This is a genomic window from Bradyrhizobium genosp. SA-3, assembly GCF_004212635.1.
GTDB lineage: Bacteria > Pseudomonadota > Alphaproteobacteria > Rhizobiales > Xanthobacteraceae > Bradyrhizobium.
Map to the genome: position 1 here is coordinate 1 of NZ_PSRT01000055.1, position 53312 is coordinate 53312.

The window sequence follows — 53312 nt, forward strand, 5'->3', positions numbered from 1 at the left end:
CGATCCAGCATGGCGAGCATGCCGCGCGGCGGCGGCGGTCCGAGCATGGCCGGCCGAGGTGGCGGAGGCGGAATGGCCATGCATGGTGGCGGCGGTTTCCGTGGTGGCGGCGGAGGGGGCGGCTTCCGCGGCGGTGGTGGCGGCCGGCGCTCCGATATCGCGCTGAAGCACGACGTTGTCCTGCTCGGTCAGCTCTCAAACGGCCTCGGTTACTACCGCTTCAGCTACATCGGCAGCGACAAGGCCTATGTCGGCGTGATGGCGCAGGAGGTCGAGCAGGTGATGCCTGCCGCCGTGACCCGTGGCAGCGATGGATATCTGCGTGTCCATTACGAAAGACTCGGCCTGACATTCCGCAGCTATGGTGACTGGCTCGCCGGCGGCGCGAAGCTTCCTGCGGAGGTGACGCCATGACGGGCCCGAAATCGTTCCGCCGCGCGCTGTTGCCGGGCATCATGGCGCTGGCGCTTCTTGGCTCTGCGTCACAGGCACAGCAATCCTACAAGACGCCGGAGGACGCGGCGGCTGCGCTCGCGGCCGCGGTCAAGAGCGGACCAAGCGACATCCTGAAGGTGCTTGGGCGCGCTGCCGAAGACATCGTCTCGTCCGGCGACGAGATCGCCGACAACGACATCCGCCAGCGCTTCACGTCGATGTATGACGCCAAGCACGGCATCAGGGCCGAGGGCAACAAGACTGCGACCTTGATGCTGGGGCCGGACGATTTCCCGTTCCCGATTCCGCTGGTCAACACCAAGAGCGGTTGGGAGTTCGACACCGACGAGGGACGGATCGAGGTGCTGCGGCGTCGCATCGGCCGCAACGAGCTCGACGCAATCCAGACCGCGCTCGCCTTTGTCGACGCGCAGAACGAATATGCCGACAAGGACCGCGGCGAAGGCGCCGGCGTCTATGCGCAGCGCATCGTCTCATCGCCCGGCAAGAAGGACGGCCTGTTCTGGCGCGACGACAGCGACCCTAGCCCGCTTGGCGCGCTGGCGGCCGAGGCCTCGAAGGAGGGCTATCGCGCGGGCGATGCCGGACCTGCGCCCTATCACGGCTACTACTTCCGCATCCTCAAGGGGCAGGGACGGGACGCACCCGGCGGCGCGCTCAACTACGTCGTCAAGGGTAAGATGATCGGCGGCTTCGCCTTGATCGCCTGGCCGGCGGAGTACGGCAATTCGGGCGTGATGACCTTTGTGGTTAACCATGCCGGCACCGTCTACCAGAAGGATCTCGGCAAACGCACGGCCTTCATCGCCGAGCGGACCACGCTGTTCGATCCCGACGAGACCTGGAAGAAGGTCGATGCTGCAAAGCCCTGAGCGTCGCGCGAGCCGGCGCGGATTTCACCTGATAGCGCTCCTCCTGCTGGCGCTCGGGCTGACCGCGCCGGCGACGCCGTCCTTCGCGCAAGCGGCCGGTCAGGTCAGAGTCAAGATCGTCAAGGCCGGCCTCCTGGTCGGCGGTGGCGCCGGCAGCGGCGTGCTGACGTACCGCGGCAAGGCCTATCCGTTCAAGATCAGCGGTCTGAGTTTCGGCATCACGGTCGGCGCCACGGTCGGCCGTCTCGACGGCTGGGCCTCGGGCATCCGCGAGATCAGTGACTTCGCTGGCACCTACAGCTCCGTCGGTGGCGGTTTTGCGCTGGTCGGCGGCGCCAGCGGCGTTCATCTTCGCAACGAAAAGGGCGTGACGATGGTGCTGCAAGGCCCGAAGGCGGGACTTGAGCTGGCGGCCAATATCAGTCAGATCACGATCGCCTTGAGATGAAGCTCAAGCCGGGCGCGCGGACCCAAGAGTGAGAGCCAAGCGTACTGTCCTCGGATCATCGCTTCTCGCAAGCTTGAAACCTGACTTCGCGAACACGCTGCGCATGGAGGCGTTGTCGGACAGAACCTCGGCCGTGAGCTCCTGCATCCCATGCTCTTGCGCGATGTCGATGAGGTGCCTCAGCAGCAGGGAGCCGATCCCGCGGCCTTGCCAGGCATCCACCACGACGAAGGCCATCTCGGCCCGACCGGGATCGACGACCACGTGGCGGCCGCCGCCGATGATGGTGAGACGACCCTGTTCTTCGACGAGGGCGGCCAGCGCAACGTGATTGCTGAAATCTACGTCCATGAAGAAGGCGCGCTCCTTCTCCGAGAAGTGCCGCTTCAAGATGAAGAACCGGCTCTGGAGCGAGCGCGGCCCGGTGCGCTTGATGGCAGCGAGCATATCCGCCTCGTCGCTCGCTCGAAGCGCGCGGATCTGGACCGGAGTGCCGTCCTTCAGTACGGCTTGCGCGCTGTAACTTGCGATTTGCGACATGCCGATGTCGTCCGGCGAAATCAGCTCGTCAAGTGAGCCGCGTTTCATGAACTCGATTGCAGATAAGAGTCCTTCAAGCGTGCAGATCACCTTGACCTAGATCAACGTTCGTCCTTGCCCGGCGCCGTCAATTGTCGAACCCGACAAAGAGGTCGAAAACATGTCCATAGACAAGGTGCAAATTCCGGGCGGTCCAATGTCGGGGTTGTTCGCCTCGGCGATCGAATACTTGGTCGATGCGGGACAGCGCAGTGCCCTATTCCTGGATATCATGCGCCGGCGCGGTGATCAGTACCGGGAACACCTCGCGCAAACCGCGCCGCATGTTCTCCAATATGCGGCCGAACTGATCATGGACGGCCGCAAGCTCGCCGAGCCGGTCAATTACGCGCTGGTGCGCATCGTTCCGCCGGACAATGTCGAGATCGACATGAACCGTCGGCCTTTCATTGTGGTTGATCCGCGCGCGGGCCACGGCCCCGGCATCGGTGGCTTCAAGGCGGACAGCGAGATCGGGGTGGCAATGAAAGCAGGCCATCCCTGCTATTTCATCGGATTTCTGCCGGATCCGATGCCCGGTCAGACCATTGAGCGTATCGCGCGTGCAGAAGCCATATTCATCGAAAAGGTCATGAGCCTTCACCCGGATGCCGACGGCAAGCCCTGTGTGATCGGCAATTGCCAGGCCGGATGGGCCGTCATGATCCTGGCCTCGCTGCGTCCTGAATTGTTCGGGCCGCTGATCATCGCCGGCGCGCCGCTTAGCTATTGGGGCGGCGTGCGCGGAAAATATCCAATGCGCTATTCCGGAGGCCTCTTGGGCGGGAGTTGGCTCACGGCGCTCACCAGCGATCTCGGCGCCGGCAAATTCGACGGTGCCTGGCTGGTGCAGAATTTTGAGAACCAGAACCCGTCAAACACGCTGTGGACCAAGCAGTACAACGTCTATTCGAAGGTCGACACCGAGGCAGAGCGTTATCTCGAATTCGAGCGTTGGTGGGGCGGCCACGTCAATCTGAACGCCGAGGAGATCCAGTTCATCGTCGACGAGCTGTTCGTCGGTAACAATCTTGCGGCAGGCAACATCGAATTGTCCGACGGCCGCAAGGTCGATCTCCGCAACATCAGGTCGCCGATCGTGGTGTTCTGTTCGGAGGGCGACAACATCACGCCGCCGCAACAGGCGCTGCATTGGATCCTGGATTGCTACGCCGACGTCGACGAGATCAGGGCCTATGGGCAGACCATCGTCTACACCGTGCACAAGAGCATCGGTCATCTCGGTATTTTCGTCTCCGGTGGCGTTGCCAAGAAGGAACACGCGGAGTTTTCCAGCAACATCGACCTGATCGACGTGCTGCCGCCCGGGCTCTATGAAGCCACCTTCGAGGCGAAGGGCGAGGAGACCGCGAGTTCAGACCTCGTCGTCGGTCAGTGGGTGATGCGCTGCGAGGCGCGGACGCTCGATGACATCCGAGCCATTGGGGGCAACCCGCCCGAAGACGAGCGGCGCTTTGCCACGGCCAAACGCGTCTCGGAGATCAATCTGGCGGCGTACCAGAAATTTCTTCAGCCATGGATCAAGGCCATGGTGACGCCCCAGATGGCCGAATGGGCCCACAACATGCACCCGCTGCGGCTGCAATACGAGCTCTTCAGCAGCCAGAATCCCTATATGGCGATAGTGAAATCGTTGGCCGAGAAGGCGGTGGAGGAGCGCAAGCCGGTCGCGAAGGACAACCCATTCCTGGCGTTCCAGGAGCGGATGTCGAAGCAGATCGTGCACGCCCTGGACAGCTGGCGCGATTCACAGGAGGTGCTCAGCGAAGCGATCTTCCTCAGCGCCTATGGGTCGCCGGCGCTGCAGGCCGTAGTCGGAATTGATCCCACTTCCGTGCCATCCCGGCGGCATGAAATGTCCGTCGAGCATCGCGCCGTGCTCGAAAAGCGCATCGACGATCTGAAGTCGCGGATCGGCGAGGGCGGCCTTCGTGAAGCGGCGCTGCGCGCCTTGCTCTATGTCGGCTCTGCGCGAGGGATGGTCGACGAACGAAGTATCGAGGCTCTGCGCCAGATCCGCCGCAAGCATGGTGGCACACGCATGAGCCTTGCCGAATTCAAAATGCTGGTGCGGGAGCAGTTCTTCATGCTGCTGCTCGATCGTGACGGGGCGCTCGCCGCTATTCCGAAGTTGCTGCCTGACGACATGAACCGTCGCCGCGGGGCTTTCGAGGCGATCGAGCAGGTGCTGTCGGCCAGCGAGGACGTCACGGGCGAGCGCGCGAAGCGGCTGCGGCAGGTCGCCGGCCTGTTCGGCATCGACGCGATGGAGGATTCCGAAAGGGCGTCGAACGTTGCCCCTTTCGATCCGAAGGCGAAGGCGTCGTAGCAGGTTGCAAGGATCGGGACGACATCATGTCACTAGATGCGACGGCCACGCACTCTCCCAGCAAGTACGATCGCCTGATCGCCGCGGCTAAGGCGATCCCGCCGGCGCCGACCGTCGTCGTGCATCCCTGCGACGAGACATCGTTGCGGGGCGCCGTCGATAGCGCGGCGGCCGGCATCATCCGGCCCCTGCTGGTCGGGCCGGAACGGAAGATCAGGGACACGGCCGCCAGGTTCGCACTGGACATTTCGGGCTATGAGATCGTCGATGCCGCTCACAGCGACGATGCCGCGGCGAAGGGCGTCGAATTGATCCATGCCGCCCGCGGCGAACTGCTGATGAAGGGCAGCCTGCACACCGACGAGTTAATGCGGGCCGTCACCGCGAAGGCCGGAGGTTTGCGGACGGATCGACGTATAAGTCACGTTTTCGTCATGGACGTGCCGGCCTATGCCGAGACCGTCTTTGTCACTGACGCCGCCATCAACATCTTTCCCGATCTGGATGCCAAGCGGGACATCATCCAGAATGCGATCGACCTTTACAACCAGGCCGGCTTCGGCCAGTCGCCGCGGGTCGCCATCCTCTCTGCGGTCGAAACGGTCACATCGAAAATTCCATCCACGATCGAGGCCGCGGCGCTCTGCAAGATGGCGGACCGCGGACAGATCACCGGCGGCGTGCTCGACGGGCCGCTGGCGTTCGACAATGCGATCGACCTGGAGTCCGCGCGGATCAAGGGCATTAAATCCGAGGTCGCCGGCCGGGCGCAGATCCTGGTCGTGCCTGACCTTGAATCGGGCAACATGCTCGCTAAGAATCTCGCCTATTTCGCCAAGGCCGACGGCGCCGGCATTGTGCTCGGCGCGCGCGTGCCGGTTGTCCTGACCTCGCGTGCGGACAGCCCGAGAGCGCGGATGGCGTCCTGCGCGGTCGCGGCACTTTATGCTCACGCCCGGCGCCAGAAGGCGCCGACCATTGCGGCGTAACCGCCATGGACAGCATCCTCGTCGTCAACGCCGGCTCGTCGAGCGTCAAGTTCCAGGTCTTCGTGATCGAAGGGGAAGGCACGCTTCGCCGGTTGATCAAGGGGCAGGTGGACGGCATCGGCAGCCGCCCGCGCCTGCGGGCGAGCGGCGCAGGCAGCGACCCCATGGCCGACCGGGCCTATCCGATCGAGGCCATTCCGGACGTTCCGGCGGCGATGAACGTGGCAGGCGAATGGCTGCGGAGCGAAGTTCGTATCCATCCCATGGCGGTCGGGCATCGCGTGGTGCACGGTGGACCGGACTATGAGCGGCCGGTTCTGGTCGATCATGGCGTGGTGGCGCGGCTGGAGCGCTTCGTCGCCCTGGCGCCGCTGCACCAGCCACACAATCTGGCGCCGATCCGCTCGATTCTTGCCAATTTCCCGACCGTGCCGCAGGTCGCCTGCTTCGATACCGCGTTTCACCGCACGCATGGTCCCTTGGCCGATCATTACGCCATTCCGCACCAGCTCCATGCCGAGGGCGTGCGGCGCTATGGCTTCCACGGGCTTTCATATGAATACATATCCAGAACGCTACCCCAGACTGCACCGGAGATCGCAGGACGGCGCGTGATCGTCGCCCATCTCGGCAGCGGCGCATCGATGTGCGCCATGAAGGGCGGACAGAGCGTCGAGAGCACCATGGGATTTACCGCGCTTGACGGGCTGCCGATGGGCACGCGCCCCGGCCAGCTCGATCCGGGCGTCGTGCTGTATCTAATGTCCGAGAAGGGCATGACTGCCTCGAAGGTGCAGGATTTCCTCTATCGCGATTGCGGATTGAAAGGTCTGTCCGGCGTCAGCAACGACATGCGCGAACTGGAGGCAAGCACCGATCCGCAAGCAACGCTGGCAGTCGATTATTTCGTCTATCGCATTGGCCTTAACGCCGGGATGCTCGCCGCTGCGCTGCAAGGTATTGATGCGTTCGTCTTCACCGCTGGCATCGGGGAGAACTCGAGCGGCATTCGGGCTCGCGTTGCGGCACACCTCGGCTGGCTCGGCGCCGCGCTTGATGCAACTGCGAATGCCCGCCACGCACGGCTGATATCGACGAAGAACAGTCGCCTCCCGGTCTACGTCATCCCGACCGACGAGGAGCTGATGATCGCGCAGCATACGTTGTCGCTGCTGATGAACGGCCAGTCGCCCAACGCCAGACATGAGAGGGTGTCATGATTCCAGTATATCCGGACAGCAAGGTCGCCCTGAAGGGGAAGAAGGGCCTCGTCGTCGGCATCGCCAACGACCAGTCGATCGCCTGGGGCTGCGCCAGGGCGTTTCGCGCACTCGGCGCCGATCTCGCCGTCACTTATCTGAACGACCGCGCCAAGAAGCACGTCGAGCCGCTCGCGCAGGCACTGGGGGCGCCGATCTTCCTGCCGCTCGACGTCATGGTTGAAGGCCAGACTGAAGCCGTGTTCGAGCGGATCAAGTCGGAGTGGGGGCAGCTCGATTTCCTGCTTCATTCCATCGCATTCTCGCCGAAGGAAGCGCTGCACGGCCGCGTCGTTGATGTCGGCCGTGATGGCTTCCTGAAGACCATGGACGTCTCCTGCTGGTCATTCCTGCGAATGGCACATCTTGCCGAACCCTTGATGAAGAACGGCGGCACGATGTTCACCATGACCTATTACGGCAGCCAGATGGTGGTGGAGAACTACAACATCATGGGCGTCGCGAAGGCAGCCCTCGAGGCCTCCGTCCGTTACGCTGCCGCCGAACTGGGCCCGAAAGGCATCCGGGTCCACGCGATCTCGCCAGGACCGCTCGCCACGCGCGCAGCGTCAGGCATTCCCGAATTCGACGAGCTGATGGACAAAGCGCAGTCGAAAGCTCCCTCGCGCAGCCTCGTCAGCATCGACGATGTCGGCAACGCCACCGCGTTCCTGGCACTCGACGGCGCCAAGCTGATCACCGGTGGTGTACTCTATATCGATGGCGGCTATCACATCATCGATTGATCGCGCCGCCGCCTTGCCAAGCCGGGCTGGCAGTCTGGGCCATGGGCTGACGATGGCATATTGCCACTGTGTTGCCCGACGGGTCAACCTCTTTCGTAAAATAAGAAATCGTAATGCCGTCAACTTCATGGCTACTGTGCATGGGGTTGTTTTTCGACTTTTTTGATTCAGCGATAGTGCAACGCGATCAACTCGGCGACGCAAGCAGGCTTCTTGCCGTCCTCGATCTCGATCACGAGGTGATAGTTGACGCGCAGCCCGTCCGGCGGCACGTCCTCGGCTTCGGCGATCGTGACGCGGCCGCGCAGTTTCGAGCCCGCCGGCACCGGCGCGAGATACCTGATCCGGTCCGCGCCGTAATTGAGCGTGTTGCGCAGGCCCTTCAGGCCGATGACCGAGCGGATGAAGAGTGGGGCCAGCGCCAGTGACAGCAGGCCGTGTGCGATGGTCTTGCCGCCGGGCATCTCTTGCTTCGCGCGCTCCTGGTCGACATGGATCCATTGCTCGTCGCAGGTCGCCTCGGCGAATTGGTTGATGCGGTCCTGCGTGATCTCGATCCAGTCGCTGGCACCGATCGCGGAGCCGACGGCAGATTTGATCTCGTCGAAGTCGCTGAATATCCGCATGGGTTAACCTGCTCAAAGTCTCATTTCCGGAACACTGTCGGGGATGACGAGCTCGGCCTCCGTTAGTGCCAAGACCTCGCCAATGCTCATGCCGGGCGCGGTTTCGAGCAACGTGGCCCTGCCATCGGGGAAACCAATCACGGCCATGTCGGTCACAACCAAATTCACGGGACGCGCCGAGGTCAGCGGCAAGGAGCATTTTGCCACGATCTTTGATTTGCCCTTCGCCGCGTGCTGCATGGCGACGATCACGCGTTTGGCGCCGCTGACGAGATCCATTGCGCCGCCCATGCCCGGCACCATCTTGCCAGGGATCATCCAATTGGCCAGATGGCCGTGTGCATCGACCTGAAGGCCGCCGAGCACAGTGACATCGACGTGGCCGCCGCGGATCAGTCCGAACGACATTGCGCTATCGAAGGTGGAGGCGCCCGGCAACGCGCTAATCGGGCGCCCGCCGGCATCGGTGAGTGTCGGATGCGCCATGCCCTGCTCTGGAATCGGCCCGGTGCCGATCAATCCATTCTCCGACTGGAAGAAGACTTTCAGATCGGACGGCACGTAGTTCGCGACCAGCGTCGGAATGCCGATACCGAGATTGACGAGGTTGCCGCTCTTCAGCTCCTTGGCGACGCGCCGGGCGATGATGATCTGGGGATCCATAATGTCACCCGTTGGTGATGAGATAGTCGACGAGCGGTGCGGGGGTGACGACGTGATCGGGCGCAATCACACCGACCGGGACGATATGCTCTGCCGTCACGATGACGGTGTCCGCCGCCATCGCCATGACCGGGTTGAAATTGCGGGAAGTGAGCGCGTAGGCGAGGTTGCCGAGATAATCGGCGAGGAAGGCGTGCACTAATGCGAATTGCGCCCGCAGCGCCGTTTCCAGCAGGAATGGCTTGCCGTCGACTTCGATCTGACGCTTGCCTTCGGCAACCAGCGTTCCGACGCCCGTGGGCGTCAGCACGCCGCCGAGACCACATCCGCCGGCCCGGATGCGTTCGACGAACGTGCCTTGCGGAACGAGATCGACGGCGATCTGGTTGGCCAGCATCTGCTGCTGCGCCTTCGGATTGAGGCCGATATGCGTCGCCGTCAGCTTTGACACGAGGTTCTGATCGAACAGCTTGCCGACACCCTTTCCGGGCGTCGCCGCGTCGTTCGAGATCAAGGTCAGGCCTGCCTTCTTCTGGCGAACGACTTCGTCGAGCAGCCGCTCCGGCGTCCCGACTCCCATGAATCCGCCAACCATGACGCTGGCGCCCGCCGGGATCATCGCAACGGCTTCTTCGACGGAAACGGCCTTCATGATTGAAACTCCCGGTCGACCCGACGATGAGCGGAAGGGCGGCGGTGCGCGGATGTTGGAGCCCGGCGATTACTCTCCTTTGATCTGCATCAAGGCTTCCGGTCATTCGGTTTGGGGGGTCGATGCCGATGCTCCCGAGTATTTCGCGCCAGAGCTTGCGAACGCCGGCGTGACGCTGTTCGAGGGCAGCACTCACCGCATTTCGATGCGGCGCCAGGTCCGCCCCTTTCAGGAACAGAATCTGTGCCTGTAGCAGCCGGCCGCTCTCGAATTCGATGCGGCGCAACGCCATGACGAATGGATCCTGCGCATCGGCTTCGACCGGGAGCAGCGCAGCCGGCCGGATGGCAGCGTGGACGGCATGGGCAAGCGTTGCGAGGTGAACCGCCTGGGCAAGATGATGGTCTGTGATCCCCGCGATGGGCGCAGGAAGCCAAGCGGTCTCCCAGGATACGACCATGTATCCCAGGGCAAGATCCGGGACCCAGGAGGTGGCGCGCATCGGCAGCGAGACAATCTCGGTCTCGCGATAGAACTGCGCGTGCAATTCGGTCTGCCACGCCGCGTCGAGCCTCAGCGGCAGCGTAAAGGCGAATTGCCGGGCGAGGGCGCCATGCGCCGAGATCAGGAATGCTGCGACCCGCGTCTGCTGGCGCGGTGGAATGCGGCCGTCGATATCGAGAGGACCGAGGAAGCCGCTCATGGCAGCGCCCGCTTGATCGGGATGGCGCGCAGATGGTCGTAGCCGGCGGGAAACGGCGTGAACTCGCCGCCGGGCTCGTCCGGCGCCACCCAGACGGCTTAATTGCCTTGCCAGCGCCCGGCCAGCACGTCGTCGGCAAAGCGCATGAGCATATCGGCCGTCAGCGCGCCTTTCTCGAGCGTAAAGGCGTGATAGCCGCTGGGAATGATAACCAATGAGCTGTTGGGGATTTCAACGCGCAAAGTGTCATGCAAATGCCGCGGCGTCAGGAAATCGAATTCGCCGTTGAGGATCATGGTCGGGACCGCGATGGAGGAAAGGCGCGGCGTGAGCGGTTGGAAGTCGAGAAACGATTCCATCAGGTTCTGGAGCGCGTAGATGTCATTGACCAGCCAGCCTTGGCGCTTGACGCCGTCGAGCTTGTCCAGGAGCGGCTTCAGCCATTGGTCCGAAAGGTTCATCGGCAGCAGGAGGTCCTGGAGGTAACTTGTGCCGCCCAGGATCAGCCCGGTACGCAGGGCATTACCGAGCAGCAAAAGTTGGGGCGACAGCTCCGCGAAGCAGCTCATCGGTACGAGCCCGGACAGCCGCTCCCCATGCTCGATCGCATAGCGCAGCGCGATCAGGCCGCCAAAGCTGATCCCGCTCAGAAAAATCCGGCCGTCGCCAAGCTCGCTGATCAGGAGCCGCAGCGCGGCGACCTGATCGTCCTGGCTGATGAAGAGCGTAGGCTTGTCGGACGCGCCCTGGCCGAGCAGATCGAAGGTTGCAACGCGAAAGCCGCGCGTCAACAAAGCTTCGCGATAGGCGTCCCACAGCCCGGAATATTGCGTCAGCCCGTTCACCAGGACATAGGCGGGCGCGCCCGCCGGCCCGTCGAGCTCATAGCGAATCCGATACGAGCCGTGGCTGAGGAAGGGCATCGCAAGATACTGCCGGGCGCTCTGATGGCGGCGATCCTCGACAGCCCGCCAGCGCTACGGGGCCTCCCCGAGCTTCACCCATTTCAACGTCGATGTGTCGCAGACCCAGGAATTGCCGGAAGGCTTCCAGCTTTACGGCAAGGTGCAGGGACAGGTCGCCGACGGGCCGCTGGTCTCGAGCGAGCAGTTCAGCGTCGGTGGCCTCGACACGGTGCGCGGCTATCTCGAGTCCGAGACGCTCGGCGACAACGGCGTTGTCGGCAATCTCGAGCTGCGCAGTCCCAATGTGGGAGAGATGCTGCAAAGGCAGATGAAGGACGAGACTGGGCAAGGGAAGGCGCGCTTCACGACCTTCAACGAATGGCGGGCGTTTGCGTTCGCGGACGCCGGCATGGCGACCATGCTGAATGTACTTCCCGAGCAGCAGTCGCAATTCAATCTGTGGAGCTACGGCGTCGGCAGCCGTTTCAAGATGTTCGCCTACCTGAACGGTACGCTGATCTATTCGGTGCCGATGGTCAGTCAGACCTACACGAGCGCGAGGGTCCGCGCGTGAATTTCCGAATCTGGGGTGAATTCTGATGACTGCAGGATGGGATCACATGGCTCGCGCGTGCCGGTCGGCGCTTCAGCGAGCGGCTAAACGGGCTCTGACAGGACTGGTGCCCGCCTTGGTCGCGGCATTGATGTTGTGTCCGTCGCCGGCCAAGGCGTGGTGGAACGATGACTGGCAGCTGCGCAAGAAGATCACGATTGACGCCAGCGCATCGGGCGCCGGCATTACCGATCCGATCGGGGCCGCGCCGGTCCTGGTCCGGCTGCATGTCGGAAACTTCCGTTTCGCTTCCGCCAAGGATGATGGCAGCGATCTGCGGTTCGTGGCCGCCGACGACAAGACGCCGCTGAAGCACCACATCGAGAAATACGATTCGCTGCTCGGCGAGGCGCTGCTCTGGGTGGCCGTGCCCAACCTTCAGCCCGGCGCCAAGACCGACATCTGGCTCTATTCCGGCAACAAGAAGGCGGTCGCGACCAGCGATCCGAAGGGGACTTACGATCCGGATACGCTGCTGGTCTATCACTTCAACGAGCGGGGCACGCCGGCGCTGGATGCGTCGGTCTGGGCCAACAACGCACAAAGCGTCGGCCAGCCCGCGGATGGTTCGCTGATCGGCACCGGCTTGCGCCTCGACGGTCGTGGCGCGCTGACGCTGCCGGCCGCACAGTCGCTCGCGTTGAGCGATAACGCGGCGTTCACTTGGTCGGCCTGGATCAAGCCGGGAGCGATGCAGGCGAACGCAGCGTTGTACAGCCGCCGCGACGGCGCCAACGGTCTTGTCATCGGTCTGGATAGCGGCGTGCCCTTCGTCGAGGTGACGAACGCGGGATCTGCGCAACGCAGCGGCAGCGCTGCGCCGCTGGCGCCGAATGGCTGGCATCACGTCGCCGTCGTCGCGAATGGCGGCCAGGCCGTGCGATATCTTGATGGTGCACCTTATGCGTCGCTCGCGGCAACGCTGCCCGCGCTCAGCACGAATGCCACGGTCGGAGGCGACGCGGCGCCTGCGTCGTCCATGGCCGTACCCGCGGCGGCGCAGCCATCGTCTGCAGCGGACGGTGCGGCAGCTCCGGATGCGTCAGCCCCGGCACCGGAGACCGCACCTGCTGTCGCCGCGGCGATGGCCGGCTTCGTCGGCGACATCGACGAACTCCAGTTCGCAAAGATTGCGCGGTCGCCGGGCTTTATCAAGTTCGTCGCCATCGGACAGGGACCGAACCAGGCCAAGCTCGTGACCTTCAGCGTCGACGAGGAGACCGCGAGCTGGCTGTCGGGCTACTTTGCGGTGATCCTGAAATCGGTAACGCTCGACGGCTGGATCGTGATCGGCATCCTGATGATCCTGGCGGTCGTCAGCTGGGTCGTGATGTACGACAGGGCCTCGTATCTGAACGGGCAGACCAAGGCCAATGCGCGTTTCATGAAGAGCTTCCGCGAGCTCGCGGCCGATCTCACCATGCTTGATCAGGGCGATGCCGGCGATGTCTCGACCTTGGGCGGCCGGATCGGCGAGGCCGATACCAGGATGATGCAGGCGTCGTCACTCTATCGCATCTATCATATCGGGGCGTCGGAAATCCGCCATCGCTTTGCCGGCAAGGGCGAGCGTGTCCCGGTGCTCTCGGCTGCTTCGATTGCCGCCATCCGCGCCGCGCTGGACGGCGGCTCCGTGAAGGAGACGCAACGGCTCAACCGGCTGATGGTGGTGCTGACCATCGCGATCTCGGGCGGACCCTTCCTCGGCCTGCTCGGCACGGTTGTTGGCGTCATGATCACCTTCGCCGCCATCGCGGCCAGCGGAGACGTCAACGTCAACGCGATCGCCCCCGGCATCGCCGCCGCACTGGTTGCGACGGTTGCCGGCCTTGGCGTGGCGATCCCCGCGCTGTTCGGCTACAACTACCTGATCTCCCGCATCAAGGACCTGACCACCGACATTCAGGTCTTCGTCGACGAGTTCGTGACGAAGATGGCGGAGTTCTACTCCGCCGACCAGATCGAACGCAGCATCGCCGCGGAGTAACGACGATGCAGGTCCAGAACGACTCCAAGCCGTACGACGATATCAACATTACTCCGATGCTGGATCTCGCCTACGTGCTGCTGGTGATCTTCATCATCATGACGACGGCGACGGTGCAGGGCCAGAAGGTCAATCTGCCGAAAGCGTCTGCTGCGCCGAGCCTTGCCACCCAGACCACCAAGGCGATCACGGTCGCCAATGACGGCAAGATCTTCCTCGATACGATCCCGGTGACGCTGCCGGAACTCGAGCAGCGCCTGGTGCAGCAGAAGGCGCTGACGCCGGAATTCCCGGTGGTGCTGCGCGGCGACGCCCAAGCCCAGTACCAGAGCGTGATGGACGTGCTCGACCTGCTCGGCCGTGTCGGGCTGACGCAGGTCGGGCTGGCGACCAAGCCGCTTGTGAAATGACGGAACGAATGGGCACCTCCATGGATATGCGCGCCGATCCGCGAAAGGGCGCCATGGCCCTGTGGTCGTGGCTTCGTGGTAGACTGTCCTGCGCGGATCGGACCGCCATTCACGTGTCGTCGACGATCGTGAACGCGCGTTCGCTCGAGCCGCATGCATCGACTGCCGGAATGCGACATGTCGAGCAAGTCGGCATCGCACGGACTGCGTCGGACACCGGCGTGGTGCTTCGTTTCCCGATCCGTGGTGAAGCCCTGCTGGTCAAGCTTGCGGATCTGCTGCGCAAGCAAGTCGCGGGCTGCGCGCCCGAACGCGACCCGTTGCTGCTGACAATGTCGCGCTGCCCCGGCTCGCGTCTGTCGATCGATCGCATTGCCTACATCGACTTCCTTGCCGATCGGTCCACCTACCACCTCGTCATCGAGGCGGCTCCCGATGCCAGGATCACGCTGGATACGACCGACTTCGACACGGTCGTGAATTTCGTCGTGCAGTACGTCACCGGCAGGAATGCCGAACCGGTCGCGCTCGAGGCGGTGTCATGAACGCGCCGAAAGAACAGGGCGGCCCGCGACCGCCATCCTTGCCAGGAGCAAAGCCATTGCTGCGTTACGGCGCCGCGCAGGCCATCGTGGGCCTCCTTGGGATCGCGGTATTCTTGCTCGTCGGTCATGACGACATGCCGCCACCACGTCAGGTGCGCGAGTTGACGGTCGTCAACATCACGCCGCCGCCGCCTCCGCCACCGCCTCCACCGCCGCCCGAGCAGAAGATGGTGGAGCAGCCGAAGATGGCGGAGCCAGAATTCAAGGAAGACAAGCCCGTCGAGAAGCCAAAGGACGAACCGATCAAGGACGCCAAGAACGAAGAGCCGCCGGGGCCGCTGGCGCTCGACGCCAAGGCTGCAGGACCCGGCGACCTGTTCAATCTCGGCAGCAAGGTGGGTGGCAATCCCTATGGCGGCGGAGGAGGGGGCGGCAGTCGATGTGGCTGGTATGCCTCCATCGTGCAGTCGCAGATCGAAGCGGCGCTGCGGGCCAACGGCAAGACGCGCAATGCGACGATGCAGCTGCAAATCCGGCTGTGGGCCGATGCGACCGGCCGCGTCAGTCGCATTCAGCTCGTCTCGTCGACCGGCGACGCCGAGCTCGACGCCGCTATCCGCAACGATGTGCTTGGCAGTCTCGTGTTGCGGGAGCCGCCGCCCAGGGACATGCCAATGCCGATGGTGACGCGCGTCACGGCGCGCCGGCCAAGCTGACGCGCCGCAATCAATTTGTTTGAGTCGAGTGACTAGCAGAGGACTGGGGACTTATGTTTAGGAAGAAACGCGACGTACGCCGACTGACTTCGTCGACCGCCGTATCGCTGTGCGCGCTTGCCGTCGCCGTTCCAGCTCTTGGCCAGACCGCGTCGGATCCGAGCTCGACGACGGCAAAGAAGCCCGAGGCGAAGCGCCCGACCGTGTCCGATGCAAAGCCCCTGTCGTCGAACACGACGATCAATCTCGTCAACTTGCTGGTGAAGCAAGGTGTGATCAAGGAGGAGCAGGCTCAGGCGCTGATCAAGCAGGCCGACGACGAAGCCTATGTGTCGCGCCAGGCGACGAAGGACGCCGCCGCGAAGGCCGACGAGGCGGCAAAGGCCGCGAATGCAGCGGCCGCGGTAGCCTCCCCGCCCGGTACCAGGCACGTGACTTACGTGCCTGAGGTTGTCAAACGGCAGTTGCGCGAGGAGATCAAGAAGGAAGTCATGGCCAAGGCGCAGAAGGAGAACTGGGCTTCGCCTGGCGCCTATCCGGAGTGGGCGCAGCGCATCCGCTTCTCGGGCGATCTGCGCGCGCGCTATCAAGGTAGCTTCTTTCCGGAAGGCAACAATCAGCTCCACGCGTATAATTTCAACGCGATCAACACAGGTTCCCCGTACGATCTCAACAGCAACAGCTTCGCTCCGACCTACAACGCCACCCAGGACCGCCACCAGGCCCGGCTTCGCGCACGCCTCGGCATGGAGGCCGACATCTTCAATGGGTTCACCGCGGGCATGCGTATCGCGACCGGAGAGAACAGCGCGCCCGTCTCCACCAATCAATCGCTTGGCGCGAACGGCGGCAACTTCTCGAAATACGCGCTGTGGCTCGATCGGGGCTATCTCAAGCATCAATCCTGAGACGGCAATCTGGCGGTCTCCGTCGGTCGTTTCGACAATCCATTCTGGTCGCCGACTGATCTCGTCTGGCATAGGGATCTCGGCTTTGATGGTTTCGCAGTGCAAGGAAAGTATGAGATCGCCAAGGACATCACACCGTTCGCGGTAGCCGGTGCGTTCCCGATCTACAATACCGACTTCAACATCGGCACCAATTTCGACGCAAACACCGGTGGGGTCACGAAGTTCGCGAGCCACGACAAATGGCTGTTCGGCGGTCAGGCAGGCTTGGCGGCGCGTCTCAGCTCCGAAACGTCGATGCGGGTCGCAGCCGCTTACTACGATTTTTCCAATGTCCAGGGACGCTTCTCCAGCCCCTGTCTGGTGCAGTCGGCGTCGGATGTGTGCGACACCGATCTGACCCGGCCGTCCTTCGCGCAGAAGGGCAACACCTATACGACGCTGCGCAACATCGTCTCCGATCCCGCGGTGCCGGTTCCGCCGCTCTATCAGTATTTTGGCCTGGTCGGGCAATACCGGCCGGTCGTCGGCAGCGTGCAATTCGACCTCGGCCATTTCCACCCGGTGCATATCGTGCTCGACGGCGAGTACGTCTGGAACAGCGCGTTCGACCGCAATCTGATGAATCGATATGCCGTCAACAATCGCGGGCCCGACGTCGCGGCGGGTGTGCCCGGAGCCTTCAACGGCGGCAATCGGGATGGCTCGGTCGCGTCACCGTCGGCAATAGGGAGATCAAGCGTCTCTGGGACTGAAACGTGCATGCGGGCTATAAATATCTGCAATCCGACGCTACCATCGACGCGTTTGTCGACTCCGACTTTGGCCTCGGCGGCACCAATCTCAAGGGTTACTTCGTCGGCGGCAATGTCGGACTCAGCGATGACGTGTGGGCCAGTGTGCGCTGGCTGAGCGCGAACAACATCGCGGGCGTGCCTTACGCCGTCGATGTCCTGCAAGTTGATCTGAACGCGAGGTTCTGATCATGCACCTCCGGTTCCAGGTCTCGTCGTGGTCGTAGCCGCGGCGGCGATGTTCTGTGGCGAGGTTCGCGCCGAAAGCGAAACCGATCGTTTGCGGGAGGCGCTGCGCAGCGCCATCGCACAGGCGCGGCAGATGGAAGATCAGCGGACGGCGCTGCAGGCGAAGATCGCGGACGCCGACCGCGAGAAGGCGGCCCTGAAGGCGCAAGTCGATGCGGCCAAGGCGGAAGCCAAGCAGCTCCAGAAGCAGCATCGCGAGGCGGTCGACGAATTCAATCAGCGTCTGGAGGAGCGCAACCAGACGCTGGAGAAGTGGAAAGTCGCTTATGAGGAAGCTGCCACCGTCGCCCGCACCAAGGACGCCGAGCGTGCCAAGTTCGAGAGCGAGGCGGCAGCGTTCAAGGCCAGCACCAAGAGCTGCCAGGCCAAGAACGTGCAACTCGTCAATGTCGGCCGCGACATTCTCAATCGATATCGCAGCCTGACTCTGGGCGATGCCGCAGTCGCAAGCGAGCCGTTGACGGGTCTGGGCCGCGTCGGCGCGCAGAATTTCGTCCAGGAAGGTATCGACAAGCTGCTTGACCAGAAGGCAACACCATGAAGTGTCCCAGCGCTATCAGATCGTCTCGATCGCCATTCGTTGCCGCAGCTGCCGTGGCGATACTGAGCCTGTCGGTGGGGACGGCATCTGCCCAGACCGCGCCGGCGCCTCAACGCCCGGCTCAGCCTGTGGTGAGACCGAAGCCGGCGGCTCCGGCCGCGGCAACGCCAACGCCGGCTGCCGCGGCGCCAGCAACCCAGGGGCTTGCTTCTACCAGGACGACCGGCAGCGATGATGTCATCGCACGGGTCGGCGAGGCCAATATTTCGGCGGAGGAGCTCCGCGCTTATGTCGGCGCGCTGGGTGCGCGCGAACAGGCGGCGCTCGCGAAAGATCCGGCGCTGCTCAGCCAGGCGGTTCGCATGCTGCTCGCCAACCGGTTGGTCTTGCAGGAGGTCATCGCCAAGAAGTGGGATCAGCAGCCAAACGTGGCGGCACAGCTCGACCGCGTGCGCGAGAATGCCTTGGTCGAGATCTACCTGCAATCGGTCTCGACGCCTCCGGAGAGTTTCCCGAGCGAGGACGAGCTTCAGAAGGTCTACGACGTCAACCGCAGCGCCTTGCTGGTGCCTCGGCAGTTCCATCTCGCGCAGGTTTTTGTCGCGGCGAAGGACGGTGATAAGGCGGCTGAGGACAAGGCGAAGAAAGCGATCCAGGCAATCCAGGCGAAGCTGAAAGCGCCTGGTGCCGATTTCGGCGCGATTGCGCAGGCCGAGAGCGATTCAAAGAGCAGCGGCGATCTGGGCTGGGTGGCGGAAAACCAGATCCGGCCGGAGATCAAGGCGCAGGTGCAGGGACTGGCCAAGAATGCCGTCTCCGAGGCCATCAGGCTCGACGACGGCTGGCACATCATCAAGTTGGTCGACACCAAGGCTGCCTACACCCGGACCCTGCCCGAAGTGCGCGACCGGCTCGTCCAGCAGATGCGCAGCGAGCGGGCTACCGCGCTGCGGCGGGCCTATCTCGCGGAATTGCTCAAGCAGAATCCGCCCATTCTCAACGAGCTCGCCCTTTCGAACCTACTCGACAATTCCCGGAAATGAGCCACAGCGGAGCCAGCGATGTCCAATATGGTTATCGTCAAGATCACCCTCGATGATCTGCGTGCAGCACTTCAACAGGTCGGCTACCGCGTGGAGGAAGTCACCGACCCTGTGATCAATCTGACGTATCTCCGCTCGGCAACGGGCGGTCTTACCTTCGACATTCGTCCAGGGAACCGGCTCGCGGATGCGGAAAGTTTCCTTGATGCGGCCTTTACCGCAGTGCTCCAAGTTCAGGGCGAGCTTCCGCTCGATCTGGTCAATCGCTGGAACGCGACGCGCCGGTTTGCACGCCTTCAACTCAGTCAGCAGTTCCTCGTGCTTTCACTGGATGTCTCGGTTGCGGGCGGCGTGACCGCGGACCATCTGCGCGCGCAGATCGACGTCTGGGATCGCCTGGTGCAGGAGCTGATCGTGTACCTGCGCGATGAACTTCGCGAGCTAGCCGCCAGGAAGGGGGCGGCCACACCGGTCGAGCGGGCCCCGGGATATGAGAGTGCCGATGCCAATGGCCCGGCGGCCGCTCTTCAGTAGCTCTTGCGATGTCCCTGAGGCGTTCAAAAAGAGTTCGCGAGCGAGTCCAACGAGACACGTTGACGATGGGCGATGCGCCGCCTCTGACATTTCTGCTCCGCGCCTGGATATCGTCGGACGGTCAGCTGCATCGCGTCGAGTTTGACGGCCTCGGTGACCCCAAAGCTTCCGGCGACCTTCGGACCTTGCTGACCGGAGGCAATGTTAGCGCGCCACCGCCGGAGATGCTGCAGCCGCTGCACTTACGGTTTTCGCTGCGGGCGCCGGATCGACTGCAGCACGGGAAATAGAAGATGGCGGTGCGCAACGGGAGGGTTCGTTCGGCGCGGTCAATGACGTCGCTCTCGTCGACCACCTTGGTCCCGGGATTGCTTCTGCTCGCCTTGCTGTTGCCGGCCGGCGCTCGCGCCGAGGCGACGTCGGCGCCGAAGACGATCGATGCTCGTCATGCTGCGGTCGAAGCGCCGCCACCACGCGTCCCCGATGCAGGTTCGCGCTATCGCTCGCTGATCGAAAAAGAGGCCGCGCAAGCCGGTCTCGCGCCGGAAGTTGCCGAGGCGGTGATGGCCGTGGAGAGCGGATATAATCCGGATGCCATCGGCGGGGTCGGCGAGATCGGCTTGATGCAAATCCTGCCCTCGACGGCACGCATGCTGGGCTTCATCGGCTCGCTGGCCGATCTGGCCGTGCCTGAAACCAATATTCACTACGGTGTCATGTATCTCGCCAAGGCCTGGCGCCTCGCTGGCGGCGACCTGTGTACCGCCGCGATGAAATACCGCGCCGGCCACGGTGAAACGCGCTTCTCGTTTCTTTCGGTGAACTACTGCATAGCGGTGCGCTCCAAGCTCGCCGCTCGCGGTTTTCGCGTGACCGGCAGCGTACCCGGGCCAACTTTTGGCGATCCGGCTCTCCCGGGCCGCGGCTGTGGCCGGAAGTGCCTGGGCATTTCGCGAACGGGTAGCGTGAATATTGCTGCCCTCAACACCCAGCTCAGTGCGCTCGTCGCGCAGGCGCGGCAGGGCGATAGGAGCCGTGCGCACGAGGCAGGTTGTTCAGGTTAAGCTTGCTCGCGCCTACTTGTGGGAAGAGAGGAGATCACGATGCGGCTGATGGCGTCTTCATTCGTTCTGACAGCCTGCCTCGTGTCACCAGCGGTGGCCGAGGAGCGGCCCAACATTCTTCCGCAAATCGTGGTCGGAAGCAGCGCGCCGAAAAGCGCTGCCGATGGCCGCATGCCCGCTTCGTCGAATGGTAGCCGTGCGACGACCTCGCCAGACAGATGCGTAGAGGTGGAAATCGGATCCAGCCGATCGATGGACTGCCTCAACCAGAAACTCAGGAGGGAGGTTGATCGGGTCAATCCGAGCATCAACCTGCCGCCCATCGATGCGAGATCACCGGACGCCAAGGTCGGAGTCGTCAATATCCCCGGCGTTCAGCAGCAATATGGCCGGAACTTTGGTGTTTCCGTCGCGTGACCGCCGCCGCCAGTGTTCTCCGCACCGATCGGGCATCGATGAATGGTCCAACGCCTGTGAGCGATCAGCACGTGTGGCGTAACCAGCAAGATGCAGGTTCTCTATGAGAGTTCAATGGCGGCAGGAATGACGCAGCCGTGCCGCGCGATCGTTCTGCAACGCGGTGATCATTTCAGTAAGAGTTGTGCGCTGACCTGGGTTGAGCAGCAATCGGGGGCGATTTCAATCGCCGGCTGTCGCTCGGCAAGATGACCAAACGGGCTTTCCGCATGGCCTGGAGGCCGAGCGGCCCGCCCAGGCAGATGCCGGGCAACTTTCCGCGCTTAATAAGCGTTTAACGCTTTTGCGCAACAGATAGATTACCAGCGCGGAATTAGTCCTAGTTACGAGTGCGAGCCGAGCTCCCGGGGAGGGGAATCGGATGGGACTGCTTTTTGTTGGAGTGCTGGCAGGAATTCTGGTCGGCTTTGGCTGGTTCGCGCCGTCCCGAGGCTATTTCCTTGGGTGTGCGGCGCGACCCTGTTTCGACAGGGTTGCAGTCGCCCGACCCGCAGAGCCAACGCCGGCGGCATTGGCGCCAACTCCTGCGATTGTCAAATCGAATTCTGCAACCTCGGCAAAGTCCGGCAAGAGGCCATCCCCGAAGAGACGCGGATCGGCCGATCTCGCCAAGGCGGCCGCCCCGCGCACGAGGATCAGCGTCCCGGCGCCCGAACGCTCGGCGGAAAGATCAGACACTGTCCTGGACAGGGCAAAGGTCACGATCGCATCGAAGATGGACGATCCAGGATCGGCCGAGTTCAGCGACATGAAGCGCGCAATGCGATTGGACATGTTTGGGCGCGCTGTGGATACGATTTGCGGTCGTGTGAAAGGAAGAAATGCGTCAGGTGGCGAGACTGGAGAGAGACCGTTTCTGTATCTCGTGAAGGAGGATGAAGCATATGTCGTCGACGGCAAGTCGGGGTCGGCGGCGTCAACCGCGTATCGAAATATTTGCAATTAAGGGGATGCGTCGACCGCGCCACGGCGCGGCACGCGCCCAAATGAATTTGAGCGGAAAGAATTTCCACCCAGGCGTCAGGCTATCCCGCAGTGGATACGATCCTAATGCTGGCACTGCGCGTGACGATGCATTCAGGATGAATGCCGCAGCGGGAATACGCAGCACGGATCGATGGACCGTCGCAGAGATTCTTTTCATTCCGAGGAAATCATGGATGACCTAACCAACTTCTCAAAACGGCTCAATGGATCGCTTCACTTGCCGGTTCTGGTGATCATCGAGCCGCATCTATTACCTCGCACATGCATTCTGAACGTCTTCAGGCGGGAATTGGCCGAATTCGAGATCCTTGACATGGCAACGGTCCAAAGCCTGGACAGCGCGTCAGCTCGCGATGTTCGTCTGGTGTTGCTGAGTATCGCGGACAAGCCCATCGGCGATCCCTCGGTTGAGGACGATCTCGCCCTCGTCGCGGAGTGCTGTCCCAACGCGGCCGTTGCAATCCTGTCAAACCATGACGACGAGCCGACCGCGCAGGCCGCGATGCAGCGGGGTGTGCGCGGTTTTTTCCCCACCTCGCTGCCAATAGAGGTCGTCATCGCCGGCCTGCGCCTTGTTCTTGTCGGAGGCTGCTACAGGCCGTTGCCCGTCGCTGGAATAAACAGGATACCGGGTTTCGAGCCGCCGGATGCGCGTCGGCATGCGTCCGCATATCTGACGAACGAAGCAGCCAGGGCGGCTATCGACAGGAGCTTGACCGATTTCACGCCTCGAGAGCAGCAGGTTCTGGCGGAATTGGAGCTCGGCCTGCCCAACAAGCTGATCGCCGCCAAAATGAACCTCTCGGAAAGCACCGTTAAAATGCACATTCAGCATATCATGAGGAAATGCGCCGCTCACAATCGCACGGAAGCGGTCCTCCGCTGGCGCGGCCGGTTGCCCGCGCAGAGTCGCGATCACGAGCCGGGCGCAGCCTCAACGCCGGAGACCTAGTCACGCGGAGCTAGATCAATCTTCTCTGAATGCACCGCGGAAGCTGTCGAGCAGGGGGCTCAGCGCGTAAAGTGCAACGGTGCCGCGCCCCGTGGTGATGAACACTTGAACGGGCATACCGGGAACGATCTGGATGCCGTTTGCAGCCATCTGTGCGTCGTCGATCCGAATCCTGGTCGCGTAGTATGGCTGGTCGGTACGCTTGTCGAGAAGTCGGTCTGCGGATACGTGCACGACGGTTCCCTTCAGACGCGGTACGCGACGCTGATTATACGGTACGAGATGCACTTCGGCATTTAGACCGGGATGAACCACGTCAATATCCTCGGGCCTCAGGCGAGCGGTCACGATGAAGCGGTCTTGCCGCGGCACGAGGTCCATGAGCGGAGCGCCAGCCCCGATGACGCCGCCGGTCGTATGCATCCGCAGGTCAGTTACCACGCCGTCCTCTGGCGCCTTGACCTCCGTTCGGGATAGTTGATCCCTGGCCGAAAGCAACCGTTCGCGGAGTTGGAACATCTGGTTCTGTGCTTCGCGAAGTGACTGTGCGATCTCGTTCTGCCTGTCGCTCTCGAGCTTGAGCAATGTGGCCTGCTGCTCGCTGATGACCTGCCCGGCGCGGGAAATTTGCGCCGCGATCTCGCCGCGGCGACCTTCGACGTCGGCCAATTCACGCTGGAGGTTCAGAAGCCGTGGTCGCCGTTCGAGGCCCTTGTTGACGAGGGTCGTGACCATATCGAGTTCTTCCCGGACGATGTCGCTTCGCTGCCCGGCGGCGCTCTCCTGAGCCTTGAGACCTTCGATCTCCTTCTCGACCTGATGCCTCCGTTCGCGAATGACCGCGAGCTGCGACTCGTGAACCTGCTGGCGTGCCCGGAAAATGAACTGCTGCACCGAGACCGCAGCAGCCGCCACCCCATTCTGTTGGCTGTCCTGCTCCAGCGTGCTCGGGACTGCGATCGTTTCAAGTCTCTGCTGCTCGGCCTGAAGCCGCGCGGCACGAGCAATTGCATCCCACAACTGGCCCTGAAGACTTTGCACCTCCGAATCGGCGCGGGTGTCGTCCAACGTGATCAGCGTTTGTCCGCTTCGCACGACATCGCCGTCCGAAACCAGGATTTTCCTGACGATGCCGCCTTCCAGATGCTGAATTGTCTTGCGGTTCGTTTCCGATTCCACAACACCGGACGCGATTGCGGCGCTCTCGAGAGGCGCGAAGCTCGCCCATGTGCCAAGCCCCAGCATGAAGCCGAGCACCAGCAGATTGCCCGCGAGGGTGATCCCGCGAAGCCTGGCGCGCGGAGAGACTGGCGTGGGGTCCGAGCACCATGGAAATTCGAGAGGCTCGAAATCGTCGATTGCGGTGACAACGTCTCCAAGTCGCCCGGCGAGCGGGGGGCGCACGGGTGTTCGCGTGATCTGGTCCCAGATCATGGGAAGTCGCGAGACCGCGGGAAGCTTCCAGCTTGTGGGAAAATGCCATATCATGGCGCAACTTGCGACGTGACCTGGGGGCGAGCCAGGTGCCGTTCGAAAATTTCCTCGCTCTCGCCGAACGCGACGACCGCACCGTCTTCCATGATGGCGATCTTGTCCGTGGCTGCGAGGAGACCCATCCGGTGAGTGACGACGACCAGGACGACATTTGCGCGCTTCATGCGCTCGATGGCATCCAGGAGCATTCGCTCGCCCCCGTAGTCGAGGCTGGCGTTCGGCTCGTCTAGAACAACGAGACGCGGACTGCCGAAAAAGGCCCGGGCCAAGCCGAGGCGCTGCCGATATCCGCGCGAAAATGATTTTTCACCGTGAACCACAGTGTCGTACCCGAGCGGCAGGCCCATGATGGCCTCATGGATTCCGACGAGCTTGGCCGCATCGACGACCTTCCGCCGATCTGCATCATCAAGCCGTGCGATGATGTCGTTTATGGTGTCGCCGAGTAGATTGATGTCCTGGGGGAGATATCCGAGACGGTGGCCGCTTCGTTGCTCGCGAAGCTGCGAGACGTCAGTATTGTCGAGGCGGACACCGCCATGCGTTGGCATCGACAACCCGGCGATCACTTGGCCAAGCAAGGACTTGCCAGACCCGGACGGACCGATGACGCCAAGACATTCTCCGGGCGCGAGGCTGAACGAGACATCTTTCAGCAGAAAATGGTTGGCTCCCGGTAGCTTTACGCCAACATTGTCAACGACGAGACCACTCCGCGCTTGTCGTAGCGAGATCTCTGTATCCTGCTGCTCGGTGGCGGGGAATGCGGCGAGAAGGGCGCCGAGCCGCTTACAGGCACTCACGGCCGTCACGAGTGATTTCCAGCCTGCGATGGCACTCTCGACTGGCGCGAGCGCCCGGCTGAACATCAGCGTAGAGGCAAAGATGATCGCCGGACTTTTCCCGTGATCAAGGACGAGCCACGCGGCTGCTCCCATGATCAGTACCTGCGACAGCGCGCGGGCCGGTTTGGTGGCCAGCATGACGATCTCGCCTCGCCGGAGTGCCTGATCGTGCTCTCTGCGGGCGTCCTGCGCGTCGTGGTAGATCGTTCGCGCTGAGCTATCGAACATTCCCATGGCGCGGATCATGTGGATGTTGCTGGCCGCAGCCTGAAGGCGGCCGTAGCTTCTGGACAGCGCGGCGTTGGATTTGAGCAGAACGTCCTCGGTCACCAGATCTCCGGCAACCGTGAGAGCGAACAGGAAGGCCACGCAGCAGGCGCCCACCACGCCAAGCAGGGGATGGATCAGAAAGAGGACCAGGAGGAACAGGGGCGCCCAGAGCGCGTCGAACAGCATCGGACATGCGCCTGACTCCACGAACTGGCGCAGGACCGTGAGATCTCGATATGCGTCCGACGCCCGAGTCCAATCGCTGCGAAGCGCGAATTCGAGGCTGGCCGAAAGCACGCAAGGGCGAAGCCGACCGTCGAGCCAGGAGCCAAGGCGGCCCAGGACGGCACGCCGCAATGCATCGAACACACCTCCGACCACGACCGTGATCGCGACAATGAGCGTGAGCAGAAGCAGTGTGTCGCCACTCCGGCTTGACAAAACCCTGTCGTAGATCTGAAGAAGGTAGATGGCGGGCGCAAACAGAAGCAAATTGTAGCTGCAACTGTATGCGAATACGAGACCAACCGGTCCCGCACAGGACCAGAGGGCCGCGTGCAGCGGCGTCCGGATTGGCGGCAGGATGGGCAATCGAGTGGGCGGCACCAGCATGATCGTCACCGCCTGAAATCGAGGTCCGGCGCACTTGCCCGACGGCCAATGCAATCTGGCAACGGCATGACGGGGGCATTGACGTGAAATCCAGGACCGGCGGCAGCGGCCGCCGGTCCCGCCAGTCGGACGAGCCGCTGGTCAGAGCGTATCGAGATGGAAGCTCACTCCTCCACCCCACGCGAAGTTGCCGTCTCCGCCATCGCCGCCGATGCCAGCCACGACTTCCTGGTGCTGGTCCACCACGAGCTTGTTAATCTGGGTGGCATCCGTATTGGCGTATACCTTGGAGGTATCGTGGCCGCTATAGGACTTCTGGCTTCCGTTCGACTCGGCGTCTCCGCCATGGGCCTTGGAAAACCATGAGGCCTTGGTGTTTGCGCCCCCGGCGTCCCAATCCGCCGTCTGTTTGACGTGATCGCCGGTGTTCACATGCACATCGGCACCCTCGGCTTTGTTGGTTGGATCGAAGTTGAGAGTCGGCTTGCTGATGATGGCTCCCTTGAAAGTACCGTCGCCGCCATTTCCGGCACTTTGACCACCGGTGTTGATCGATTTGAAGTCGATCGTATCCGTGATGTTGATTGCCTTTGGCATCATTTGAGGCCTCCGTCGTTCTGTTGGCTGTCGTGCAACATCCATCCCGATCAGGCGGACGCGCGCGGCAAGTCTGATCCGCCCGTGCGCGAGGGCGATAGATGTCAAAACGGACACCATCCGGCTTGGTGGGCCTACGTACGAAAGTACGCCATTCGTCAGGAGAGGGCGCCTCTGCGCGCGGCATTGGATGCGAGGAGTGGCGGCTGCACGTGCCGCCATGCGATCGATCATGCGAGCGGTACGAAGTGTCGCTATGCCACCAGGTGAAGATCTGACAAGAGATGTGCGGCATCGTCAGCTAGCGCAAGATTGCCGTAGCCGCCGTCCCCGCCAACTCCGGCGATCTGAACCGCACTCTGGTCGATGTGCACGTTGTTGACCTGATCGGCCACGGCCGTCGAATGTGGACCTGCGATGGCTATGTTAATGGGCGCATAGATCGCGACGCTGACATCGATCAGACTGCCGGCAAAATAGCCGTGGCCGCCATTGCCTGCGCTGTTCGAGCCAGTCGCGATCGTGTCGGAGCCGCCCCACAGATTATGGGAGAGAAGGTTTGCGTGGCCGCCCGCTGCGGCGTTGTCGTTGCCGCCGTGTCCGCCAATGCCGGCGATCTGAACCGCGGATTGATCCACAGAAACATCATTTGTCTGGACCGCGTAAGCGCTGGAGCCATAGCCAGCGATCGCGATGTTGATCGGGTTGTACAGCACGAACGAGGTATGGACGAGTTCCCCGTAAAACGCGCCTTCCCCGCCATTGCCGGCCTGGCTCCCGCCGGTTTGAATGTCCCAGGCGCTCACTGCGTTGCTTGATCCCCAGCTAGGGTCGAGCGTGAGGATGCTACCGCCGGCGGCCACATTGCCATGTCCGCCATTTCCGCCGACGCCCGCGATCTGCGTGACCGACTGATCGATGTCGACCGTGTTCGATTGACTTGCATGAGCAGAGCCGCCCGAGCTCGCCAACGCAATGTTGATCGGATGATAGATCACCACAGGAGCGTCCACCAACGCACCGGAGAAATAGCCGCTGCCGCCGTTACCGGCACTGTTGTCGCCGCTGGCGATCACATTCGTCCCAGAGGAAGTACTGACGCTCCCTCCCGATGCAATGTTTTCACTGCCGCCATTTCCGCCGACGCCGGCGATCTGAAGGGCGGATTGATCGACGTTCAAATTGTTAGACTGGTTGGCCAGGGCGACCGAGCCGTATCCTGAACTCACCGAGATGTTGATCGGCTCATAGATCAGCAAAGACGCGTGAACGATGCCGCCGTAGAAGTAGCCGTCTCCGCCGTTCCCAGCCGTGTTCGTTCCGCTCTCGACCGTGGCGGCGCCCATCCCGAAATGGTCTGCGCCGGAAGCCGACTCGGTGGCCCAAGGATTCTGGCCCGCCGCAGTGTGGTGGCCGACGTGACCCACCGATGTAGTGAGATGTTCGAATTGAATTGGGCCAGAGTCATGGGGCAGGGCATGAGCGCTCGCGGGATGCGCTCCATGGCCCGCAAGCGGGCTTGGACCATGGACTTTGACGCCACTGTCGATCAGGTGCGGGGCACGCGGTGCCGGACCGGAGCCGTCGTCACCATCGTAGCCATGGTGGCGATGGAAGGCGTGATGCAGTCGGATTCCATCCGACAGTCGTGAAAAATCCATTGTAACCTCCCTCATTGCAATCGCTCCGCGCAATCGGAGGGGTTCTGCACTCCGAACGGAATGTCATCCTGGTAAGATCGAAAGCCCAGTCGTCAGTTCGGATATAGCGCTTCGGGTGGCAGCCGTTACATCGGCTACATCCGTTCGAGTGCGGCTACAGCCTTTGTAACTTTTGGACGGGCCAATGCCGGAACGTAAGACGTGGGGAAGGGCCGCTCTGCGTTGTTCGGCAGCATGAGCGCAGTTTCGACCAGACGCGCGATGTATTGCTGCATTGCTCCCTGTATGGATATCCGGAGGCGCCGTATTGGATACGAAACCTTTGGAACCCTTCATCAAGGTCGTGGCTCTCGGTCGCATGACGAGCGCGGCGAAGGTGCTGCGAAGGTGCTGAATGTCGCGCAGCCGGCCCTGAGCCAGCACATTGCGAGCCTGGAGACCGATTTCAAGTGCAAGCTGCTCGACCGCAGCGCCAGCGGGTCAAGCCCACCGAGGCCGGACGAATTCTCTATCGCTATGCCAAGTCGAAGGCGGTTGGTTATGGAGGGGTGACGGAGATCGCAGCCGCAAGGAGGTTATCATGGTGCACGTGATCAGGACATTCGTTCGGCCCGCTGCCGAGCTTGTCGAGCGCATCAGGCAGTTTCCTCGTCCACTCTGCACGAAGCGCAGGGGCGATCGGGCGCGCTGACCTCCCGCATCAAGCCGATCTATTCCGGGATGCGCGCTTGCGGGCCGGCGCTTACGGTGAGCTGCCATCCGGGCGACAACATGATGCTGATCACGGCGCGTTCGCGACGGTCTTGCGCTGCGCGACACTGGCTTCAACGCCTTCTCTTACGGCCTGTGCATGAAGGGTACGCCAAGGAGACGCTCGGCTACATCAATCAGCAGATCGTCATCGGCGCCATTGCCGTCCGTCCCGGCGACATCGTGAGCGCCGATAACGACGGTGTCGTCATCGTGCCCAAGGAGCGATCGCCGACGTCTGCGTCAAGTCGGGGGCTCGCGAGAAGGAAGCCGGCGTGATGGAGGCGCTCAAGGCCGGCGGGAACATCTCACGTGACACCGGCTGAACGTTCTGCGCCTGTTGCTTACGCGAGGTGCTGACGTGCAGCAACGCGGATTGAACGACTGGACACCGCTGCACTATGCCGTAGGCGCGGGATGATGGCGAGGTAGTCGAGCTTCTGCTGGCTCACGATGCGGATATCGATGCGCGAGCTCGAATTGATGATTGCACCACCCTAGTACAACCGGCGAAATCATGTGGCTGCAACGCAGCGATCAGGGCCTTCAGAGGGATCGCGCCTGAACCTGGTGGGCAGGTGTACCGCTTCGCGCCCCTGCACGGCGATCGTCCTTGCGAAATTGCTCCAGGCGTGCCGGCCTAGTGCTTTCCTCGCAGCGTCCCCTCGATTATGGGAGCCCCGACACATCGGCGTAGCACACAAATTAAATGCCGCCGCACGACAAGCGGCCTTTCTTCAATATTTCGATTATTATCCCTCGGACGGGCCCCGTATTATTCCGGAGAACGCTTCCGGCTCCCTACTAACACTCTGACCGGAAGCGAGGGGGTTAGCTATCATATTTGTATCACGGGAGTTTCTCTCCATCTTGGGCGCGATCCAACGACAGCTCGCTTGGGATAAATATTCAAATTGGTTAATTTAAGGACAAATATATTTTAAATGTTGACTGGGCTGGATATTTAATGGAGAGTTTATCGGTGGCGGCCGGGATTTAAAAGCCGCAGCCGCTGAAAGTTGCCGAGGTGTCTACAAATCCATGTTGAAAGAAGGGGTTTCTCCTATGTTGAAGTATTACGTCGAGACCAGGGAAGCGTTGAAGCGTCTGCGGACGGACCAGGATGGCGTGGTGTCGTTCGAGTACATCATCGTCGCGGTTTGTATCATCGGCGCAGTGTCGGCTGTGTTCGGTATTGGAGCTGGTGGTGCGATCGGGCAGTCGCTGACTGCCGGGATCGCCGCTATGACCGCCGCTTTCACCGCGGCAGTTTGATACGGCCATCGGACGCCAGAGGGGGGCATCGGGATGTGTCCCCCTCTTGAATGTACTCCTTCTATTTTTAGTGTGCCTTCCACCTCTTTGAGGCATGCATTTTCATGAGCTGGGTTTCTTACATAGCCACGATACTGGAAATCCTGTTGTTGCTGTATGTCGCAACGATTGATGTCGCGACGCGATTGATCCGCAATGAAATTTGTCTGGCGCTGGCGCTGCTCGGGATCGCTGGCCAACTTGCCAGCCCGATGCAACTGATCGAATCCCTGATTGCCACGACGATCCTGTTCTTGCTGCTGTTCACGATTTACCAGCGCGGAGGGATTGGCGGCGGCGACGTCAAGTTGCTGGCTGCTTTGTCGATTGGTCTGCCGCTGACAGGCGTGATTCAGTTGTTGACGATAACCTCGTTGGCCGGCGGCGTTCTTGCCCTGGTGCATCTGCTGATGCGCCTCCTGCCATATCCGAAGCTGGCGCCATTCGGATCGTCGCTCGCACGCCGCGTCTACGCGATCGAGCGGTGGCGCCACGTGCGACACGCTCCCTTACCTTACGGCGTAGCCATAGCATGCGGTGGCATCTGGGCCATCTTGAGCAAAGGAGTTTGACATGTCATCCGCGTTGCGCCTCTCGATCATCCTGGTGCTGTTGCTCGCAACCACTGCGTTCGGGTTGATTGCCTACAACATGAACCTGCCGAAACAGGTTCCGGTAGCGGTCACGGAGCAGGGGCCGGCGCCTCCTTCGACTGTCGGGTATTTTGTTGCGGCGCGTCCGCTGTCGAAAGGTACATTGGCTCGCGATGAAGATTTCGCAGTACGTTCGGTGCCGCCTGAACGTCTTCCGGCAGGGGCGATTCTTGAAACGCCCGATTCGAAGGTCGGACTTCCCGGCTCTCTGGTTCGCAAGTTCGTCGACGCTGGCAGTCCGATCACCTTGCAGGATGTATTGCGACCGCGAGATCGGGGTTTCCTGGCCAGCGTCTTGGCACCGGATAGCCGTGCAATCAGCATCAAGGTGGACGAGGAGTCTGGTGTCTCGGGGCTGATCAGGCCGGGTGATTATGTTGATGTCTTATTGACCCAGGTGTTCGAGAAGGCGGATCCCGCACGTCGGGCCCTGAGCGAAACCGTTCTGGGAAATGTTCGAGTCATTGCGATCGACCAGGAGATTGTGCAAGGCGGTCGAACCATAAGCTCGGTGGCCGGCAAGCAAGCGCAAACTGTGTCGTTGGAGCTTGCGCCAGACCAGGTCAAGAAGATCACAGTCGCAAAGCAGATCGGAACGCTCTCCCTGGCCGTACGGGCAGCAGTCGAGCAGTGGGATACGGCGGACACTGGCGCCATGTCCAGCTGCGATGTGTCGCCGGAAATTGCTCGCCAGAATGCAGTTGCCGGCCGGACTGCAGCGGTCGTCGTTCATGCTGGCGGTCAGGTCAAGCAGTACTCGGTCAGGAAGCAGGACTCAGGCGACGGGAATACTACGGTCAACTGCGATGGGTCGGAAGTTTCCCGCCGGGGTGGGACGATGGTGGTTCAGGCGGGCAAGTTGCTGGAGAAACGTTGATGAGCGTTAACATTGCAGTCGTCAGTTCGCCTGAAGAAGCTACATCTGTTGTCGCGCGCAACCGGATCGTCTGTTTTGTAAATGACGAGCTTAGTGCTGCGGCTCTGCGCAAGGGCCTCGAAGGCAGCAACATATCGATCAAGCGTGGCACGATCCGTAATGCCATACGGATGCTCGAAACCGACACCGAACTATTCGCGTTGGTGACGGACATCAGTGGAATCGATGATCCATTTGCCGAACTGGAAAGGCTGGCCGGCGTCTGCCCACCCGATGTCCGGGTGGCTCTGATCGGCGAGAGCAGGGAGATCACCTTCTACCGCGCGCTGATTGAGCTCGGCTTGACCGAGTACCTGCCGAGGCCGATCACGCGGGACATGGTGCTGGACCAGCTGCGCCCGAAGCTGCTTGGCGAGATGGCGCCGCGTCCGACCGACCGTGGCGGGCATGTGATCTCGATCTGTGGTGCGCAGGGCGGCGCCGGCGCAACGAGTATCGCCATCAATCTCGCACTGCAGCTGGCCGAAACCACCAAGGCGAAGGTCGCGCTGCTCGACCTGCATCTGCAAGGCGGCGAAACAGCAGTGATGTTGGGTGTTCAGCCCGGACCAGGGCTGCGCATCGCTTTGGAGAACCCGATGCGAGCGGACACATTGTTCCTCGAGCGCGCGGCAATTGAGGTCAACGAGCGGGTTTGCCTGATCTCCGCCGATGAGGAGCTGGATGCGCAGCTCGACATCACCGAGGCTGGCGTGAGACACGTGCTGGGTCTGCTCCGCCAACGGTTCAATTACATCGTTGTCGATGTGCCGGTGCCGTTTTCGCCATCCATCCACCCGGTGATTGCGCTTTCCCGTCACGTGCTGGTGCTGCTGGAAGCCGAGGTGACCGGACTTCGCAATGCCCATGCTGTACGCGCTGCCGTCACCAACATCGCCGGCAAAGATCGGGTCTTTACTTTGCTCAATCGTGCCGATCGCCCCGGCGGTCTACCCAGGGCCGCGGTTGTCAAGGCGTTGGGGGCAGAACCAGACATGGTGGTGCCCGATCTTGGGAAGGGGATGACTCAGGCGGTCAATCTCGGAATTCCAGCGCTGAATCACGTATCGGCACTGCGACGTCACCTCGCCCCGATCGTACGGGAGATCACGGGGCTCGGCGCCGAGCGGAAGGGATGGCTGAGGAGGCTGCTCGGATTATGAAGACCTTTGGTAGGCGCGACGACGACACGCCAGCTCGTTTACCGGCATTGACGCCACTGCCCGCGTCGGCGCCGAGCTTGCCTGCAACTGCGCCCAGGCACGAGCCTTCTCCTCAGCAGCCACTGATGTCGGCATCGCTCCGCGAACGGGTCATCGAGCAGATTGAGCCGTCGGTGGCCGCGACTGTTTCGCGCGATGTCCTTCGCCGGCAGATCGAGGAAATCATTCATGGAATCGCCAACGAGGAACGGCTCGAACTGTCAGGTCGCGAGCAGCTTCAGCTGGCTGACGAGATTGCGGACGACATGACCGGCTACGGGCCTCTGCGTCCGCTTCTGCTCGATCAATCGATCAACGATATCATGATCAACGGACCGAGTAACGTTTATGTCGAACGAGCCGGCAAGCTGGAACGGATCGCGGTGCGATTCCGCGACAATGATCACATTGCATCGGTGGCGCAGAAAATCGCCGCGCAAGTTGGGCGACGCGTCGACGAATCCAGTCCGATGGTGGATTGCCGCTTGCCCGACGGCAGCCGGGTCAACATTATTTTTCCGCCGCTGGCGATCCATAGCCCCTGCATTTCGATCCGAAAATTTCCGAGCCGCCGTTTGGACATCGCCGGGATGATCGAAAACGGCTCAATGACCGCAGCCATCGGACAATTGCTGGAGATTGCCGCCCGGTCTCGGCTCAATGTTCTGGTCTCCGGCGGCACCGGGTCCGGCAAGACGACGCTGCTCAACGCCATGAGCCAGTTCATCGATCACAGCGAACGCGTCGTCACCATCGAGGACGCGGCAGAGTTGCAGCTTCAGCAGCCGCACGTGATCAGCCTGGAGACCCGGCCTCCCAGCCTCGAAGGCACGGGGCAGGTGACCCAGCGCGATCTCTTGTGGAATGCGCTGCGCATGCGTCCTGACCGGATCGTCGTGGGTGAGGTGCGCGGCGCTGAGGCGTTTGACATGCTGCAAGCAATGAACACGGGCCATGACGGTTCGATCTCCACGGTGCATGCCAATAGCGCCCGCGATGCCCTGACCCGCATCGAGAACATGGTGCAGATGGGACAGGTGAATCTGCCGTCGCGGGCCATTCGAGCTCAGATCGTCGCAGCGCTGGATATCATCGTGCAGGTCGAACGCATGCGCGATGGACAGCGTCGCATTGTCCAGATCAGCGAGGTGATGGGCCTGGAAGGGGATGTGATCACCACCAATGACATCGCAGCCTTCGAGTACCAGGAGGAGGATGAGCATGGGCGGATATCGGGCACCTACAGGTCCACCCTTGCAGTCCCGAAATTCAAAAGCCGTCTTGTCTATTTCGGGCTTGATCGTGCTTGGGCCGAGGCGATGAGGCAAATATGATACCGGAGTCCGTGATCTTCGCTGTTCTGGTGCTCGCTATGTGCGCTGCAGCCAATTCGTTGTGGCTCGACGCCCGGGAGCGACGCATGCATCGTCGGCTGGCGGTAGCTCTGCCGGCCTCCCATCCGGCCAGCTTGCCATCCATTCGCCGGTCGGAGACCGGGTCGCGGTCTCTGCTTCTCCACCGCCTGGCCAACTACAGGCCCGAGATGGTTCACACCTGGCATCCGGCCTATGTGCTACTGGCCTCAGCCGTTACAGTAGCCGCAGTCTTCTATGCAAATCGCGTGCTGGGATTTCCCATTCTCTACGTGTCTGTCGCGGCTGCAATCGCCGCCATAGTGGTCGTGCGAGGTCTGTTTGGATGGCAGCAGCGTCGCTTCGCCAGTCAACTTTTTCGGCAGCTGCCTGACGCGATCCAGCTGGTAACAAGTACGGTTCGGTCGGGTCTTCCTGTGCACGAAGCATTTCGCACCATCGCGCGCGAGATGCCGCAACCAACGGCCGGGCAGTTTGCCATCGTATGCAGCGAAGTGAATCTGGGAAGACCCCCAGAGGAAGCCGTCGAAGCCGTCTATCTGCGAACGCAAGTGGCAGAGTATGCGATGTTTGCGGTGACACTTGCAGTCCAGTTGAAATCCGGCGGCAGCTTGGCCGAAACCTTGCAGACGCTGGGCGACACAGTGAGTCAGCGAGTTGCGCTGGCTGCTCGCGCCAAGGCGCTGGCGGGAGAAGTGATTTTCTCCTCGCGAGCACTTACGATCTCGCCCTTGATTGCCGGAACGCTGCTATACGCGGCCAATCCGATGAATGTCGATCTGTTGTTCTCTGATCCAACTGGAAACAAGCTTCTGGCTTACGCAATAGCCTCGGTTCTTGTCGGTCACTTCGTGATAAGTTGGATGGTCAGGCGGGAAACAGAACTATGACGTTCGGTCTCAGTCTGGTGGCCCTCGCAGTAGCAGCCGGGACTGCGACCTGCTTGTTGATCATCCGCGAAATGCACGTTCGTGCATTGGACACACGGGTATCAAACGCCGTGATGGGTGTCCCTTACCGGTCAGCACCTTTCAAAGACGTGACCAGTTGGTTTTCATGGGTCGGCATGCGGTATCGGCGCTTCTATGCCGAGGAAAATCTGGAAGAACTACGAACGATCCTTCAATCATCAGGCTTCAATCATCATCGCACCCTGCCGATCTGGATCGGCATCAAGGTCGTCAGCATGTTCTTGTTCCCGGTGATTGCGCTACTTCTTGCGCAGCTTTCGGGAAGGGGGCCTGCGGACGTGCTGGTCTTTACGCTCATGGGCGTGGTGATTGGAATTGTGGGGCCGCGATTGGTTCTGTCGGTACTGAAACGGCGTTTTGATGCTGCCATTCGGCTAGGCGCGCCCGATATGATCGATTTGCTGGTTGTGTGCAGCGAAGCGGGAATGGGCATGGAGAGCGGGCTGGGACGGGTCGCGGACGAAATGAAGCAGACCAATCCCGCCATGGCGTGGGTACTGCACCGTCTTCTTGACGATCTCCGGATACTGCCAAATCGGATCGAGGCATTCGAGAATTTGGCATCTACCTCAGAGGGTCTTCGTCGGTTCGGCACAATGATCAGTCAGAGCCTGCAATACGGAACGCCGTTGAGCCAAGCGCTACGCAGTATCGCGACCGACCTGCGGCGGGAACGTATTACCAAGCTCGAAGAAAGAGCGCACAAGTTAGGCGCCAAGCTGACCATTCCGATGGTGCTGTTCCTGCTTCCGGCCATGTTTGTCATTATGGGAGGAAGTCCCGTTCTGCACCTCGTGCGTTCATTTGCCAGCTTCGGTAAGTAGCCATGAGCACGATCGCCCTTTCGAAGAACTCTTCTTACGATCGGATCATGCGACTGTTTGGCAGCATGTGGTTCTTGTTGCTGGCTCTTTGCGTGGCCATCAAAATTGGGGCATCGCTTGCCGATCCCTGGCCATCGCTTCTATCGGGTTTTTGCCTTGCCATTTTCTACATGCTCCTGGCGCTGTTGATCATCACTCGCTCTCCGGCAAAGGCGCATGCAGACGGCCTGCTCCCTAGAATAGCTGCGTTCGTCGGCAGCTATTTGCCATGGACGATCAGCTTCCTGGGCAAGACCGACGAAACGCTGCCAAACCTGGCATCGACAGCTTGCGTGCTGGTCGGCACGATCATGATGCTTGTCACTATCCGCCATCTAGGTCGGTCGTTCAGTCTGGTGCCACAGGCGCGTTCGGTAGTGCAGACCGGTCCGTATCGATGGATCAAGCACCCGCTCTATGTCGCAGAAGAAATCGTGGTCCTGGGCGTCGTGTTGCAATACCTGACACTGCTTACGGTGATCGTACTGGTCCTGCATATGGGCATCCAGGTATGCCGAATTCTTTACGAAGAAGACCTGCTTCGGCGCAATTGCCCTGAGTATTCCAGCTACGAAGCATCACGCTGGAGAGTGATCCCTTATGTTTGGTGAGTGGCTATGCGTGGTCGAATTGTCATGGACATGGTTCAAATCGCGACTGCCCGGGCTCTGCGATCGGAAGTGATGGGTATCGGTCGAGGCAGGCGCGCGTGTCGTAGAAATTCTTTCATCGCGGATCAGCGCGGCGCCGTCGCGTTTGAGACAGTCATCGTTTACATTTTCATGGTGTCGAGCCTGCTCATGCCGCTCGCCGACGTGGCCGCCGCGGGCTTCCAGTTTATCTCCGCGTGGTCGGCGTTGCGCGGCTTCGGGCAGTATGTCCAGTACTATAATCCGCTCGGTCCCGACGGCACGGTGACCTGGAGGTCAGGGCTACAGACAACAGTCGCTGGTCATACCATCGGCAACATCCAGGTCATATGCGGAGACGCAGGCGCTACCTGCTCGTCAGGCAATATTGCTTCTCCCAAGTACTTTACATTTTCGACAACAGTCACTTTGGCACCGATTGTGTTGAGATCGGTGCTGTGTCCCAACAGTTGTACGTACACGCTGCCTTACTCAGAACGCTTTCAGTAGGTGTTTCCATGCGTAATCTGCTCCGTTCCCGACGAGGCTCGGCCGCATTCGCAACAGTCATCGCCCTCGTGCCGCTGATCGGAGCGGTTGCACTCGGGGCCGAGGCCGGATCGTGGTACGTCACCCACCAGCACGCGCAGAACGCCGCCGATGCGGCAGCGTACTCGGGCGCCTTGCGGCTTGCATGCGTGATTGCTGGTGCGACGACCTGCGATCCACAATCAGTGGATTATCGCGGCAAGGAATTTGCGGCACAAAACGCGTTCTGCAACTCCGGCGACAACACCGCCTATCCGGGCACAAACTGTGCGAGCATCCTCCCGACAGGAATCTCGCACGCCGTGCAGATCGATATCGGCGACTACAATGGGGCCACGTTCACAACGCCGGCTGCAGGCAATGGTAACGCCGTTCGCGCCAGGGTTAGCCAGCAACAGCCGGCGTACTTGGCCGCAGTGCTGGGTTTGACCATCGTCAACATCCCCGCCCAAGCCATTGCGCTGGTCAAGCTGCCCAGCAAGGTGTGCGCCTTGGCGCTTGGACCTGATCCGAGCGGCGGAGGAGCGCTCAAAATTGCTGGTAACGTCAGCAACAACGGAACAGGTTGCCCGGTCATGTCGGATTTCAGCGTGCAATTTGCCAGCACTCCGTCTTTCACCGGTTCAGGATGGGCCGTCTTAGGTACAACTGGCTGTGCTCCAACCAGCCCCTGCGCCAATCCCGGCGTAACGCACAATTACTTCATGCCTCCGGCCCTGGATCCGCTTCGGGGTCTGAACAATGCGTCCTTCAACACGAGGACAGGAAGTACGACCAGCGCAAATACAAAGCTGGCACAATGCCCCACCAGAACGCCGCCATATCCCAACGGCAGCAAGTGCTACAACCTTCCGCCCAACGACAGCAGCGGCGCGTATACTGGAAACTTTAGCTGGGGCTCACAGGACTACGTGACTTTTACTGGGTCAGGAACATATTTTTTCTACAATGCATCGGTGAATATCACTGGCGCGACCGTCACGGGCACAGGTGTCAACATCGTGCTGCTCGGAAATTCGAGCCTCACGATCAATGGCGGGAATATCAATCTCTCCGCCCTTGCCAGCAACCCCACATTTCCTGCGCTGAATGGGGTTCTGATTGACGATCAAACGACTGCGAACGTCAACATCGGCGGCAATGGCGTAATTAAGCTTGCGGGCGCGATGTATTTTCCCAGGGCCGATGTGTCGTTCGGCGGGAACACGCAGCCTGACAACACGACCTGCTCAGAAGTGATCGCCCAAAGACTCACCATGAGCGGTGGCGGCTACCTGAGCACGGATGGATGTGCTCCAACTGTAATCGCCTACACCCAAGTCGTCTCTTTGGTGCAGTGATGAGGAAGCTCGACAATCGCGGTGTCGCGGCGTTTGAATTTATCCTCGTGTTCGTGCCGCTTTTCACATTGATGTTCGCCATCTTCGATCTCGGACGCTATGCGATCACTATGCAGTCCTTGCGGACGCTCGCGAGCGCCGGCGCCCGGGCGGTCATGATCAACTGCTACACGCCTGCCGTGCTTCAAAGCCCGCCTCAGTCGCCGTCCGGCTGCACCGGCGATCCCCTGCCGTCCACTACCGATAAGCAGAAGGCGGCGCCTTTCCTATTTAGGAATGGTAGTTCCTCGCCGACGGTCAGCACCACTGCGGGAGCCGCTGCACTGACCGTGACGGCCTCTCAAGCCGGCTTTGCCATGGTGATGCCGATCTGGGGCACAGCACTCAATGCGCCGAGCGCGTCCACCCAAATTCCATTCTAAGACACTGCCGGGCATCAGCCGATGAACACTCGAAGAGTCTATGGCGATGGCGATCGCGATGATGCCAGACGTGAAACCATGGCCAATGCCAACATGAAAGCATCATTGACGCAGGACGTGATGCCAGCCCAATATTTGGGTCCGGTCGCGATCTTCCAGTGGCCCTTGCCTTGGGCAATGATTTGCCTTCTGCTTGCGGTTGATTTTGTGTGGGCCTCGCAGATTGGGCTGAAAATCAGTGGCGGCGAAATCAAGGCCGGCGTAATCGGTGCCCTGCTCGCGCTTTCCGCGGCATGCCGCGGCCGCAATCGAGTTTGTGCGAACATGCTCGAGGCAGTTGCTTGGTTGTTCACTTTCGCCGCTACGGCTTCAGTGCTGACTTACCTCGCTGCCAGTAGTGCATTCCCTCTGCAAGACGTGATGATGGAGCGGTTGGACCGTGCGATTTACTTCGACTGGTCAGCTTGGCACGACGCGTTGGTCCACCGACCAATCCTAAACCGTCTGCTGTCGGTGGTCTACAACACCCTCTTTTCGCAGTTCCTTCTTGGGGTCATCTGCTTCTCCAAAACGCACAGATCCGCACGCATCGAAGAGCTGATGCTACTGATGTGCGCGACGGTGGCGCCGACAGCGCTGATCTCGGCGATTTGGCCAACGCTGGGTCCGTTCGCCGCGCAAGGCGGTGGCGACTTATCCTATCTGCGAGATCTGCTGGCACTACGTGCGGGCGGGCCGTGGCATTTCGAGTCGTTGGCGATGCAAGGCATCATAGCAATGCCATCGTATCATACGGTTCTGGCCGTGCTGTTCACGTATGCCTTTCGCAGCACCGGCCTGATCGGATATGGAGTCGCAGCGCTGAACGTGGCGATGCTGTTTTCGATCCCGCCGATCGGCGGACATTATCTAGTCGACGTGCTCGCCGGCGGGGCGCTGGCCCTCGGAGCGATCGCCGTCCAGCGAGCGATTCGGCAGTCTAGCGGACTGCGTCCATCTCAGCGTAGCGACGTCGCTTCGAGGCCGCGCCACCAATCGCGCATTCGCGCAATGCGTGGCTCGTCCATCGGGCGAACAGTAGCCTGATCGATTTGGCCAAACGCCCTGGGGATGGAACTGCGCCAGCGCTACCTGCGGCCAGCGCCTCTGAGCGTGCGAACTGACGTCGCGCTATTAGCGAAACGGCGGCGGGAACCCTCAAGGCGGTTCCACAGCAGGACAGTTCCAAGAAGGCAGAAAGTGGTGCTCGCAGGCAACATTGCGAAGTTTTCTCTGCCCTCGCCGCAGTGCGGTAAGCGTCTCTTCTTGCAGGAGGCAGCATGAGGGATGATGATCTTGGAAATAGGCAGTAACGATTTGTAGTCGTACAGATTGTAAGCTCTGCGACGTGGTGCGCAGAGGGAACTGTTGGGGACATCGAGTACGTAGATTTGCGGGACAGCCGCGGATCGCAGCGGGGGAACTCGAATGGGTGGCGGTCGCGTTTCGGGTAATAAGGTAGGGAGGCTTCTCGCCTTCGGTGTGCTGGGTCTTGGCGCGGCGCTCGCCGCGTTTGGGTCTGACCGCGCCGAGGCTGCAGACCGGCGGGGCTCCTCCGGCGGCGTCTTTGTCAGCGAAATGAACGACGTCCAGCGGGTCAAGGTGGTCGTCAATAAGTCACGCACCTTCAAGGTTGACACGCCTTTTGCAACGATTGTCGCGGGCTCGCCTGACATCGTCGACGTCAAGTCGCTGAGCGATCACCTGATCTACGTCCAGGGCAAGCAGACCGGCACCACCAACGTCATCCTGTTTGACTCCTCGATGAAGCAGATCGGGATCCTCGACGTCGAGGTCGTGATCGATACGGGCAATCTGCAGCAGAACATCCGGTCCAGCACCGGCATGCAGGGCATTCGCGTCTCGGCCTCCGAGGGGCAGGTGGTGCTCGGCGGCATCGCCACCGACGCAGTTGCGGCTGAGCGGGCCATGGCGATCGCCACCAGCACCGTTGCGAAAGGCGGCGTCGTCGTCAACGCGATGAGTGTTGCGGCGCCGCAACAGGTGATGCTGGAGGTGCGCTTTCTCGAGGTCACCCGGGACGCCGGCCGCGACCTCGGCGTGAACCTGTACGCGGCGAATGCCAATGGCACTAACGTCGCGAATACGGGGCGTGGTGGGGTGGTGACAGGCGCGACCGGCCGGCGACCTATCGGAGGCGTCAATGGCGATGTCGGTGCTCCCCCAACGGGTAGCCTCCCTGTGCTCGGAACAGTAGGTACGCTTCTTGGCACTGCGGGCGGCATAGCTCCGGCCCCGTTCGGAAGCTTGTTGACCAGCATCATCCGAACCAGCAATGGCGGCTCGGTGGACTTATTGATCTCGGCGCTGGAAACCAAGGGATTGGCTCGCAGGTTAGCGGAGCCAAACTTGACCACGCTTTCCGGCGATGCTGCTCGCTTTCTGGCCGGCGGCGAATTTCCAGTGCCGATACCAAACACAACGACAAACGGTTTTCCCACCGTTACGATCGACTACAAGAAGTTCGGTGTCGAACTGGCCTTCGTCCCCACCGTCCTCTCGCGGGGCGTGATCAACCTTCGGGTTGAGCCGTCGGTCAGCGAGCTTGATTTCGCCAATGCGGTGACGATTCAGGGAACGACCGTTCCAGCATTGACCCGCCGCGATGCGCGCACGACGGTCGAACTGCGTGACGGCCAGAGTTTTGCAATCGCCGGCCTGCTGCAGACCCGCAATCGCCAGGATGTCTCGCAATTGCCATGGATCGGCTCGGTGCCCGTGCTTGGAGCCTTGTTCAGCAGCAAATCGTACCAGCAGGAGGAAACTGATCTGGTCATCATCGTTACGCCGCACCTGGTCGCACCGGCGGCACCCGGTCAGCAACTGGCGTCTCCGCTCGATTCCCGCCTTCCGGCCAACGATGTCGACTTCTTCCTCAATGGCCAGATGGAAGTCCGCAAGCGTTACAATGACTACGTCAATTCCGGCGGCGACGTGAAGGGCCCGTACGGCCACATCATCGCTCCTGAGCTAAGGGCGCCCGTTCCGCCGCCGGCCGCCGCCGTTGTCGATCAGCCTGTCGTAAAGACCCTCAACTAGCGGAGCGCAAGATGACCATAAGGTATCTGGTTCTGTTCGCGCCCTTGCTGCTCGGGGGATGTTACGGCCTCGCCGGTCATGACGAGGTGGACCGCTATTTCCAGCGTTCCGACACCATCACGATGACTGCCGGCGATGCCAAGCAGGTGAATGCCGCCACCCACACGATCCATCCTTGGCCGCGATATGTCGGCGATCGCAGGATCGCGTACGACGCTCGGCGTGTGGGCGCCGCCGTCACACGGTATGGCAAAACGCAACGGCCGGTGGATCAGCTTCCCGATATCGGGCCGGCGACCGAAGCGATGGGCCAGCGGCCTCCCACCACCCAGAATGTCAACATCGAAGGATTGGGAGCCGGTTCGTCTGCTGGCGTGTCGGTGCCGGTCGGCGGCGCACCCGCAGGCGGCAGGTGAGGACTATTGGTACGTGGTTTTGGCGAGGCTGTTTGCGATCGGTGCAGTGAGTACGCTGGGCCGCGCGGGGGACGAGGGGTTATGCGGCGTGTCATTCTAATGCTGACCTGTTGCTGGATGGGGACAGGTCTTGCGGCATGTGACTATACGACGAGGGAGGCTGCAATCGTGGCCCCCGTGGATCCGCCGGGCGGTGACCCCGTGCAGGAGCCAACCGACGTCAAGTATTATCCTTCGGACGAGCCCGTGCGGCTGGGCCTGGAGCATTTCAACCGCGGCAGTTACGGTATCGCACAGCGCTATTTCAAGGACGCCGTCGAGAAATCACCGAAGGACGTGACGGCCTGGGTTGGTCTCGCGGCGAGCTATGATCGGATTCGTCGGTTCGATTTGGCTGATCAGGCTTATGCCCAGGCGATCCGCCTGGGGGGCGAAACCGTTCAAGTCCTGAATGACCAAGGATACTCGTACATGCTGCGCGGCAATCTGAGCGCGGCGCGGCGCAAGTTCGAGAAGGCCTATTCGCTCGATCCCGGCAATCCCGTGATCGCCAACAATCTCGAGCTTCTCAACGGCAGCCGGCGGTTCATCGAACGGCCGCCGAACAATCAGCCGTAGGCCCTGCTTTGCTGCAGTAGTTTTTATCTTAATGATGTTTTCGCGGCCGAAGGCGCCATGCCGGGAAACCGTTAAGACAAGTTAAATACTTTGGAACTGAGACAAGCCAGTCGCTTTTTACGAATGGCTTGTTCATGAATCGGCTTTTCAAGTTGCAGTTCCTTGGCCCCTGCGAGCTCTTCTCCGCCACACTTAGCGCCGAACTGGTTGTGCAAGCTTTACAATACTCGCCGAGCTCCAAACTCCTGCGGTTCGTCAATCTCCGGATCTTCGGCATTTTCCAGCGCAGCCACGCATTGCTCGACGGGCTGGTTGCCATCAACGGATTTCAGCTCTTCGGGATAACACTTGCGCTGTTCCTGCTGGCCTGCCTTGGGCTCGCGGGCAAGGCGAGGCCGGCGTTCACCATCGCAACGCATATGAGCGCAGGCTATGTGGGTTTTCTGCTCTTCGCCTAGCGGGGCCGGCGCGCCGACCACGGCGCAAGCATCACTTGGACCGATCGCGGTCCCGACCGGTGTCGGCCTGTACGTCATCGCGACCATTCTTGGGGCTTGCCTTCTGTCCTTTGCGATCACGCACCTGCTGTATTTTCAGGCCGTCGCAAAGGAAATCAGTGCCTTGGGCAGGCGGCTACGATTCCGGACGGTTGTGCCAACCGAAGCTTGATCAGCGCCTGAACTTCCGGTCGATAGCGGCGCCGAGGATGTTGGCGTAGTCATGCTCCAGGCTGTGCGCGCGTTGGGATCGAGGCGCTTCCATCCTGGGTGCGCCGGCAAATCGCGGACATCCTGCACTTCCCGAGCAAGCACGACCACCGGTGCACGCGTCCGCATATCGTCGTCGCGCTGGTTCGTTGGAGTCTCATCCCTGCCGAAGGCGACGAGGCCCTCCGCAGATCCGACCGCGGCTGCCGGCCCCCACAGCGACATATGCTGATTCGAGATGTGCACCACGATGACGCCGTGGGCATATCCGGCGAATGATTCGCGCGTGAGCAGGTGCACGGGAATCGCATCGGAGGAGAATGCGTCGAGTACGATGAGATAGTAGTGCTCCGGAGATGCTGTCAGCATTAGCCGCGCATCGCCGAGCAAGATGCGCATGTCTGGGCAGGAAACGGAACAGGGCCGGGTCGCGGGCGACGCGGGCGACATGCGGATCGAGCTCGAAGAACGTCCATGCCTCGCCGTCCTGGCGATGACAGGCGAGACTGCCGGTGCCGAGCCCAACAGCCGCAACGCGCGCCAGCCGTCCTTGCGCGGCGCGGGCCGATGCGATGGCTTCGCCGATCGGCCCGCCGACATAGAAATACATCGTCGGTTCGGGGCGGCCGCGCACCGGCGTCCCTTCGTTGTTGCGGACGCGTTCGGCGCCATGCGCGGTCGTTCCGTGCATCAGGAGACGGGCTCTCCCCGTGGGGTCCTCGACCACGCGGTGCACGCCGAAGAAGCTGCGGCTTGCTCGATCGGCGAGAGCAGGGGATCGAGCTTGGCAATTGCGAAAGGCGAGCACCGCCAGGCCGAAGAAAAGCGCCGGTTGTCGCCGTAGCAGCAGATCTGCGGCTGCGAATGCTGCTACCGATCGAATGGTGGAGTGGGCGGACGGCTCCCAAAACCAATGGTAGGGGTCGCCGCCCGATGGAGAGCTCGCGCCCGAGATTTCGATCTGGCCTTTCAACGCGGTCGGCGCATCGGTCCAAATACGAGGCGCTGATTCCTGAGCTCGCGAAGCAGCAGCATCCGTTTGGTTTGTGCGGCGTTCAGCAGGCCCTCGAACAGGACCAGGACCTCGCGCGCCTGCACGTAGACTTCGGTGGTGATGGCGTGCGCATCGAAGCCATAGGACGCAAGGCGCGCGTCGATTTCGGCCGCAGCGATCGGATCAATCCGCCAGCTCAACGCGTTTTGCAGCGTATAGTACTCGGCCTGCTCTTCGAGGTCGGGATCGATCCCGGCCATGTCGATGCGCCGCAAGGCCGCTTCAATCGCCTTTTGGCGATAGGTCTCGAGCAATTTGTGCCGCAAGAGGCGGTAGCGCTGGATCTCCCAGGACAGTTCGGCGACGTCAATGGCAAGCAGCCACTCGATGGCGGACCGGGGTGCAAGCTCTGCGAAGATCGCTTCCCGGAGTGCTTGGTACTGTTCGAGGTGTTCACCGGGCGCCAACGCCTCAAACTCGACCGGCAGCGCCGTGACGGTCAGCTCGCGCGCGGTTTGGAACAGGCCGTTCATCGGGGTGAGGCCTCCGAACCAAGGTTTGCGGGAAGGGGTGCGGCGCTGACGGCGGGGTCGACCGGACCGTGGACCGGGCTCGCTGCCCACAAGTCCTGCGCGACCAGCAACGGCGCGATCTGCAGGTTTGTCCACCAGGCGCGCTCGTTGCCGTGCCGATGCAACTCCTCATGATGGGCCCGGCACAACGGCACGGCGAACTCGTCACTGACCTTGCGGCCGAGCGCTCGGGGCTGGGCGAATTTCAGATGATGGGCATCGCACGGGGTTTGCTGACACACCAGGCAGGGCTGCGCGCGGACAAATAACAGGTGCGCCTTGCTGCGCTTGCGGGGCGGCTCCTTGGGGTGGGCGAGCCTGGACTCGGGTAGCGCTGGCTGCAGCGCGGCCTCGGCGCCCGCAGAGAGCGGCGCTGCTGGCAGGCTTGGCTCGCAATCCAGCGCCGCGGCTTGATCGGCGGCTGCGGGACGTGTGGCGTCCTCAAACTTGGCCTGATAGGCGGCCTCGACGGCCCGGGCGTCATCTTCCCGCAGGGTGTTTTTCAGCGGCAGGCTGGCCTTGGCCCAGGCCAGCAGGTCATCGCTGGCGGTCAAGGATGCGAGCTGGCTCAAGAGCTGCTCCCGGAGTTCGGCGGACTGCGGCAGCCCCAGCACCGGTGCGCGGTTGAGAATGCCCTTGGCGGGTTTGGGATGCGCGCCCACGGTTGCCTGCGGCCCCGCGGCTGGCGGGCTAGCCACCGCGTCGGGGGCGTCCAGATCATCCTCGCCGGCAATCCCGACCAGCGCGAACAGCGCGTAGCGTCGGGCATAGGTGAGCGCCGCGCCCATCCGATGCGGCGCCTCGATGTCCCTGCTGGCGCAGACCGGCCAGTCCGAGGAGATCCACTCGCCGGAGGAATGGGCGAGCAGGGTGGTGAGGTGGATGTGGCCGGTGCTGGCCTCGACCCGGGTGGTCTGGATGGTGGCGATCTCCTGCTGGCTTAAGGTCTTGCGCACGATGTCGAGGCCGCTCGCCAGCGAGGCGTAGTGGAAGGTCCGGTCGTCATCGCGCAGAAACGGCGAGCGGATCTGAGCGGTCAGGGTCTTTTCCGGATTGGTCAGTTCGGCTTGCGCACGGGCCAGCGCCGCTGCGATCGCCCCGATATGGTCACTGGCCTGGTGCATGGATGCGCTCCATCTCAACCGGATCAAAGCTGATTGCGCCGGCTTTGGAGCGCTTGGCGCGAACGCCGTGGCCAAACGCTTCCTTGGCATACTCCGGCAGCAGCTTTTTGAGCTCGGTCTTGGCCAGTTCGTGCTCGCCATGGGCGGCGCGGGTGCGCAGATAGGTCGCCGCGCACTCGGCCCAGAGATTGGAGGCGGTCATGTCGACGACTTTGACGGCAGCAAGCCGCGGCCGCGGGGGCTCGATCCCAAACAGCAGCGGCGGCTCGCCGCTCTGCACGCAGCGCCAGAACTTCTTCTCGGCGGTCAGCAGCAGATGTTGGTAGAGCGGATCCGCATGCACCGTGATCTCGACCCATTTGCCGCCGCCGGTGATGATCGAGAGCACTGACGAGCGCGCTGCGACCACCCACATGTTGTGCTGCAGCTGCGCCATGTGCTTGTCGACCGCCGCCTCCTCGGTAAAGGCCCAGGGCAGCATGAACTTGGCCTCGAACACCGCGCCGGTCGGCGCGACGATGCCGTCGAGGGTGGCCGCCATCCAGGCGTGGACGGGATGGCGCACCCGCTTCTGGATGTCGGTGATCGCTTGACCGGTGGCGTCCTGGTACCAGCTGCGGTTGAGCGCTTCGGTGGCGATGCCGAGCTGAACGACCAGGTTGCGGGACAAATCTTGCGGTGCGATCTCGCCGCGCTTTTCCCGCCACAGCCGAAGGAGCTCGTCCTGGTCGTCGCCCATGATGATGCGCGCGTCCGAGCCGCCGACAAAGGCGCGTCGGTCGTAGCGGTTGAATGTGATGCCGGAGTGGGGCGCCTCGGCGCCGTCGGTTGAAATCGGGGTCACCGGTCTCTCCTTGGTTTGGCACACGCGGCTGGCCGCCGCACCACCAAAACCCCCGCCGCTGCGAGGAGAGATACCGGGGCCATCGGCTAAGGCCCGGTCCAATGATTAACGCTCCTTTTGCGCGGGAATGCCAGTCCTTTCTGCAGCAAATTTGCTGCTCTTTTGGCGAGAAAACCCTTGATGTCTCAGGATCTTGGAGGGAATTTTCCGGGCGCCGCGAGCAGCACGAGCCGAGGACCTCGGAGATGGCGTCAATTCGACAAATCGAAGCCAATCGCAGCAATGCGAAGCGCAGCACGGGGCCGAAAACGGTGCCCGGCAAAGCCAAGTCCAGCCGCAACGCTCTGCGCCATGGACTCGCCAGGACTTGCAAGCGGGATGACCCGGAGTTCGCGACCTTGATGGTCGCAATTCGCTCGGGCCTGGCCTGCGAGATTGGATCGGAAACGGCTGCCGCCGTGGCGCAGGCCAACTGCGACCTCTGGCGCGTGCGACTGGTCCGCCAGGCGATGTTGGCCACCCTGGGGGATGAGTCGGTCGGAGACGTGGCGCGGCGGCTCGAGGGGCTTGAGCGCTACGAGCGCAGCGCGCTGGCGGCGCAGAAGCGCGCGCTTCGATCGCTAAGGTCACTGCGAATGTAAGCTTGCGATTGGCTTCGTTCTGGAGAAAATCTCGACTTTCTAGCTGTCCGGCGACCGGTCATGGGAAGCCGTAGTCGTAACCGTCCCGGCCGACCGAAATGATGTTAAGGCCGATGTCATCGAACATCGGGTGGTTCCCCGCCCACTTCAAAAATTGCGAGGTGCTGTCGACCTGGTCGTCGTGCTTGCCGTTGGGAAAGGCCAGGAGCTCCAGCAAGTAGTCGTCGAGCCAGGGCGCATCTGCGGGCAGATGCACCTGTCCGGCCTCGATCCGGAAGGATTGTGCCGCCATGCGATCGGCCTTGCTGCCTTCGGGCTTGATGCCGATTGGGCGTGGCATGCCGTTTGGCGTATCACGTTGGAGGTCCTGCAACATCGCGATGCCGGGGCCGGCATCCTCGACCAAAATCGCGTCTGCATTATATCTGGTCGCCAGCGCGGCCACGGCGCGCCGCAGGTCGGGATATTGGTGTCGGCCGCGGTAGAGATCGACGAGGTAGTAGTCATTCTTGATCATGCGCCAGGTGGTGCAAACCGAGTAGTCGTTGGCCTTTCCGGTCATCATGGCGGTGTCCCAGCTCTGCACGACATGGTCAGATGGGCCAGCCGCCGGCAGCTGTTCGAACCGGCGAAACCAGTCGCGCTTGATCAGATTGCCCTCGAGCGGGACTGGCCGCTGCTGGTATTGCGCCGAGAATTGCAGGCTGCCGATTTCGGCCTTGATCCGCTCCAGCACCAGCTTGCCTTCGCGCCGCGGGTGCAAGAGGTTCCCAGCGCGACGACGAAAGACGCGATCGTAGCCGATGGCGATGTCGCCATCTTCGGTGGCAATGGCCGGCAGATCGAGGTGATGCCAGCCGCCGGCTTGCAGCAGATGACCGGCGAGATCGTCTTCGTGCAGGCGCTGCATCACCACGACGATGCGCCCGACGTCCTTGTCGTTCAATCGCGAGACCAGGGTGCCGCCAAACCACTCGGTGACGCGGTTGCGCCCAGGCTCCGACATCGCCTCCTCCGCTTTGAGGGGATCGTCGATGATGATGAGGTCCGCGCCCCGGCCGGTCAGCGTGCCGCCGACCGTGGTGGCGTAGCGGCTGCCGCCGGCCGTGGTCACAAGTTCGGTCCCAGTGTCCTTGGCCGGGCGCATGGCCGGAAACAACTCTTGATACCAGTCCGACTCAATCACCATTCTGAATTGCCGGTGCAACTCGGCGGACAGCTCGCTCGCGTAGCTGACCACGATGATCCGGCGGCTGGGGTCGTGGCCGAGCCACCAGGCGACGAACGCGACCGAAACCGACAGAGACTTCAGCGACCGCGGCGGCTGGTTGATGAGCAGCCGAGGGCAATCGCCGCCGTGGACGCGCATGAGCTGATGGGCGATCGCATCGATGTGCCAGTTCGGCAGATATTCGCTGCCTGGAAAGACGGTCGCGAAGGCCCTTTGGATGAAATAACGCAGATCGGTTCGGAGCAGTGCGGCCACCACCGGCATCATGTGCCGTCCTCCTCGTCGCGCTGGCTTGCAGTCGTAGCATCGGCGTTGGCCAAGACGTCTCGGCGATATGCCTCGAGGATGGCCTCATCTTCGGGCGGCAGGCTGGTCGCGGTCTCTTCTGCGGAGCCGACAGTCATCGCCATCGCGAGGGAGAGGAATCTGTCGAGGGCCCGCGCGTCCCCTTTGAGCGCCTTTTCCCGCAAGCGAAGCAATGCTGCCTTTTGCGTGGTGACGCGTCGTGGCCTACCAGCGTCGTTCAGCGCGACCGGTGCCAGCAGGATGTTTTTGAGGTCGGTGGTAAAATTCAAGCTGCCCTTCGGGCGCCCGCGCCGGTTGCCGGACTGCCCAGGCTTGAACCGGCTGTGCAGCGGCGGCCTGCCATAGCCAATGCTCTTGTGCGATCTTTTAGTCATTGGCGCGCTCCAGCTTCGCGGCGCGGGTTTGGCCGAACGGCTCGCCCGATTCGGCGTGCACCGCCAGCTTGCCGGTCAGATGCTGCCAGCGGCGGATGGTAACATCGACGTAGATGGGATCGATTTCGATCAGCCGCGCCCGGCGCCGGGTGCGCTCCGCGGCGATCAGCGTCGTGCCGGCGCCGCCGCACGGATCGAGCACGATGTCGTGCTCATTGGTGCAATCGCGGATCGCGTCGACGATCAGCGCGACCGGTTTGACGGTCGGATGCAGGGCGAGCTTGGATTTCGGCGAGTGTGCCCAGCTGTTTTGGTAGTCCCACACGTTGCAGCGGTTGCGCCCATTGCGGCCGAGCTGGACGTTGTTGAGGTGGGGCGCACGGCCCTTCTTGAAGACGAAGACGAGCTCATGTTTGGATCGGTAGAAGCTCCCCATCCCGGGGCGCGGTTTGTTCCAAACGCACAAATTGAGCTGTTCATCATAGATGGGGCGGGTGGCATTGAGCAGCTGACTCACGCCGCGCCAATCCATGCAGACATAGTGCAGCGAGCCATCGATGGCGTGCTCGCAGACCCGCATGCACAATTCGGTTAAGAACGCCTCGAACTCGGCGTCCGACATTTCGCCGGCGGCCATCGCAAAGTTGGCGTGCTTGGTCTTGCCCAGACCCGAGGCGTGGCCAGCGATTGGCACGTTGTAGGGCGGATCGGCAAAAATCATACGCGCCTGCGCGCCTTCCATCAGGCGTCCATAGCTCTCTGCCTGCCGCGCATCAGCACAGAGGAGACGATTGTCCCCCAAGATCCAGAGGTCGCCCAGCCGGGTGACCGAGGCGCCTGCCTCAGGTGGCGGCACTTTGTCTTCCAAATCCTCTGAAACCGACATCGCAACGTCGAGTTCTCCGGTTGAGAACCCGGTCAATTGCAAGTCGATTTGGGGGTCAATGGTCAGCAGCTCGGCAAATTCAGCGCGCAACGCCTCGGCATCCCAGCTGGCGTCCTCGGTCAACCGATTGAGCGCGAGTCGCAGCGCGCGCAGCTTGGCATAGGGTAGATCACGGACGGTCACGACGGGCACCTCGCCGAGGCCTAGTTGCTTGGCGGCTTCGATCACCGCCCGACCCGCCACCACCCGTCGCTTGTGATCGACGACAACGGGGGCCACGAATCCGCACTCGCCTATGATCGCCGCTATCCTGACGATCTGGTTCTTAGGGTGACGCCGCGTCTCACGCCCGAGCGGCTTTAGCTCGTCGATCGGCACCATGGTCGGTGTGAGGTCATGCCGAAGCGGGTACCCATTTGTCTGCGGTCGGTTTCGCAAGTGATTGCTCCCTCAATTGGACACTGGCCAAGTGAGGGGCTGGGCGGGCTCACGGGCAATTAGGAAGACGTTACGCCGGCCGCCAAATGTCGCCGGCGACGATTCCGGAATGCGACGGCGTGCGCGATGAATTGGCTGACCGTCGTCGCGCAGAGGGAAGGATCACACATACGCAAGAACTTGACCACGAAGTGGCCTGCAGGCGTTTGCGGCGCGCCGTCATAGCGGGTCTTGATGTAGGGGGTATGCGTGAATTCACCACCATAACATTCCCAGAGCTCGGCAAGCCACACGACCGCCTGGACCATGATCCGTTTGGGTACCGGGCCGCCGCATTTCTTGCTGCGCTTGAGCGCGGCTTCGAGGGCGACGTCCAGTCGCCGCGCGATCCGAACGGCGTCGGCCAGGCTGCGCAGAGCGTAATCGGCGGTTTGCGGTAGGGCATCGGACGCTTTGCCTTGGGAGACGAAGTCGGCCCACTTCAAACCGTCCGCCAGATGATCCGCCGCCTCCGCGAAGGCCATCAGGTGCGCGGTCGGTCCGTCGCTGCATTGGGCTTGTTGCCGGGCGCACGAGGCAAGGCCATAGAGCGCGTCCGGCATCGCGCAGAAGACGTTGAGTGGCCCGTCAGGTGCCGTTGGCGCTGGCTCGGCGCGCCAATCCGGCAGCGGCCCCACCGCTGCCACGCTCTGCAGGAAACCGCGCGCCCGCCGCCGCATCGCGGCCAACGCCACGTGCACCTCGCGCCGGCTGGGTTGCTGCGCCATTTGCAAGAGGTCTTGCCGCACGACGTGGCCGATGTGGTCGAGACAGGCTCGGCAATCGGCCTCGCGGCCCGCCAATTGAGGCAGATGCGCCCTAAGCTCGTTGAATTCCGCGTCGCTCAGGAGCCCCCTCGGTGGGGCATGGTCGTCTTTACGGTGCTCGGAATCGTGGGCTAGCTCCGCGCCGCCCCGCGGATCAACCTTGTCTTCGAGCTGCACCATTCCGAGCCGCCCCCATTGGGGATCTACGCGCCTTGGCATCGATGGCCCTCTATCAAAAGATTCGCAAAACCAGCCTAACAATGGCTCGCCGACCAGGCCATTCGATTCCGGCTCACCCGTATTTGTCCGGTATCGTCCACTTTTACGTGGTGGCGCGCTGGATGTTCTGCGGCGGCCTAAGACAATGCCGAACGCACATGCGATGTCAGGACTATTTGGAAATGCGGGCTATCCGCACAAGCGCAGCCATCTCTCAGACGCACCAAAATGCGCGAGCGGTCCGCCTTGGACAGGGTGGCCACAAGCTATACCGCACCATCAGACATCAACTCCGGGCTTTGCGAACGTCCTGTGACGGCGTGGCTCAGCCAGATTTGCTCCGTGCAGCAATCTCGTTGACCTTCGTCAACGTACGTTCGAATTCCGATCGGAGATATTGCTCGTGCGCAAGGGTTCTGTTGGCTCGATCAGAAATGCGACTTTCACGAGAAAGCGGTTCAACAGCGAAGCGATTAAAGGATTGTCCGAGTGTTGCGAGCGGAGTGCC

Annotated in this window: 57 protein-coding genes and 3 pseudogenes; 42 read left to right on the forward strand and 18 right to left on the reverse strand. The window is 61.9% G+C overall.

The window, feature by feature from the left end; translation table 11 throughout:
• From CWO91_RS20225 to CWO91_RS20235, 3 genes are all read left to right on the forward strand, one after another.
• On the forward strand, positions 1-414 hold a 414-nt coding region (locus CWO91_RS20225; protein ID WP_130215633.1), incomplete at its 5' end, for a tail fiber domain-containing protein.
• Complete coding sequence (locus CWO91_RS20230; protein ID WP_130215635.1) at positions 411-1328, forward strand: DUF2950 domain-containing protein; 918 nt, start codon at positions 411-413, stop codon at positions 1326-1328. The genes CWO91_RS20225 and CWO91_RS20230, both read left to right, overlap by 4 nt.
• On the forward strand, positions 1312-1776 hold the full coding sequence (locus tag CWO91_RS20235; RefSeq protein ID WP_130215637.1) for a hypothetical protein: 465 nt from the start codon (positions 1312-1314) through the stop codon (positions 1774-1776). Before CWO91_RS20230 ends, CWO91_RS20235 begins: the two co-directional genes overlap by 17 nt.
• A gap of 3 nt (positions 1777-1779) precedes the next feature.
• On the opposite strand, the gene CWO91_RS20240 is transcribed toward CWO91_RS20235, so the two are convergent.
• The gene (locus CWO91_RS20240; protein WP_349643581.1) at positions 1780-2364 is read right to left on the reverse strand and encodes a GNAT family N-acetyltransferase; all 585 of its coding nucleotides are present in this window, start codon (positions 2362-2364) and stop codon (positions 1780-1782) included.
• A gap of 112 nt (positions 2365-2476) precedes the next feature.
• Between CWO91_RS20240 and CWO91_RS20245 the strand changes: the two genes are divergently transcribed.
• The 4 genes from CWO91_RS20245 to fabI are packed head-to-tail and all read left to right on the forward strand — an operon-like array spanning position 2477 to position 7699.
• Positions 2477-4705: a DUF3141 domain-containing protein gene (locus CWO91_RS20245; protein ID WP_130215639.1), complete on the forward strand. Its 2229-nt coding sequence runs from the start codon at positions 2477-2479 to the stop codon at positions 4703-4705.
• Positions 4706-4731: 26 nt separating this feature from the next.
• The gene (locus CWO91_RS20250; RefSeq protein WP_130215641.1) at positions 4732-5694 is read left to right on the forward strand and encodes a phosphate acetyltransferase; all 963 of its coding nucleotides are present in this window, start codon (positions 4732-4734) and stop codon (positions 5692-5694) included.
• Between the two features lie 5 nt (positions 5695-5699).
• Positions 5700-6914 (forward strand): acetate/propionate family kinase, encoded by a 1215-nt coding sequence (locus tag CWO91_RS20255; RefSeq protein ID WP_130215643.1) that lies wholly within the window; start codon positions 5700-5702, stop codon positions 6912-6914.
• Positions 6911-7699 (forward strand): enoyl-ACP reductase FabI, encoded by a 789-nt coding sequence (gene fabI, locus CWO91_RS20260; RefSeq protein WP_130215645.1) that lies wholly within the window; start codon positions 6911-6913, stop codon positions 7697-7699. Before CWO91_RS20255 ends, fabI begins: the two co-directional genes overlap by 4 nt.
• 167 nt (positions 7700-7866) lie before the next feature.
• On the opposite strand, the gene CWO91_RS20265 is transcribed toward fabI, so the two are convergent.
• Genes CWO91_RS20265 through CWO91_RS20275 form a run of 3 tightly spaced genes read right to left on the reverse strand, consistent with a single transcriptional unit; the run spans position 7867 to position 9640 of the window.
• A complete protein-coding gene (locus tag CWO91_RS20265; RefSeq protein WP_130215647.1) occupies positions 7867-8325 on the reverse strand; it encodes a MaoC family dehydratase in 459 nt (152 codons plus the stop codon).
• 12 nt (positions 8326-8337) lie between these two features.
• On the reverse strand, positions 8338-8988 hold the full coding sequence (locus CWO91_RS20270) for a 3-oxoacid CoA-transferase subunit B (RefSeq protein ID WP_130215649.1): 651 nt from the start codon (positions 8986-8988) through the stop codon (positions 8338-8340).
• Between the two features lie 4 nt (positions 8989-8992).
• Positions 8993-9640 (reverse strand): CoA transferase subunit A, encoded by a 648-nt coding sequence (locus tag CWO91_RS20275; RefSeq protein ID WP_130215651.1) that lies wholly within the window; start codon positions 9638-9640, stop codon positions 8993-8995.
• 52 nt (positions 9641-9692) lie between these two features.
• Between CWO91_RS20275 and CWO91_RS43085 the strand changes: the two genes are divergently transcribed.
• Together CWO91_RS43085 and CWO91_RS43090 are read left to right on the forward strand one after the other, a co-directional pair.
• Positions 9693-9893 carry a hypothetical protein gene (locus tag CWO91_RS43085; RefSeq protein ID WP_165405574.1) on the forward strand — a complete coding sequence of 67 codons (201 nt, stop codon included), beginning with the start codon at positions 9693-9695 and terminating at the stop codon, positions 9891-9893.
• 99 nt (positions 9894-9992) lie between these two features.
• Positions 9993-10385, forward strand: coding sequence for a hypothetical protein (locus CWO91_RS43090; protein ID WP_165405575.1), 393 nt, complete (start codon positions 9993-9995; stop codon positions 10383-10385).
• 56 nt (positions 10386-10441) lie between these two features.
• Here the strand turns inward: CWO91_RS43090 and CWO91_RS20285 are convergent, their stop codons facing one another.
• The gene (locus tag CWO91_RS20285) at positions 10442-11266 is read right to left on the reverse strand and encodes an alpha/beta fold hydrolase (RefSeq protein WP_245471306.1); all 825 of its coding nucleotides are present in this window, start codon (positions 11264-11266) and stop codon (positions 10442-10444) included.
• A 49-nt stretch (positions 11267-11315) separates the two neighbouring features.
• On the opposite strand from CWO91_RS20285, the pseudogene CWO91_RS20290 reads away from it, so the two are divergent.
• The 13 genes and pseudogenes from CWO91_RS20290 to CWO91_RS20350 all read left to right on the forward strand — a co-directional run.
• Positions 11316-11848, forward strand: a pseudogene (locus CWO91_RS20290) (ShlB/FhaC/HecB family hemolysin secretion/activation protein); the annotation flags it as partial.
• Positions 11848-13848 carry a DUF2341 domain-containing protein gene (locus CWO91_RS20295; protein WP_130215653.1) on the forward strand — a complete coding sequence of 667 codons (2001 nt, stop codon included), beginning with the start codon at positions 11848-11850 and terminating at the stop codon, positions 13846-13848. The pseudogene CWO91_RS20290 and the gene CWO91_RS20295, both read left to right, overlap by 1 nt.
• Before the next feature lie 5 nt (positions 13849-13853).
• Positions 13854-14258, forward strand: a complete 405-nt coding sequence (locus CWO91_RS20300; RefSeq protein WP_018319914.1) for an ExbD/TolR family protein — start codon at positions 13854-13856, stop codon at positions 14256-14258.
• A gap of 8 nt (positions 14259-14266) precedes the next feature.
• Positions 14267-14803: a hypothetical protein gene (locus CWO91_RS20305; RefSeq protein WP_245471307.1), complete on the forward strand. Its 537-nt coding sequence runs from the start codon at positions 14267-14269 to the stop codon at positions 14801-14803.
• Positions 14800-15519 (forward strand): TonB C-terminal domain-containing protein, encoded by a 720-nt coding sequence (locus tag CWO91_RS20310; protein ID WP_130215655.1) that lies wholly within the window; start codon positions 14800-14802, stop codon positions 15517-15519. The genes CWO91_RS20305 and CWO91_RS20310 overlap by 4 nt, the downstream gene beginning before the upstream one ends.
• 53 nt (positions 15520-15572) lie before the next feature.
• Positions 15573-17410 (forward strand): annotated as a pseudogene (locus tag CWO91_RS20315) (putative porin).
• 49 nt (positions 17411-17459) lie between these two features.
• Positions 17460-18011, forward strand: a complete 552-nt coding sequence (locus CWO91_RS20320; protein WP_130215716.1) for a hypothetical protein — start codon at positions 17460-17462, stop codon at positions 18009-18011.
• A complete protein-coding gene (locus CWO91_RS20325) occupies positions 18008-19054 on the forward strand; it encodes a peptidylprolyl isomerase (protein ID WP_165405576.1) in 1047 nt (348 codons plus the stop codon). Before CWO91_RS20320 ends, CWO91_RS20325 begins: the two co-directional genes overlap by 4 nt.
• 18 nt (positions 19055-19072) lie before the next feature.
• Positions 19073-19588, forward strand: a complete 516-nt coding sequence (locus tag CWO91_RS20330; RefSeq protein ID WP_130215659.1) for a YbjN domain-containing protein — start codon at positions 19073-19075, stop codon at positions 19586-19588.
• 332 nt (positions 19589-19920) lie between these two features.
• Positions 19921-20652: a transglycosylase SLT domain-containing protein gene (locus CWO91_RS20335; RefSeq protein WP_130215718.1), complete on the forward strand. Its 732-nt coding sequence runs from the start codon at positions 19921-19923 to the stop codon at positions 20650-20652.
• 39 nt (positions 20653-20691) lie between these two features.
• Positions 20692-21069, forward strand: coding sequence for a hypothetical protein (locus CWO91_RS20340; RefSeq protein ID WP_130215660.1), 378 nt, complete (start codon positions 20692-20694; stop codon positions 21067-21069).
• 421 nt (positions 21070-21490) lie between these two features.
• Positions 21491-22075, forward strand: coding sequence for a hypothetical protein (locus CWO91_RS44360; protein ID WP_245471309.1), 585 nt, complete (start codon positions 21491-21493; stop codon positions 22073-22075).
• 210 nt (positions 22076-22285) lie between these two features.
• A complete protein-coding gene (locus tag CWO91_RS20350) occupies positions 22286-23068 on the forward strand; it encodes a LuxR family transcriptional regulator (RefSeq protein WP_130215662.1) in 783 nt (260 codons plus the stop codon).
• 15 nt (positions 23069-23083) lie between these two features.
• On the opposite strand, the gene CWO91_RS20355 is transcribed toward CWO91_RS20350, so the two are convergent.
• From CWO91_RS20355 to CWO91_RS20370, 4 genes are all read right to left on the reverse strand, one after another.
• Positions 23084-24502 (reverse strand): HlyD family type I secretion periplasmic adaptor subunit, encoded by a 1419-nt coding sequence (locus tag CWO91_RS20355; protein WP_245471310.1) that lies wholly within the window; start codon positions 24500-24502, stop codon positions 23084-23086.
• 50 nt (positions 24503-24552) lie between these two features.
• Positions 24553-26289 (reverse strand): type I secretion system permease/ATPase, encoded by a 1737-nt coding sequence (locus CWO91_RS20360; RefSeq protein ID WP_130215722.1) that lies wholly within the window; start codon positions 26287-26289, stop codon positions 24553-24555.
• Between the two features lie 141 nt (positions 26290-26430).
• A complete protein-coding gene (locus tag CWO91_RS20365) occupies positions 26431-26889 on the reverse strand; it encodes a hypothetical protein (RefSeq protein ID WP_130215666.1) in 459 nt (152 codons plus the stop codon).
• A gap of 251 nt (positions 26890-27140) precedes the next feature.
• Entirely contained in the window at positions 27141-28547 is a 1407-nt protein-coding gene (locus CWO91_RS20370; protein WP_245471311.1) for a hypothetical protein, read from the reverse strand.
• Positions 28548-28832: 285 nt separating this feature from the next.
• Between CWO91_RS20370 and CWO91_RS45465 the strand changes: the two genes are divergently transcribed.
• The 18 genes from CWO91_RS45465 to CWO91_RS44370 all read left to right on the forward strand — a co-directional run bounded on the left by CWO91_RS45465 (position 28833) and on the right by CWO91_RS44370 (position 44120).
• Positions 28833-29099, forward strand: coding sequence for a helix-turn-helix domain-containing protein (locus CWO91_RS45465; RefSeq protein ID WP_433995565.1), 267 nt, complete (start codon positions 28833-28835; stop codon positions 29097-29099).
• A gap of 195 nt (positions 29100-29294) precedes the next feature.
• Positions 29295-29576, forward strand: coding sequence for a hypothetical protein (locus tag CWO91_RS44365; RefSeq protein WP_245471312.1), 282 nt, complete (start codon positions 29295-29297; stop codon positions 29574-29576).
• A 762-nt stretch (positions 29577-30338) separates the two neighbouring features.
• Positions 30339-30572: a hypothetical protein gene (locus tag CWO91_RS20390; RefSeq protein ID WP_349643583.1), complete on the forward strand. Its 234-nt coding sequence runs from the start codon at positions 30339-30341 to the stop codon at positions 30570-30572.
• Positions 30573-30676: 104 nt separating this feature from the next.
• The gene (locus CWO91_RS20395; RefSeq protein WP_130215670.1) at positions 30677-31183 is read left to right on the forward strand and encodes an A24 family peptidase; all 507 of its coding nucleotides are present in this window, start codon (positions 30677-30679) and stop codon (positions 31181-31183) included.
• 1 nt (position 31184) lies between these two features.
• The gene (cpaB, locus tag CWO91_RS20400; RefSeq protein WP_130215672.1) at positions 31185-32141 is read left to right on the forward strand and encodes a Flp pilus assembly protein CpaB; all 957 of its coding nucleotides are present in this window, start codon (positions 31185-31187) and stop codon (positions 32139-32141) included.
• The gene (locus CWO91_RS20405; protein ID WP_130215674.1) at positions 32141-33343 is read left to right on the forward strand and encodes an AAA family ATPase; all 1203 of its coding nucleotides are present in this window, start codon (positions 32141-32143) and stop codon (positions 33341-33343) included. The genes cpaB and CWO91_RS20405 overlap by 1 nt, the downstream gene beginning before the upstream one ends.
• Positions 33340-34716 carry a CpaF family protein gene (locus CWO91_RS20410; RefSeq protein WP_130215676.1) on the forward strand — a complete coding sequence of 459 codons (1377 nt, stop codon included), beginning with the start codon at positions 33340-33342 and terminating at the stop codon, positions 34714-34716. Before CWO91_RS20405 ends, CWO91_RS20410 begins: the two co-directional genes overlap by 4 nt.
• An 86-nt stretch (positions 34717-34802) precedes the next feature.
• Entirely contained in the window at positions 34803-35645 is an 843-nt protein-coding gene (locus CWO91_RS20415) for a type II secretion system F family protein (protein ID WP_245471313.1), read from the forward strand.
• A complete protein-coding gene (locus tag CWO91_RS20420) occupies positions 35642-36550 on the forward strand; it encodes a type II secretion system F family protein (protein WP_130215680.1) in 909 nt (302 codons plus the stop codon). The genes CWO91_RS20415 and CWO91_RS20420 overlap by 4 nt, the downstream gene beginning before the upstream one ends.
• 2 nt (positions 36551-36552) lie before the next feature.
• Entirely contained in the window at positions 36553-37200 is a 648-nt protein-coding gene (locus CWO91_RS20425; RefSeq protein WP_130215682.1) for a methyltransferase family protein, read from the forward strand.
• Positions 37201-37224: 24 nt separating this feature from the next.
• The gene (locus tag CWO91_RS20430) at positions 37225-37728 is read left to right on the forward strand and encodes a hypothetical protein (protein ID WP_245471314.1); all 504 of its coding nucleotides are present in this window, start codon (positions 37225-37227) and stop codon (positions 37726-37728) included.
• Positions 37729-37736: 8 nt separating this feature from the next.
• Positions 37737-39107, forward strand: a complete 1371-nt coding sequence (locus CWO91_RS20435) for a pilus assembly protein TadG-related protein (RefSeq protein ID WP_130215684.1) — start codon at positions 37737-37739, stop codon at positions 39105-39107.
• Positions 39107-39529, forward strand: coding sequence for a TadE/TadG family type IV pilus assembly protein (locus CWO91_RS20440; RefSeq protein WP_245471315.1), 423 nt, complete (start codon positions 39107-39109; stop codon positions 39527-39529). Before CWO91_RS20435 ends, CWO91_RS20440 begins: the two co-directional genes overlap by 1 nt.
• 78 nt (positions 39530-39607) lie before the next feature.
• Positions 39608-40615 (forward strand): phosphatase PAP2 family protein, encoded by a 1008-nt coding sequence (locus tag CWO91_RS20445; protein WP_165405578.1) that lies wholly within the window; start codon positions 39608-39610, stop codon positions 40613-40615.
• A 381-nt stretch (positions 40616-40996) separates the two neighbouring features.
• Complete coding sequence (locus CWO91_RS20450; protein WP_130215690.1) at positions 40997-42628, forward strand: type II and III secretion system protein family protein; 1632 nt, start codon at positions 40997-40999, stop codon at positions 42626-42628.
• Between the two features lie 11 nt (positions 42629-42639).
• A complete protein-coding gene (locus tag CWO91_RS20455; RefSeq protein WP_130215692.1) occupies positions 42640-43044 on the forward strand; it encodes a hypothetical protein in 405 nt (134 codons plus the stop codon).
• Between the two features lie 168 nt (positions 43045-43212).
• Positions 43213-43662, forward strand: a complete 450-nt coding sequence (locus CWO91_RS20460) for a tetratricopeptide repeat protein (RefSeq protein ID WP_245471316.1) — start codon at positions 43213-43215, stop codon at positions 43660-43662.
• Positions 43663-43796: 134 nt separating this feature from the next.
• Positions 43797-44120 (forward strand): hypothetical protein, encoded by a 324-nt coding sequence (locus CWO91_RS44370; RefSeq protein ID WP_245471317.1) that lies wholly within the window; start codon positions 43797-43799, stop codon positions 44118-44120.
• Positions 44121-44255: 135 nt separating this feature from the next.
• Here the strand turns inward: CWO91_RS44370 and CWO91_RS43095 are convergent, their stop codons facing one another.
• Positions 44256-44759 (reverse strand): hypothetical protein, encoded by a 504-nt coding sequence (locus CWO91_RS43095; protein WP_165405572.1) that lies wholly within the window; start codon positions 44757-44759, stop codon positions 44256-44258.
• A 7-nt stretch (positions 44760-44766) separates the two neighbouring features.
• Between CWO91_RS43095 and CWO91_RS20470 the strand changes: the two genes are divergently transcribed.
• The gene (locus CWO91_RS20470; protein WP_130215696.1) at positions 44767-45213 is read left to right on the forward strand and encodes a hypothetical protein; all 447 of its coding nucleotides are present in this window, start codon (positions 44767-44769) and stop codon (positions 45211-45213) included.
• A 125-nt stretch (positions 45214-45338) separates the two neighbouring features.
• On the opposite strand, the gene CWO91_RS20475 is transcribed toward CWO91_RS20470, so the two are convergent.
• Genes CWO91_RS20475 through CWO91_RS20485 form a run of 3 tightly spaced genes read right to left on the reverse strand, consistent with a single transcriptional unit; the run spans position 45339 to position 47894 of the window.
• Positions 45339-45896 carry a hypothetical protein gene (locus tag CWO91_RS20475; protein WP_130215730.1) on the reverse strand — a complete coding sequence of 186 codons (558 nt, stop codon included), beginning with the start codon at positions 45894-45896 and terminating at the stop codon, positions 45339-45341.
• On the reverse strand, positions 45893-47059 hold the full coding sequence (locus tag CWO91_RS20480) for an ERF family protein (RefSeq protein ID WP_130215698.1): 1167 nt from the start codon (positions 47057-47059) through the stop codon (positions 45893-45895). The genes CWO91_RS20475 and CWO91_RS20480 overlap by 4 nt, the downstream gene beginning before the upstream one ends.
• A complete protein-coding gene (locus tag CWO91_RS20485; protein ID WP_433995566.1) occupies positions 47043-47894 on the reverse strand; it encodes a YqaJ viral recombinase family protein in 852 nt (283 codons plus the stop codon). Before CWO91_RS20485 ends, CWO91_RS20480 begins: the two co-directional genes overlap by 17 nt.
• A gap of 254 nt (positions 47895-48148) precedes the next feature.
• Between CWO91_RS20485 and CWO91_RS20490 the strand changes: the two genes are divergently transcribed.
• The gene (locus tag CWO91_RS20490) at positions 48149-48544 is read left to right on the forward strand and encodes a hypothetical protein (RefSeq protein ID WP_130215702.1); all 396 of its coding nucleotides are present in this window, start codon (positions 48149-48151) and stop codon (positions 48542-48544) included.
• Between the two features lie 58 nt (positions 48545-48602).
• On the opposite strand, the gene terL is transcribed toward CWO91_RS20490, so the two are convergent.
• From terL to CWO91_RS43745, 5 genes and pseudogenes are all read right to left on the reverse strand, one after another.
• Entirely contained in the window at positions 48603-50042 is a 1440-nt protein-coding gene (terL, locus tag CWO91_RS20495; protein WP_130215704.1) for a phage terminase large subunit, read from the reverse strand.
• Positions 50039-50455, reverse strand: a complete 417-nt coding sequence (locus CWO91_RS20500; RefSeq protein ID WP_130215706.1) for a DUF5681 domain-containing protein — start codon at positions 50453-50455, stop codon at positions 50039-50041. Before CWO91_RS20500 ends, terL begins: the two co-directional genes overlap by 4 nt.
• Positions 50448-51722: a site-specific DNA-methyltransferase gene (locus CWO91_RS20505; protein ID WP_130215708.1), complete on the reverse strand. Its 1275-nt coding sequence runs from the start codon at positions 51720-51722 to the stop codon at positions 50448-50450. Before CWO91_RS20505 ends, CWO91_RS20500 begins: the two co-directional genes overlap by 8 nt.
• A 116-nt stretch (positions 51723-51838) precedes the next feature.
• Positions 51839-52765 (reverse strand): hypothetical protein, encoded by a 927-nt coding sequence (locus tag CWO91_RS20510; protein ID WP_130215710.1) that lies wholly within the window; start codon positions 52763-52765, stop codon positions 51839-51841.
• A gap of 364 nt (positions 52766-53129) precedes the next feature.
• A pseudogene (locus CWO91_RS43745) lies at positions 53130-53312 on the reverse strand (hypothetical protein); the annotation flags it as partial.

Bases quoted from the DNA above. Each gene is read 5' to 3' on its own strand.
- CWO91_RS20440 (WP_245471315.1), top strand. From the start codon at position 39,107: ATGAGGAAGCTCGACAATCGCGGTGTCGCGGCGTTTGAATTTATCCTC.
- CWO91_RS20325 (WP_165405576.1), top strand. From the start codon at position 18,008: ATGAAGTGTCCCAGCGCTATCAGATCGTCTCGATCGCCATTCGTTGCC.
- CWO91_RS20350 (WP_130215662.1), top strand. From the start codon at position 22,286: ATGGATGACCTAACCAACTTCTCAAAACGGCTCAATGGATCGCTTCAC.
- CWO91_RS20410 (WP_130215676.1), top strand. From the start codon at position 33,340: ATGAAGACCTTTGGTAGGCGCGACGACGACACGCCAGCTCGTTTACCG.
- CWO91_RS20510 (WP_130215710.1), bottom strand. From the start codon at position 52,765: ATGGTGCAGCTCGAAGACAAGGTTGATCCGCGGGGCGGCGCGGAGCTA.
- CWO91_RS44370 (WP_245471317.1), top strand. From the start codon at position 43,797: ATGAATCGGCTTTTCAAGTTGCAGTTCCTTGGCCCCTGCGAGCTCTTC.
- CWO91_RS20320 (WP_130215716.1), top strand. From the start codon at position 17,460: ATGTTCTGTGGCGAGGTTCGCGCCGAAAGCGAAACCGATCGTTTGCGG.
- CWO91_RS20335 (WP_130215718.1), top strand. From the start codon at position 19,921: ATGACGTCGCTCTCGTCGACCACCTTGGTCCCGGGATTGCTTCTGCTC.
- CWO91_RS20455 (WP_130215692.1), top strand. From the start codon at position 42,640: ATGACCATAAGGTATCTGGTTCTGTTCGCGCCCTTGCTGCTCGGGGGA.
- CWO91_RS20415 (WP_245471313.1), top strand. From the start codon at position 34,803: ATGCATCGTCGGCTGGCGGTAGCTCTGCCGGCCTCCCATCCGGCCAGC.
- CWO91_RS20475 (WP_130215730.1), bottom strand. From the start codon at position 45,896: ATGAACGGCCTGTTCCAAACCGCGCGCGAGCTGACCGTCACGGCGCTG.
- cpaB (WP_130215672.1), top strand. From the start codon at position 31,185: ATGTCATCCGCGTTGCGCCTCTCGATCATCCTGGTGCTGTTGCTCGCA.
- CWO91_RS20500 (WP_130215706.1), bottom strand. From the start codon at position 50,455: ATGACTAAAAGATCGCACAAGAGCATTGGCTATGGCAGGCCGCCGCTG.
- CWO91_RS20430 (WP_245471314.1), top strand. From the start codon at position 37,225: ATGGACATGGTTCAAATCGCGACTGCCCGGGCTCTGCGATCGGAAGTG.
- CWO91_RS43085 (WP_165405574.1), top strand. From the start codon at position 9,693: ATGTTGGAGCCCGGCGATTACTCTCCTTTGATCTGCATCAAGGCTTCC.
- CWO91_RS20230 (WP_130215635.1), top strand. From the start codon at position 411: ATGACGGGCCCGAAATCGTTCCGCCGCGCGCTGTTGCCGGGCATCATG.
- CWO91_RS20240 (WP_349643581.1), bottom strand. From the start codon at position 2,364: ATGAAACGCGGCTCACTTGACGAGCTGATTTCGCCGGACGACATCGGC.
- CWO91_RS20470 (WP_130215696.1), top strand. From the start codon at position 44,767: ATGTCTGGGCAGGAAACGGAACAGGGCCGGGTCGCGGGCGACGCGGGC.
- CWO91_RS20245 (WP_130215639.1), top strand. From the start codon at position 2,477: ATGTCCATAGACAAGGTGCAAATTCCGGGCGGTCCAATGTCGGGGTTG.
- CWO91_RS20330 (WP_130215659.1), top strand. From the start codon at position 19,073: ATGTCCAATATGGTTATCGTCAAGATCACCCTCGATGATCTGCGTGCA.
- CWO91_RS20420 (WP_130215680.1), top strand. From the start codon at position 35,642: ATGACGTTCGGTCTCAGTCTGGTGGCCCTCGCAGTAGCAGCCGGGACT.
- CWO91_RS20250 (WP_130215641.1), top strand. From the start codon at position 4,732: ATGTCACTAGATGCGACGGCCACGCACTCTCCCAGCAAGTACGATCGC.
- CWO91_RS44360 (WP_245471309.1), top strand. From the start codon at position 21,491: ATGGGACTGCTTTTTGTTGGAGTGCTGGCAGGAATTCTGGTCGGCTTT.
- CWO91_RS20305 (WP_245471307.1), top strand. From the start codon at position 14,267: ATGGGCACCTCCATGGATATGCGCGCCGATCCGCGAAAGGGCGCCATG.
- CWO91_RS20490 (WP_130215702.1), top strand. From the start codon at position 48,149: ATGGCGTCAATTCGACAAATCGAAGCCAATCGCAGCAATGCGAAGCGC.
- fabI (WP_130215645.1), top strand. From the start codon at position 6,911: ATGATTCCAGTATATCCGGACAGCAAGGTCGCCCTGAAGGGGAAGAAG.
- CWO91_RS20405 (WP_130215674.1), top strand. From the start codon at position 32,141: ATGAGCGTTAACATTGCAGTCGTCAGTTCGCCTGAAGAAGCTACATCT.
- CWO91_RS20445 (WP_165405578.1), top strand. From the start codon at position 39,608: ATGGCCAATGCCAACATGAAAGCATCATTGACGCAGGACGTGATGCCA.
- CWO91_RS20505 (WP_130215708.1), bottom strand. From the start codon at position 51,722: ATGGTGCCGATCGACGAGCTAAAGCCGCTCGGGCGTGAGACGCGGCGT.
- CWO91_RS20395 (WP_130215670.1), top strand. From the start codon at position 30,677: ATGAGCTGGGTTTCTTACATAGCCACGATACTGGAAATCCTGTTGTTG.
- CWO91_RS20355 (WP_245471310.1), bottom strand. From the start codon at position 24,502: ATGATCTGGGACCAGATCACGCGAACACCCGTGCGCCCCCCGCTCGCC.
- CWO91_RS20450 (WP_130215690.1), top strand. From the start codon at position 40,997: ATGGGTGGCGGTCGCGTTTCGGGTAATAAGGTAGGGAGGCTTCTCGCC.
- CWO91_RS20300 (WP_018319914.1), top strand. From the start codon at position 13,854: ATGCAGGTCCAGAACGACTCCAAGCCGTACGACGATATCAACATTACT.
- CWO91_RS20425 (WP_130215682.1), top strand. From the start codon at position 36,553: ATGAGCACGATCGCCCTTTCGAAGAACTCTTCTTACGATCGGATCATG.
- CWO91_RS20270 (WP_130215649.1), bottom strand. From the start codon at position 8,988: ATGGATCCCCAGATCATCATCGCCCGGCGCGTCGCCAAGGAGCTGAAG.
- CWO91_RS20365 (WP_130215666.1), bottom strand. From the start codon at position 26,889: ATGATGCCAAAGGCAATCAACATCACGGATACGATCGACTTCAAATCG.
- CWO91_RS20340 (WP_130215660.1), top strand. From the start codon at position 20,692: ATGCGGCTGATGGCGTCTTCATTCGTTCTGACAGCCTGCCTCGTGTCA.
- CWO91_RS20360 (WP_130215722.1), bottom strand. From the start codon at position 26,289: ATGCTGGTGCCGCCCACTCGATTGCCCATCCTGCCGCCAATCCGGACG.
- CWO91_RS20265 (WP_130215647.1), bottom strand. From the start codon at position 8,325: ATGCGGATATTCAGCGACTTCGACGAGATCAAATCTGCCGTCGGCTCC.
- CWO91_RS20480 (WP_130215698.1), bottom strand. From the start codon at position 47,059: ATGCACCAGGCCAGTGACCATATCGGGGCGATCGCAGCGGCGCTGGCC.
- CWO91_RS20435 (WP_130215684.1), top strand. From the start codon at position 37,737: ATGCGTAATCTGCTCCGTTCCCGACGAGGCTCGGCCGCATTCGCAACA.
- CWO91_RS20310 (WP_130215655.1), top strand. From the start codon at position 14,800: ATGAACGCGCCGAAAGAACAGGGCGGCCCGCGACCGCCATCCTTGCCA.
- CWO91_RS45465 (WP_433995565.1), top strand. From the start codon at position 28,833: ATGGATATCCGGAGGCGCCGTATTGGATACGAAACCTTTGGAACCCTT.
- terL (WP_130215704.1), bottom strand. From the start codon at position 50,042: ATGATGCCGGTGGTGGCCGCACTGCTCCGAACCGATCTGCGTTATTTC.
- CWO91_RS20390 (WP_349643583.1), top strand. From the start codon at position 30,339: ATGTTGAAAGAAGGGGTTTCTCCTATGTTGAAGTATTACGTCGAGACC.
- CWO91_RS20295 (WP_130215653.1), top strand. From the start codon at position 11,848: ATGACTGCAGGATGGGATCACATGGCTCGCGCGTGCCGGTCGGCGCTT.
- CWO91_RS20235 (WP_130215637.1), top strand. From the start codon at position 1,312: ATGCTGCAAAGCCCTGAGCGTCGCGCGAGCCGGCGCGGATTTCACCTG.
- CWO91_RS20370 (WP_245471311.1), bottom strand. From the start codon at position 28,547: ATGGATTTTTCACGACTGTCGGATGGAATCCGACTGCATCACGCCTTC.
- CWO91_RS20275 (WP_130215651.1), bottom strand. From the start codon at position 9,640: ATGAAGGCCGTTTCCGTCGAAGAAGCCGTTGCGATGATCCCGGCGGGC.
- CWO91_RS20285 (WP_245471306.1), bottom strand. From the start codon at position 11,266: ATGCCCTTCCTCAGCCACGGCTCGTATCGGATTCGCTATGAGCTCGAC.
- CWO91_RS20255 (WP_130215643.1), top strand. From the start codon at position 5,700: ATGGACAGCATCCTCGTCGTCAACGCCGGCTCGTCGAGCGTCAAGTTC.